Origin of the sequence: Prevotella sp. PTAC (assembly GCF_013166535.1) — a bacterium.
Lineage (GTDB): Bacteria > Bacteroidota > Bacteroidia > Bacteroidales > Bacteroidaceae > Prevotella.
Genome location: NZ_JABKKK010000004.1, coordinates 1 through 57,671, shown reverse-complemented (window position 1 = coordinate 57,671; position 57,671 = coordinate 1). Strand labels below are relative to the sequence as shown.

The window sequence follows — 57,671 nt, the reverse complement described above, 5'->3', positions numbered from 1 at the left end:
CCTTTACAACAATTAATGATAATATCAATCTAACCTATTTACTTAAAATCATGAGAATAGATAAAAGCATCATCATGGGTGTAATGTCACTCATGCTCACAACGGCGGCAATGCCGGCCGGAGCGGCCGACACAAAGGAGAAACTGCCGGCTTTCCCCGGAGCAGAGGGTTTCGGACGCTACACCACGGGCGGCCGTGGAGGCACTGTGTATCACGTGACCACGCTCGAGGACACAGGCCAGGAAGGCTCGTTCCGTTGGGCATGCGGCAGAAGCGGAAAGCGCACGATTGTATTCGACGTGTCGGGAACGATATATCTCAAATCACAGCTCAAGCTGAACCGCGGCGATGTGACCATAGCCGGACAGACGGCACCGGGCGACGGCATCTGCATCGCCGACTATCCGTTTCAGATCAGTGCCGACAACGTCATCATCCGCTATCTCCGCTTCCGTGTAGGTAACCGCCACGTAGACCAGCACGAGGGTGACGGACTCGGCGGAATGGACAAGAAAAACATTATCGTAGACCACTGCTCGGTGAGTTGGAGCGTGGATGAGTGCCTGTCGCTCTACGGATGCCACAACACCACGGTGCAGTGGTGCATAGCGTCGCACAGCATGGTGAACTCCGGACACTCGAAAGGCGCCCACGGATACGGCGGCAACTGGGGAGGAAGCGGGGCTTCATATCACCACAACCTCATGATTCACCACACGTCACGCACTCCGCGCCTCGGACCGCGCCCCGGCACCCAGACAGACGAGCGCATGGACATGCGCAACAACGTGATATACAACTGGGCCGGCGAGGGATGCTACGGTGGCGAGGGTATGAACGTGAACATCGTAAAAAACTACTACAAGCCAGGTCCCGGCACGGAGAGCCGCAACACCACCATACAACGACGGATAGCCAACATCGGCATACGCACATCATCGTATACCAAGCACGACACCGACAACCCCAACGAATGGGATATCATGTGGCGTGTGTGGGGAAAATTCTTTGTCGACGGCAACGTGAACCCAAAATACAGCGACGTGACGAAAGACAACTGGACATACGGCATATACAACCAGATCACGAACAGCAAGGTCGACAACACCTTCACACCGGTGACAAAGGACACGATGAGGATAAACACGCCCATAGACTTCGTCGCCGTTACGACACACACGGCCGAAGACGCTTACAGCCGGGTTCTCGACTATGCGGGATGCAGCAAGAGCCGCGACTCATACGACAATACACTGGCCGCCGATGCCCGCAACGGCAAGGCGACATACACAGGCTCGGGACTTGGAAAGGGATTTGTCAACAGCCAGGACGACTGCGGAGGATGGCCAGTGCTCAACGGTACCGAAGCGCCTAAGGATAGCGACGGCGACGGAATACCAGATGAGTGGGAAACGGCAAACGGCCTGAACCCCAACGACAAGACCGACGGCGCAAAGACTGCAGATAACGGATATACAAACCTTGAGAACTATCTAAACAGTCTCGTGGCCGACATCACCGAAGCACAGAACGCCGGCGGAACAATCATGGGATATGTAATAAACGAAGACGGGTCTTTATCAACCGGAATAGACAGCGTGATAAAGAACGTGGACACCGTATATGACAACAGAGTATACACCCTCGACGGACGCATGGCGGGAACGGACATCGAGACGTTGCCAAAAGGTATATATATCATCAATAAAAGAAAAGTTGTCATCAAATAACATACCGGAGTACGAATGAAAATACGGAATATTCTCACCGCACTGCTGACTACATGCGCCATGCACGCCGTAGCGCAGACACTACCCTACCGGGACACCAATCTGACTGCCGAACAACGGGCCGACGACCTTATAGGACGACTGACACTCACAGAGAAGGTTAAACTGATGAGAAACGGCTCGCCGGCAATACCGAGACTCGGCATCCCGCAGTTCGAATGGTGGAACGAGGCGCTGCACGGCGTGGGGCGCAACGGCTTCACAACCGTCTTCCCCATCACCATGGCCATGGCGTCGTCATGGGACGACGAGCTGCTCGAAAAGGTGTTCACCGCGGTGAGCGACGAGGCACGCGCCAAGAACAACGAGGCAAGAAAACGCGGCAGAATAGACAGATATCAGGGATTGTCTTTCTGGACGCCCAATATCAACATATTCCGCGACCCGAGGTGGGGACGCGGGCAAGAGACATACGGCGAAGACCCGTATCTGACGGAAAAGATGGGCCTGGCCGTGGTACGCGGACTGCAAGGCCCGGAAGACGCGCGACACCTCAAACTGCTTGCGTGCGCGAAGCACTTCGCCGTGCACAGCGGTCCGGAATGGAACCGCCACTCGTTCAACATCGAGAACCTGCCGGCACGCGACCTGTGGGAGACGTACATGCCGGCCTTCAAGGCTCTCGTGCAGAAAGGAAAAGTGGCCGAAGTGATGTGCGCCTACCAGCGGATAGACGGTGAGCCGTGTTGCGGAAGCGCCAGATACGAGCAGCAGATACTGCGCGACGAGTGGGGATTTGACGGGGTTATCACGAGCGACTGCGGAGCTATCGGCGACTTCTACAAGCCCGGACGCCACGGAGTGTCGAAAGACGCGGCATCGGCATCGGCAAAAGCCGTGCTTGCGGGCACCGACGTGGAGTGCGGAGCGGAATACAACAAACTGCCTGAGGCCGTGGAACGGGGAGACATCAGCGAGGCGGACATCGACCGCAGCCTGAAAAGGCTGCTCATGGCACGCATCGTGCTTGGAGACTTCGATCCGGAAGAAACCGTGGAATGGGCGAAAATCCCGTCGAGCGTGATAGCATGCAAGGAACACAAACAAATGGCACTCGACATGGCACGCAAAGGCACCGTGCTGCTGATGAACAAGAACGGAGCGCTGCCGTTGAACAAATACGGCTCCGGGATTGAGAACAGAGGCATGAAGAATAAAAAGGAGCGTGACGGTGCTTTCACATCGACAAACAGTTCTATCGTAGTCATGGGACCAAATGCCGCCGACTCGGTAATGATGTGGGGCAATTACAGCGGATTTCCCACACAGACGGTAACCGTGCTGCAAGGTATAAGAAACAAGGCCGGCAACGTAAAATATATAAGGGGATGCGGCCTGACACGAGGCGAGGTGCACGAAAGCCGTTTCGGCAACATCACATCACCCGACGGAAAACGGGGCATGAAAGCGACATACCGGAACAACACCGACCACAAGGGTGAGCCGGTGGCAACGGCATATCTCACAGAGCCAATAAACCTGAGCAACGGCGGAAACACGGTGTTTGCACCGGGAGTGAACCTGGAAAATTTCTCGGCCAGATATGAGGGCACATACACCGCCACGGAAAACGAGAAACTGCAAATCACCCTGCAATGCGACGACAGAGGCGTGCTGACGGTGAACGGAGACACTATCATAGACGTGGAGAAGCGAAGCGACAAACTCGGATACAAGACTACCGAGATTGACATCGTGGCAGGAAAACGCTATGACATCAAACTTGATTACACGCAGAGGTACGACATGGCTACACTGCAATTCGACATTGCGAGCAAGAGCAACCCCACACGTGAGAAACTACTTGCCGAGATAGGTGACGCAGGAACGGTGATTTTCGTAGGCGGAATATCTCCACGCCTCGAAGGGGAGGAAATGAGGGTTGACGAACCGGGCTTCAAAGGGGGCGACCGCACGAGCATCGAACTGCCACAGGTGCAGCGCGACATGCTCGCCATGCTTCACGAGGCAGGAAAGAAGGTTATATTCGTCAACTGCTCGGGCAGTGCCATGGCACTTGTACCTGAAAGCGAGCACTGCGACGCCATAATACAGGCCTGGTACGGAGGAGAGCGCGGCGGAGAGGCTGTGGCCGACATTATCTTCGGCGATTATAACCCGAGCGGCAAGCTGCCGGTGACCTTCTACAAGAACACCGACCAACTGCCTGATTTCGAAGACTACCGAATGGCCGGACGCACATACAGGTACTTCAAAGGCGAGCCCCTGTTCCCGTTCGGACACGGACTGAGCTACACCACGTTCGAGGCAGGCAAACCGTCGTACAACGCCAGAAAAGGCAAACTGACGGTGGAAATCAAAAACACCGGAGACCGTGACGGCGAGGAGGTGGTGCAGGTATACATGCGCAACACGGCCGACACAGAAGGTCCTATAAAGACCCTGCGGGCATACAAGCGCATAGGACTGAAAGCCGGCGAGAAGCAAACGGCCGTCATCGACCTGCCGAGAGAGAGTTTCGAAGGCTGGGACACCGCGACGAACACCATGCGGGTTGTACCGGGCAAGTACGAACTGATGGTAGGAAATTCAAGTGCCGATGACAAATTAAATACTATCATCGTGAAAATCAAATAAGGCGGCACCCATTATCAGGACATGTCAGCCGGAAATAAGCACGAATGTTTAAATCACCGATATGACTCTGTATGGAGCATATCGGTGATTTAAGTTTTATACACACCAGCCCGGTACCACCTACATTAACAAACATCACTCGGCCGAAAGTGTAAAATCACGACAGGCATGCCGCTTTTATCCCTCTCTGTATTTCACAATTAAAATGTACGGCTATGACTGGTGATATAAGAAGGAGTTTCAAATTAAAAAATTCAACTATGGCTATAAATAAAAAGGAGCGGCAATACCGCTCCTTTTTATTTATGTAATCAAATTAGAACATCCTACCGATGTTTTTCACTTCGTCGTATCTTCTGCCTTAATTGCTTCCTTTTTTACCGCCGGTTTCTTGGCTGCGGCTTTCCTGACAGTTGCTTTCTTTTCTGACTTTACCTTTATCTCGGCCGCTTCCATCTTGGCTAACTTTGTCTTCAAACGGCTGATTTCCTTATCTTTCATCTCAATCTCATCGCCCTGGTTCTTGATTGTCGTGAGCAGACTGTTAAGTTCTTCATTATCTATCTCCTCCGGATAGAGACTGTTCACGCGGTTGATGAAGTCGCCAAGGATGTTCATATAGTTGGTGAAAGCATCGAAGGGATCGCTGTATATGCCACGGTCGAGCCCCACGTTAGACGGCTTTGTAGTCATGAAACGGAAGTTATTGCTTGCCTGCAAGTAGTCCCAATCCTGATTTACACGAGGATCCCGGGCGATGCGTACACGATCGGCGATGCTGTACAACTTGTTGAACGCCTCACGCTGCATGGCATTTCCCAGCCAGCAACTGACATCGCGCTCCTCGTCTACCCATGACAATGTATCGGGAACATCCAAATTCCCTACACTCTTCGTCATCTTGCAAATTTCCGTAGGAGTGGAGAACGTGATGCCTTTCTCACGCGCACATCCAGGAATGGCACGCAGGAATTCAAGTATATTGGATGAAAGCGGCTGGGCGATACCGAGTGCCGAGAGTTCCATGAAGATGTTTATCACCTGCTCCTCCTGCGGCAAAGAGGCTATACGGTTAACGTATGTATCGGCAAACAACGGATAACCGGGCCAATCGGTATTGCTGAACCGCAAAGAAATATCATCGCTCAACTCTACATCGCGGAGCAGAAGTTTAAGGCTCGGGGCTATGTTGCAGTTATATACATAGTGCGATGACTTCCAACCGAGCACGTGCTTGGCACCCTCGGTGAGCATTCCCGTGAAACCCATGGCCGCCACCTGCCCGCCTATATCATCGCTATATATGAGCGATGAGTTGCGAAGTACGGTCGGTTTCTTCCCGAAATACTCTTCTATTTTCCCACATTGCTTTTTCACGTCGGCAACAAATGTCTCCTCATTCGCCAATGATGACAGTCCGTGGGAATACGGCTCAGCAAGAAACTCCACACATCCGGTATCGTTAAGCTCCTGCAACTTATCGAGAACCTGCGGCGCATGCATCTCCAACTGCTCTATACCGACACCCGAAAGAGAAAAGGCAACCTTGAAATACCGGTCGTTCTCCTTTATCATTTGAAGAAGAGTATTCAATGCCGGCATATAAGAACGCTCCGCAATATCACTTATGCTACGCTCGTTCTCATAATCGTCATAGTAGTAATGGTCCGTACCTATGTCAAAGAAACGGTACCTTTTGAGATGGATTATCTGATGTATCTCAAAGTATAGACATATTGTTTTCATAATTGTTTCTGTATTTCTGTTTATCGTTATTTCATTGTCTGGTTCCCAATGTGCGCTCATACAGCTCACGTATCCACAGGCCTACTTTCTCCCATGTTATCTGGTCAACCTCACGCTTACCCTCTTCTTTCAAGTATTTGAAGAGGCTGTCGTTGGCACAGATAGAGTAAATGGCATCGGCAAGGGCATGTATGTCCCAATAATCAACCTTTATGCAGTTGGTAAGAATCTCGGCACATCCGCTCTGTTTAGATATGATAGAGGGTGTACCGCACTGCATCGCTTCAAGGGGCGATATGCCGAAAGGCTCACTTACAGACGGCATCACATATACATCCGAGTCTTTCAGGCATTCGTATACCTGCTTGCCGCGCATAAATCCCGGGAAATGGAAACGGTCGGCGATACCGCGTTCGGCAGCAAGATGAATCATGGCGTTCATCATATCGCCCGAGCCGGCCATACAGAAACGAACGTTTCGTGTGCGGTGGAGCACCATATTGGCCGCCTCCACGAAGTACTCCGGACCTTTCTGCATGGTAATCCTACCAAGGAAAGTGACAACCTTGTCCTTATTGGTATGATCCGGACGCGGAATATCCGCATATTCCTGTTTCAACGGATAAACAGCATTATGAACCGTGAAGCATTTACGCGGATCCTGATGATACTGATTGATGACTGTCTGGCGTGTAAGCTCACTCACACACATTATGCAATCGGCCCAATCCATACCGTTCTTTTCTATCGAATAAACAGTGGGGTTAACCTGCCCGCGGCTTCTATCAAAGTCTGTGGCATGCACATGGATACAAAGGGGTTTCCCGCTAACCTGCTTCGCGTGTATACCGGCAGGATAAGTAAGCCAGTCATGGGCATGTATTATGTCAAAATCCTCGGCACGGGCAACCACACCTGCTATTATCGAGTAGTTGTTTATCTCTTCATGCAGATTTGACGGATATCCGCCGGCAAACTCCATGCAACCGAGATCGTTCACGTTCATATAGTTGAAATCGGCATAAATATTGTCACGCAACTTATAATAAAGTTCCGGAGACATTATATTCCCCACACGATTTCTTACATATTCATAGTCTACATCACGCCAGGCTATCGGCACTGCGTTCATCGCCAAAATATTGGCGGCACTTCTGTCTTCATCGCCCCAAGGCTTTGGCAGACACAAAGTAATATCCATATCACCCTGGGCATGCAGCCCTTCTGTTATTCCGTAATTGGCCGTGGCGAGTCCGCCGTATACATGAGGGGGATATTCCCAACCAAACATTAATACTTTCATAGTCTTATCCTCCCTTTATTTCTGGTATGTGTATTTCTCAAGAAGTTTCAATGTACGCAATATCTCGGCGACATTCATGGCAAAAGACATGCCTCCACGGCCATGGAACGGCGGATTACCGTCAAACAACTCAGATATGGTGCCAAGGGCATGATAGTTCATCTCATCTTCATATCCGACCATCTGACGCTCAATGAAACGCAAGCGCGTGCGCTTATAAAGTTTCAGACACGCTTCCATATAAAAGCCGCCAAGCCACGGCCATGCCGTACCCTGATGGTAAGCATAGTCACGTTGTGTCTGCGCACCTACATACATAGGGTTATACCCGCCACTCTTAGGAGACAAGGAGCGAAGACCTTTCGGAGTAAGCAACTCACGTGTGCAGACATCAAGCACGCTTTTCTTCTGGTCCTGGTTCAACGGCGAATAATCGAACGCCACGGCGAATATCATATTCGGACGCACGCTCCAATCCATCATATTGCCATCCACGTAGTCAAGAAGGTATCCGTATTCGTTAAGGAATGTATCGACAAATGATGTCTTACACAACTCCGCCCTTTCTTCGAGCGACTTTACGGCACCTTCCTTTCCTGCCTCAGCGGCTATTGCCGCACAGAACTTCAAAGCATTATACCATAAAGCGTTAAATTCGACGATATATCCGGTACGAGGAACAACCGGACGGCCGTTTGCCGTAGAGTTCATCCACGTCACAGCACGGTCACGGCCGTTGCTATACAGCAGGCCATTATCGTCAAGACGCAGATTAGGATGCTTTCCTTCTATTATATACCTGATAATGTCTTGAAGCAGTTTGCCATACATTGCGATGAATTTCTCAGCTCCGGCAGCTTTGCGATACTGCTGAATAGCCCATACAGCCCATAACAATACATCAGGTTGCTCCATCTCATAGATATTCACCGTCAACGGTTTATCTTCCATAAACTCACGCAGTGCCTTCTCCGCTGTATTCATCACGAGTTCGAATTTATCCTGTTCGTCAATCGCAAGCGTCAGTCCAGGCAAAGAGACAAACGTATCTCTGGCCCGACTCTTAAACCAAGGGTATCCGGACAGGAAATAACGCTCGTTCCCTTTTTCATTATAGAACTGGTGAGCCGCATTCACCAGACAGTGAAAGAAATTATCACGCGGTGACCGTTTCTCAACTTCGTAATCAAACAACTTCTTCAATCCGCTCGTACGGATAGACGAAGTGGACGCGGCAAAAACAATCGTCTCGCCTTTCTTTATCGGCATCTCGAAGTATCCGGGCACATACAGGTCCTCATTTGAGGCATAACCGCGTTCCTGCTCTTTGGGATACTCCACTCCACGATACCAGTCTGGCTGGAAAACAAACTCATTCTTCTTGCTGAACTGCATATACAAATCAGGATATCCGCAATACATGCACGTCTTGATACCGTTGTCTATCAGATGATACTCGCGGCTGGCAGTAGAATTCTCATGTGTAAACTGCCTTACGCTCCGGAACGCAAGGAACGGCCTGAAACGCAATGTCGTTGCCGAATGAGCGTCAACAAGGGTATAACGCAACAATATACGATCCTCATGATGTTGGAAGACAACCTCTTTCTTCAACAACACTCCACCGACACGATACAAGGTTGTAGGCACTTTGTCACAGTCAAACTCACGAATGTACTTGTGACCTTTCGGACTGTAATTATTTCCTTGATACTTATGAAGTCCGAGATTGAACTCCGCCCCATGCTGAATTACCGTGACATCAAGTGAAGACAGCAGCACATGGTTCTCATCGTCAAGCTCCGGTACGGGCACGACAAGCAGGCCATGATATTTGCGTGTATTACAATCCGCCAACGTCGAACACGAATAAGCGCCCGACCGATTGGTTCTCAGCAATTCACGACGTAGAGACTCTTCCAAGTTGGTCATTACAGCTTTCTCAAATCGTAAATAACTCATAGTTCCTATATTAAGGTTTTTAATTCATTAGTTAGCATCCGCTTTTATCTTATATTTATTGCTGAACAATCCGTACAAATTGTCTCACAAATCATTTCCAAAATTAAGAAATTTCATCGGCATTACAAAACAAAAACAGTAATATTTAATAAAAGCATACTTTTTTACATACCATGTAATACATTTCACATAAGATTATACTGTTTTATAGGTTTTTTTGCTATTTTTGCACTAAGGATATAAACCCCAATAGCCATGAACAGAAACATAAACACAGTAAAAACTGATATTGCAAAATCAATATCGGTTTTGTGGGATCCGCTTACCGACAAACAACGCAATTTTTTATTAGACAACATTGAAATAAGGATATTCCCGAAAAACGAACCTATATACAAGGAAAACGAACGCCCGGAATACATCATGTGCCTGCTGAAAGGCAAAGTCAAGGTTTTTATTGAGTGCAACAACCATAATCAGATCGTAAGAATAATCGGTGAAAAAGGCTTTTTCGGATACAGAGCGGCATTTGCCGATGAGAATTATATAACAGGAGCTTCCGCATTTGAAGACTCAACCGTGTGTATGATACCGATTAAAGTCATAAAAAAATTAATATCCGAGAATACCGTTCTGTCTCTTTATTTCATAAAAGAACTGTCAATGATGCTTGGCGCTGCCGACATGCGGACTATAAGCCTTACAAAAAAACATGTCCGTGCCAGACTTGCGGAGTCTCTGCTTTTTCTCAAAGAGAAATACGGCATAGAAGAAGACGGAAGCACACTGAGCATCAACCCGAGCAGAGAAGACCTCGCAAACATGTCAAACATGACCACAAGCAATGCTATCCGCACCCTGTCCGCTTTCGCTTCCGAGTGCCTTATTGCCACCGACGGCCGCAAAATAAAGATTATCAACGAGACCAAACTGCAAAACATATCGAAAAAGGGATGACTCCAGCCATACAATAGGCATAACCACCTGGCTGACAACAGACATTTTTCATCCTGAGACAAAAAACATACAAACTGCCGGTAAGAAACAGACAGGCCGGTGGAAACAGTACAGATGCCGATATAAAAGCATTTGTACCAATCATAATAATATCTTATCAGTCAGGAATAAGGAAGTTTATCAATTCCTGTTCCACACTTATCCTATACTCCCCGACCGGTGTTTTCATCAATCTTCCATCTATACCAACCATCGCATGCTTCGCCTCACGCACAATAACCTCACGAGTGCGATAAGGATGGACACAACGATGATTAAGGAAACGCCCTGTAACAAGAAGCCACAAACCACCAATCAATTGGACAACCTCCGGATGATAGACCACAGAAACATCAAGCAGACCGTTGTATGGCACGGCATTGGGTGTCTGTCCGTATCCCGGACCGCTTCCCACACATATCGTCATGACCCTTCTCTTTATTACATCCGAATTTATTTTCACATCCACCTTATAATCAAGACGATGGAAAACCATTAACACCAAAGAGACAAAAAACGACAGGGTACGCGATCCAAGCAGACTGCGGGTCTGACGCCGCAGATTCATTATATCGGCAATAAGACCTATGTTCACACAATTCAGGAAATAGCGGTGACATTTCTCTCCCCTCTTGTTCGTATAACGTATGCATCCAAGGTCTATTCTCCTCACCCTATGCTTGACGAGCCAGTCTATAGTCTGCACGATATTGCTTTCCTTGAAGTTCCAGAACCGTGCGAAATCATTCACCACACCGTTAGGGATAACACCGAGAACTATCCCGTCCCTTACATTCTTTTCCTCCATCATGAGACAGTTCACAGCATCATTAAGCGCAGAGTCTCCACCGACAATGATTATTGTCTTGTATCCGTTGTGTATCAGCATACGCATCAGCCGTTCCACGCTATCCGTATTCTCACTTTGAACAAAATCATAAAGCACACCGCGCTCATCAAGAGCACGACGCACTTTTTCCCATTGCCTGCGTCTGCGGTTTATTCCTTTCTTGGGACAATAAAGTATTCCCCATCTTGATGCTTCAACTGCCATTATCGTATTTTCTATTGAAATATTATCGTTTCATCCAAACGGATTTACCATCCGCCCATCAATTGTTTTATCTCTTCAAACTTCTTATCCAAAGACAATGTTGAGTTTATCCAATGAATATTTATCCCTCTGCGCTCCATCCCCCTGAACCATGTCATCTGCCGTTTGGCAAACTGATGGATGGCTATCTCCAACCGCCCGTACATCTCATCATAAGAAAGTTTTCCTATTATGTATTCCGTCACGAACTTATATTCGAGACCGTAATAAATAAGGTCATCCGCCGGTATTCCGCTATCGAGCAACGCCCTTATCTCATCCACCATCCCCTCTTCGAGCCGGCTTTTTAGCCGCGCGGAGATTTTCCTTCTCCGCTCCTCACGCTCTATGTCTATACCTATAACCAAAGAGTCTATCGACGGCATCATGGCCGCAGCTGTCGGGTTTTCTCCGTTGAATGTCTCTATCTCTATTGCCCTGATCGCCCTCTTTGCCGTATCCACATCCGTGGTATTGTGCATGTTCGAGCCGTTCCTTTGCTTCAACTCTATCAGTATTGCGGTCAGTTCTCCAAGCGTCTTGCCTTCAAGCGACATTCTGAGAGTCTTGTTTTCCGGTACCGAGGCCAGTCTGTATCCTTTGAGCACGGATTCTATATACAGCCCCGTGCCGCCGCAAAGTATCGGCAAAACACCCCGAGCCGTAATATCATCATAGGCTTTCAAGAAGTCGTGTTGATACTGAAACAGGTTATATTTTGTCCCAGGCTCGGCTATATCAATCAGATGATACGGCACTTTTCTTCCATCTACGACATAGTCGGCAATATCTTTTCCTGTCCCTATGTCCATCCGCCTGTAAACCTGACGACTGTCTCCACTTATGATCTCGGCTCCTGTATCCGCGGCAAGCGCGGCGGCAAGCGCAGTCTTTCCGCTGGCCGTGGGCCCGAGTATAGTTATGAGTTTATTCATTATTCCGTTTCCCAGAGATACTATAATGCGGATATATCACTTTCATTCAGTCCTGTCACTCCGGCAATCGTCACCGTGTCTATACCCAAAACTTTCATCTTTCTGGCTATTTCCAACTTTTCCTTAATACGCCCCCGGGCTTCCCCTTCCGCTCTTCCCTCGGCTCTACCTTCCGCACGCTCTGTTGTTATATTGTCACGCAATATAACGATATTGTCAAGGTGTCTGTAATAAGCGGCAAGTTCGTCTTTTGTCATGCGATCAAGCAATAGCCGTTGCCTTGCCTCATCAAGTCCTGGAGCGTTAGACTTTTCAGGAATATTTCCTGTATTCAGATAGTATATCCATTCTTCGAGCGGTGTCTTGGCCATCCTGTTAAAGTCGTTCACCTTTAATATATAGTATTCGGGGAAAAGTTTGCTCACCGTATCGACTTTAAACTTTTCCGCCTGAAACGGCGACAGTTGCAAGATATCATTGTCGTGCATTCCCCTGAACCCCGTAGTTCCGTGATAGGCATAGTCCGACCCGTGCCCGAGCGAGAAATAAACAATGTTCACACTATATATCTTTCTCACATTCTGATAGTCCTCTCCGCGCTTGATATATTCAGTCACAAGCTTAGACGTGCCGAAAAGCATGCGTTGAAAATACGCGAACTCATTATTGTTCTGCACTTCAACCAATATCAGTTCGCCCTTCGAATTTTCGGCCAACATATCCACACGATTATACTTATCGTATTCTTCCTCCTGATTGCTTTCGCTTTCAAGCATGTGCCGAATGGTTATCTTTTCTTCGAGCAGTGTTGTCAACAATCCTTCGAGAACTCCGAAATTGGCTTTGTTGCGGAGCATACGCTTCATAGCCCAGTCAAATCGTATATAGTCTGCCATAAATCTGTGGGTATTTTTACGTTGGCTAAGATATAAATTTTACATGAAACGACCAAATGCTTTTTGTGTTTTTTGCTACATAGCACAGATTAAAGCCATGCCGTCAGCAGACAGAAGAACACGACAGGACTTGCCCCTATCGGCATTTGCATGAAAAAGCCGCCCGACTATACGTCGGACGGCTCCATTATCGTATTAGAACGTGATAAATGAATTATCCGTTAACCTTCTTCATGTGTGCGATGAGTTCGAGAACCTTGTTAGAGTAACCGATCTCGTTGTCATACCAAGACACAACCTTAACAAACGTATCTGTCAAAGCTATACCTGCCTTGGCGTCGAAGATAGAGGTACGTGTGTCACCGAGGAAGTCTGAAGAAACCACGGCATCTTCCGTGTAACCCAGTACACCTTTCAGTTCACCCTCTGAAGCCTCTTTCATAGCCTCGCAGATCTCAGCGTATGTAGCGGGCTTAGCCAGGTTTACAGTCAGGTCGACAACAGAAACGTCCAAAGTAGGAACGCGCATTGACATACCTGTCAGCTTACCGTTCAGTTCGGGAATAACCTTACCCACGGCCTTGGCAGCACCTGTTGAAGAGGGGATGATGTTGCCTGAAGCGGCACGGCCACCACGCCAGTCTTTCAAAGACGGGCCGTCAACGGTCTTCTGTGTAGCAGTTGTAGAGTGAACGGTTGTCATCAGACCGTCTGTGATACCGAACTTGTCGTTCAGAACCTTGGCGATCGGAGCCAAGCAGTTCGTTGTGCAAGATGCGTTTGAAACGAACTGTGTACCCTTCTCATACTTGTCGAAGTTCACACCGCATACGAACATCGGGGTAGCGTCCTTTGAGGGAGCAGACATAACAACGTACTTAGCGCCGGCCTCAATGTGAGCCTGTGCCTTCTCCTGTGTCAGGAAGAGACCTGTTGACTCAACTACATATTCAGCCTCAACCTCGTTCCACTTCAAGTCAGCCGGGTTGCGCTCTGCAGTAACACGGATTTCCTTACCGTTAACAATCAGTTTGCTGTTCTCCACGTCAGCCTCGATGGTGCCGTCGAACTGGCCGTGCATGGTGTCATACTTCAACATGTAAGCCAGGTAGTCTACCGGGCAGAGGTCATTGATACCTACAACCTGAATGTCATCGCGAGTCTGAGCTGCGCGGAAAACGAAACGACCGATACGGCCAAATCCGTTAATACCAATCTTAATCATAATTACTTTTTATTATTTTAATAATGGGTTATAATATTTCGTATTCTATATGTAATGCCAGCAAAAGTACACATTACGGCCTGCCATCGCCGCAAGTGAAATATCTTTTATGCACATTTTCTCCTTAACGACCGCAAAGTTACAATTTTTTTTCTAATTTTGTGGCAGAAACCAGTATTAAATAATATAAAAATCAAAAAACAATGAGCAAATTTTTAAATGAATTCAAAGAGTTTGCCGTAAGGGGAAATGCTGTCGATATGGCTGTCGGTGTGATTATCGGCGGGGCGTTCGGCAAGATTGTCACATCCATCGTGAACGACATCATCATGCCACCGATAGGATGGCTGATCGGAGGTGTGAAGTTTACAGACCTCAAAATGGAACTGCCGGGAGTGGATCTCGGCATGGAAAAGCTCGAACCCGTGACCATCAACTACGGTAATTTCCTGCAAACAACGTTCGATTTCATCATCATAGCTTTCTGCGTTTTCATGCTCGTAAGGGGTATAAAGAAACTCACCGAGAAGAAAAACGAAGAGCCGGCAACGCCCGCCGCCACTCCGGCGCCGTCGGCGGAAGAGAAACTGCTGAGCGAAATTCGTGACCTGCTCAAAGAGAAACAAGGCTGATGAGAATTCCGGCTTTCATAAGACGGCTCACGGCCTGCATAGCGTTATGCGCCACATGCCTCACCACCGCTGCCCAGAGCGGGCAACTGGCTGCCATGCGCAACACCGTGGCAGACAGCTATAACTTCTGGTTATATGCCCCGAGAGAATATGTGGCCGAGCGCCGGCGCATCCCGCTGATAATATTCCTGCACGGAGCGAGCCTGTGCGGCAACAACATGCAGAAAGTCCGCCGCTACGGACTGCTGCATGCTATCGAGAAAGGCCGTTACTACCCGGCCATGGTTGTAGCTCCGCAAAATCCGGGAGGAGCATGGAACCCGAAGAAGATAGCCGGAATACTCGACTGGGTGACACAGCACCACGACGTAGACACCACACGGGTATACGTGATCGGAATGAGCCTCGGCGGCTACGGCACCCTCGACTTCGCTGGAACTTACCCCGACAGGGTGGCGGCGGCCATGGCTCTGTGCGGCGGCAGCACACTGAGGGATTTCGAAGGACTTGGACGCATTCCGCTGTGGATCCTGCACGGCACGGCCGACCGTGCCGTACCCGTAAGCCAGTCGAAGACAGTGGTTGAGTCGATAAAGAAATCCGGAAATGACCGACTTCTGCGCTACGACTGGCTGAAAGGAGCGTCGCACGGTGACCTGGCGCGTATCCTATACCTCAAACAGACATACGACTGGTTGTTCTCTCACTCGCTAAACGACAATCCGAGGGAGACAGACAAGGATATAACCATATCCCTGCCCGACCTGAAAACGGCATACGAAGATCTCTCACCCGAGGAAACCAGATTTGACATGGTGAAGGAAATAAAACCCAGATAAATATTTACAAAAGGTCGTTTATATTTCGATTTTTTTCGAGATACAAATCCCACGGCCGTAAATATCGCCGTATTCGGATTTTTACACAACAACCTGTGTTTCAACCCCATACATCAGACTATTCACTTTTAGCGATTAAATCCGCACACATACTTTCCCGTTTTTTTCGCAACGAGACGCTAATTGGCTTGCGTTTAGCCGCCCGTTGTATCGCAACGGGCGGCTAAACGCAAGCCAATTAACGTCCCAATGCGCTCCAACGAGCGTCCCGTTGCAATAAACCACCCTTTTTCCCGTTTAAAAATCAAGCCACTATCGCATTCTATACAGTGTTGCGTATCGTGCCGCACGCTCTGGTTTGAAGAAAAACAAAGCGTTAAATCCGTGACTTTATTATTACATTTAAAAGTTTTACACCATATAAGGCTTGTCGTCGTTTAATGTATTTTAACCAATCGCAAAGCAGTCTTTTCCGCATTTATAAATCTTCATATCGTAAAAACAATTCAGATATGGATACGGAGAAACTCGTGAAACGCGCGAAAAACGGCGACACAGAGGCTTTCGGGTTACTGTACGTGGCATACGCCGAAAAGATGAAAGGCGTGTGCATCAATATTCTCAGACACGACACAGACATAGCGGACGACCTTGTGCACGACGCCTTTGTCGTTGCGTTAATGTCTGTAAACAGGCTGCGAGACCCGAAAAGATTCGGCGAGTGGCTTACTACCATCACGAGAAATATCACACTGAAATACATTAACGACAGAAAGCGCGAAAATATCGTGGCGCTTTCCGACGCACACGAGGAATACATGACTGATCCGGAAAGCGGCCGCGAAACATATACCGACATTACGACCGAAGAGCTTATATCACTGACAGACAGACTGCCAGAGGGTTACAGGCACGTATTCCGGATGTCTGTGGTCGAAGGCTTGTCCCATAAGGAAATCGCAGAGACCCTCGGTATCAGGCCGCACACGTCGTCATCGCAACTGTACCGTGCAAAAAACATGCTAAGAAAAATATTGGCCGACAGCATGACCCCGGTACTTATAATCATATCCATTATATTGCTCCCTGTATATAAATATTTCGAAACAAAGAAGGACACCGAGGTGGCGGGTAACGAAAGCACAGGCGGAAGGACAATAAAAGATATGGACGGGCGGAAGAAGGATACACAGCAAGACACAGGGACATACGGGAAAACATCAGCACACATATATACAAACGCAACCGACACGCATAAATACCCTGAAAAAGATACAGGGACAAAGGCAAAAGCCCATACTGACACAGGCACAAAAAGCACAGAAGGCGAGACGGATGAGCCCAAAGACAGCGCACAGAACGCTCCCGCCATACCACCCTTACATCCCGAACGCCGACAATACACCCACACGGCAGCCAACAAAGGAAAGAAAAGGCTACGCAAATGGGAAATGGTAGTGGCCGGATCTGTCGGCCCCGCTCTCGCACATAACATATACAAGATGATTTCCACTGGAGGCAACAGTCCGGACATAGACACTTCCATCCCTGCAAACATAAGCACATGGGAAGAACTTCACGAGTATCTGTCGGCCAAGCAACATCCCGGCACACCGGCCGACACCACCCTGCTTACAGATATCGCCAAGAGCAACAGCGGAAAGATCGTGGAACGGGAAAAACACGAGAAGCCTGTCACAATAGGTATCACACTGACCAAGAAAATAAACAGCCGTACAGCTTTCGAGTCGGGACTGCAATACTCGCTGTTGCGTTCTTCATCGTTCATGGGAGGCGAAAACCACATACGCAACGACAGAAAGATACATTATATCGGCATACCGCTGCGCATGTCATACCGCATTGCCGACTACAAGAAACTGTCGGCATACTGCACGGCAGGCATGGTAGTGAATATCCCGATAGGCGGGAGGAGCAAAGAATGGCTGGTGACGGACACCATGTCCATGTGCACCGGCAGCCGCAAACTAAATGTTCCGTTCCAATGGTCGGTCAACGCAGGCGCAGGCATACAGTACGACATAACGCCAAATATCGGGGTCTACATCGAACCGACACTTAACTATCACATACCCACGGGCAGCGGAGTGCGCACCACATGGTCGGAACACCCGTTCTCATTCTCCGTTCCGTTCGGCATACGCCTCACGTGGTAGTAAAAAAAACGATGACAGCAGGCAGTCTTTTGACGGTTGAGGTCTCTATACTCACAGAAACCAAAACATTATCAAAAGAAACATGTACAACCTCAACGACTATCTGCGCAGCGGATTTACATACGTCAACAACAGCATCCGCCCCGGCCACAAGCGTCTCGACACCCTGATGATATACGCTACCACACGATGTCAGTCTGCATGCAAGCACTGCAATATATGGAAAAAGCCGCAAGAGCATCTCACTCTTGCCGACATAAAGAGGCTGATGACGGCAAAGTGCGTCACAAAGAACACTAACATAGGTCTCGAAGGCGGCGAGTTTGTGCTGCACCCGCAAGCCGACGAGATCATGGAGTGGTTTATGGAGCACCATCCGAAATATACGCTGCTGTCGAATTGCCTTGCCACACGAAAAACCATAGAGGCCGTGAGAAAGTATCGTCCCGCGCGACTGTATGTTTCACTCGACGGAGACAGGAAGGCATATAAACGGATGAGAGGCTGCGACGGATACGACAAAGTCATCCGGGTAGTTGAGGAAGTGAAAGACGACATACCCGTATCGCTCATGTTCTGCCTCTCGCCATGGAACAGTTTCAAGGACATGGAGCACGTCATAGAAGTAAGCAACCGCTATGGCGTGGACATAAGGATAGGCGTATACGGCACCATGGCTTTCTTCGACACCGCCGTTGACATGCTCGACACCGGCACGGAGGGATATAAGGACAGCATACCCGAATGCGTCCACAACACAGAAGAGAACTTCGACTTCATCGCACTGTACGACGAATGGAAAAACGGACGCCTCAAGCTGCCGTGCCACAGCATCCGCAGCATGCTCGCGGTGCACTCCGACGGAAATGTGCCTATATGCCAGAACCTCGACATCTCGCTGGGCAATATTCATGAGAAAACACTCGACGAGATCTTCAATTCCGAGAAAGCACGCGAAATACAATGCCGGTATTCACGAAAATGCAACGGCTGCTGGATAAACTTCCACCGAAAGTACGACATAATCCTGCTACGCAATCTTGAAAGACTGATGCCACGTAAAATCATAGAGGCTTTCTTCGGAGAATATCATTGGAGCGAAAACGGTAAAGAGACATACAGGCAATACATCAAAAGGACGGCAAGGCGAAATACTTGAAAACAAACCACATACACGCAAACATGACATTTACGGAAAATATAATACAGAGATATAAGAGCATACGAACCCGCCGACAGTTGGGCGACGTATGCCGCAAGCGATACGCTTTCGTGGGAATAGGCAGTCACAGCATTGCCAACCTATACCCGGTACTGGCACACCTGCGCGTGCCGGTGAAGTACATCTGCTGCCGGTCGACAACCAAAGCCGCAGTGGCAGCGGAGAAGTTCTCCGGCATCAAAGTAACCACATCGCTCGACGAAATTCTGGAAGACAACGAGATTGCCGGTGTCTTCGTGTCGGCATCACCTTCGGCCCATTTCGACATCGCCGCAAAAATACTCGGAAGCGGCAAGTCGCTGTTCATCGAAAAACCTCCGTGCTCATCGGCTGAAGAACTTGGCCGACTCAAGGACATGATTATACTACACGGCACTCCGACGGCAATGGCCGGCATGCAGAAACGCTATGCTCCCGCGACACAGATACTGAAATCGAGGCTCAGACACCAAAGGCCGATAAGCTATAACATGAAATACCTCACAGGCTCTTATCCTGAGGGCGACATGCTGTCAGATCTCTTCATACATCCGCTCGACTACGTGACATTCCTGTTCGGCAGAGCGGAGATAACAGGCATCGACAGTGTAAGCCACTCACACGGAGCAAAGACCATGATGCTCTTATTACGACACGGAGACACGGCCGGAACGCTCGAACTGTCGACAGCATATACATGGACGGAAGCATCGGAAACAATGACGATAAACACCCGCCAAGGTGTCTACCGGATACGGAACATGGAAGAACTGAGATACACACGCAAGCCGGCAACACCTTTCGGCATCCCAGCGGACAAGGTCTTCGGCCATCATCCTACATCGACATGCCTGCTGTCGAGAAACAATTTCATTCCGACAACAATAAACAACCAGATATACACACAGGGATTTTACAACGAGTTGAAAGCATTTTGTGACTTAGTCGAAGGAAAACCATCGAAATGCCTGTCTTCATTTGAAACTCTGCAAGATACATACCGGCTCATGGAAGATATCCGGACAAGGACACACGGGAATGCAGACAAAATGAAACGAACCTTTTAAAACAGGCCGGTGACATTGTAAAAGCCGTGATGAAACAATAAAATCCGGATTTGACAGAATTATACATCCATGCCAAATCCGGATTTTATATTATTATTTAAACTTGCAGAACCTATTTGGTTCCGGAGCCGAATATACTCAAAACACAATCACTCCCACTCTATCGTTGATGGCGGTTTCGACGAAATATCATAGCAGACACGGTTCACACCGCGCACTTTGTTGATGATTTCGTTTGACACCTTCGCCATGAAATCGTATGGAAGATGTGCCCAGTCGGCAGTCATGGCATCCGTCGAAGTCACGGCACGCAAGGCAACGGGATGCTCGTATGTGCGCTCATCGCCCATCACGCCTACACTGCGAACGGTAGCCAGAAGCACCGTACCGGCCTGCCATACCTTGTCGTAAAGCCTTTCACCGTCTTCACAGATATAGTTTTGCATGTGGGTGATATATATGTCATCGGCATCTTGCAGTATGCGAACCCTCTCACGGGTAATGTCACCGAGTATGCGCACGGCCAATCCCGGCCCCGGGAACGGGTGACGCTTGATGAGCCGTTCGGGCATTTCAAGCTGATAGCCGGCACGACGCACCTCATCCTTGAACAGCCATTTCAACGGTTCGCACAATTGCAAGTGCATCTCCTCGGGCAGTCCGCCCACATTATGATGGCTCTTGATCACCTTTCCTGTAATGTTGAGACTCTCAATGCGGTCGGGATATATCGTACCCTGAGCCAGCCACTTGGCATCCGTTATCTTCTTGGCCTCCGCATTGAACACCTCAACGAAATCACGGCCTATTATCTTGCGCTTCTGCTCCGGGTCGGTCACTCCTTCGAGGTCTTTGAAGAACTTCTCGCTCGCGTCTACCCCAATCACGTTAAGGCCAAGACACTCGTAATCTTTCATCACCTGAGCAAACTCGTTCTTGCGCAACATTCCGTGATCGACGAATATACAAGTGAGGTTCTTGCCTATCGCCTTGTTCAGCAACACGGCGCAAACGGAAGAATCCACACCACCGCTGAGACCGAGAATGACACGGTCGTCGCCGAGTTGGGCTTTGAGTTCCTGCACGGTTGTCTCCACAAAAGACGCCGGGCTCCACTCCTGCTTGCTGCCGCAGATGCCTACAACGAAATTCTCAAGCAACTGCTTGCCCTGCAACGAGTGGAAAACCTCAGGATGGAACTGGACGGCCCAAAGCGGGGTTTCATTGCCGGCGTAAGCCGCATACTTAACATTGGCGGTAGAAGCGATCACATGGCAGTCATCGGGAATGGCGGTAATGGTATCGCCATGGCTCATCCACACTTGCGAATTATCCTCAAATCCCTTGAACAACGGATCGCCGGCATCAAACATAGTGAGGTTGGCACGGCCATACTCACGGCTGTCGGCCTTCTCGACCTTTCCGCCGTTTCTGTGCGATATGAACTGCGCTCCGTAGCAAATACCAAGTACAGGCAGGCGACCGACAAACCGGCTGAGATCAACCTTGAACGCCTCAGGGTCGTGTACCGAGTATGGAGAGCCGCTGAGGATCACTCCAATCACCGAAGAGTCGTCTTCCGGATACTTGTTGTAAGGAAGAATCTCACAGAAAGTATCAAGCTCACGGACACGACGGCCAATGAGTTGCGTGGTCTGCGAACCGAAATCAAGAATGATTATCTTCTGTTGCATATTATTATTGGTTTTGGTTATTATTATTGTTTTATTTTCATCTGTCAATTATTTCCATCGGCATTACATTGCGATAAGAAAGCCTCCGCATCGGAAAGAATATCCGTTTTTCCGACATCCATCAGCCGAAGACCGTCTTTCACCATTCCCCTTATCCTAATCTTATCACATATTTTCAGATAGAAATCCATTATACCGAACTTATCAGGAAAAGTGTCCATAAGAGAAAAAAGACGCGGAGAAAAGACATGTATTCCGGAAAACGCATACATCCGGCACTTTGATACATCAAGGCCGGCATAAGGGCTGCGCACCTCTCCTGTCTCGACGTTCGTCCATCCTACAAGCGTCATATCATCATCGAAAAGCAGATAACGCGAGGTCGTGCGCCTACTGACAAGCAAGGTCGCGTCACTCGCCATGCCGGCACAGTACAGTTCTGTCAGATTTATGTCACTGAATATATCAACATTATGAATGAGTACCGGCATATCGCTGTCAAACAGCGAGGCCGCATGCTTTATACCACCGCCGGTATCGAGCAACGCCGGTGTCTCATCGGAAACCCGTATGTCTATACCGAAATCATTATTCCGCCGCAGATAATCGACTATCATGCCGGAAAAATGATGCACATTGACGACGATATGTTCAAAACCGGCCCCTTTCAACCGCTCGACAACATGTTCGAGCAACGTTTTTCCACCTACACATACAAGCGCTTTGGGCATCGTGTCGGTAAGCGGTTTCAGCCGTGTGCCAAGCCCTGCGGCAAAAATCATGGCCTGCTTGGACGTTTTGACATTCATTTCCATAATATATTTATCTCTTATAATCACATTGTTCAAGCCTCCGACTTATTTCAATGTAAAGCAGATGTCCTGTTCGCGATGACATATACGAACCTCGATACCGAACTTGCCATGTATATGCTCGGCAAGGTGCTGCGCACTGTACACGCTCCGATGCTGTCCGCCCGTACATCCGAAAGAGAACATCAAGTCGGTAAATCCTCTCTGCATGTATCTATCTACATGTGCGTCCGCCAACTCATATACACTGTCGAGGAATGCAAGAATCTCCCCGTCGTCTTCAAGAAAACGGATGACCGGCTCGTCAAGTCCCGTGAGCTTCTTGTAAGGCTCATACCGTCCCGGATTATGCGTGCCGCGGCAATCAAACACATATCCTCCGCCGTTGCCGCTCTCGTCTTCCGGTATGCCGTTACGGAACGAGAAACTGAATACCCGAACAACGAGCGGGCCTTTCCCGTCATACTTTGAAAACGTGGCCGGGCCATCCTGTGGATGCGCCTCATAGACATTGCTTCCCGCCGTCCGGTAACCGTCGGCACGACTCAAAGCCGGCTGTTCGATACGCGCGAACTGAGGAAGCTCCGTAAGCCTGCGCAACATGTCCACCATATAAGGATACGGAAAACAGTCAAGTTCAAGCAACTCTCTGAGATTTTGTATTGCGGGAGGTATCGAATCGATAAAATGTTTCTTGCGCTCGAAATATCCACGGAAACCGTAGGCGCCAAGCACCTGCAACGTACGGAAAAGCACAAAGAGACTCAGCCTGTTGACAAAATGACGTACAGACGGTACCTCTACATAGTTCTTAAGCGACTGGTAGTACTCCGCCACAAGCTCACGGCGCAGTTTATGCGAATATTTGGCTGATGCCTGCCACAGGAACGAGGCCAAATCATAGTAATAAGGTCCCTTGCGGCCGCCCTGATAGTCTATGAAATACGGATTGCCGGCATCGTCAAGCATCACGTTCCGTGCCTGAAAATCACGATAAAGGAAACTGTCGCACGGCTCGGAGGTAAGGTCCTTGGCAAACAACCGGAAGTTGGCTTCGAGCTTCAACTCATGGAAATCCAGATCAGCAGCTTTCAGAAAACAATACTTAAAGTAATTCAAATCAAAGAGCACACTGTCTTCATCAAACTCCGGTTGAGGATAACAATTACTGAAATCAAGGTCACGCGCGCCGCGAACCTGGAAGTTAGGAAGCTCACGTATAGTCCTTATGAGCAGTTCTTTCTCCTTAACGGTATATCTGCCTCCGGCCGCACGTCCTCCCGCAATGGCATCGAACAAAGACACCGAACCCAAATCCGTCTGCAAATAACGCAGTTCATCATCGCTCACGGCCAACACCGCCGGAACAGGAAGCCTGCGCTTGGCAAAATGATTGGTCAGATATATGAATGCGTGATTCTCGTCGCGGCTCGTTCCTACCACCCCGACCACCGTCGAGCCGTCGGTGGCCGCGAGCCTGTAATAGTCACGGTTACTTCCGGCGACCGGCAGCTTTTCCACTCTTGCCGGTTCCGCTCCCGCCCATTGCTTATATAATTCTAAAAGCTTCTGCATAAAGATGGTGCAAAGAATGCTGCAAAGTTAGACAAAAAAAACGAGGAAACGGGATTTTGCCATATCATAATTAACATATACGACAATAAAAAAATGTATCCTTGCATGGCCTCCCTGCTTTAATGGCAGACAGTCAATCAAACCTATATAATAAATCCGGCAATCAACCTGATATAATAAATAATGTGACCTCCCGTAAAGGAAGTCACATTATTTATTGTTGCTACCAGACCTTACATAAGGCCTTTGGCTCCGATTATCTTACCACTGTCTTCATGACCGTCTTGCCTACCTTGACAATATACACACCGCTCTCAACCCTGACACGGTCTGTCTCTGTCCCTGCGGCATTGTATACGGCCTTGCCGTCAACAGTATATACGCTTACGTTCTCGCCATTTGCGTTTTCCACCACGATAGCCTTGCCGGCAGTGAATATGCGCATTGACTTGCCTGCGATGCCAGCGATGCCGTTAGTTACGTCTACAGTCACTACGTTAGACACCTTTGACTCGCCCTTATCGTAAACGACAGTAACTACATAAGAATGCTCTCCATCAGCTGCGTCCGCGTCAACATAAACTGTTTCGGCAACCGGCTCCGAATTGAGCTTGACACCGTCACGATATACGTTGTAACCTACAATGGCCAAGTCACCAAAGCCTTCTATTGTTTCGTATCTCACATCGTCTATCATCAGCATGAAGCTGCCTTCAGCACATGAGCGAATTGCGAAATACTTAGCTCCCTCCGGCAGTTCTGCCGTATACTCTGTCCATTCTCCGGGCACAACAGATGCCGGCTTTACGGATATAAAGTCTTTAGTGTCTTTGCTACCGGTAGAGTACAGCACCTCTATCTTCTCGGGATATTCAGATGAATAGCTGCGTGCATAGAACGAGATTGTCTGTGCATTACCGCTGAGAACAGGTGAGATAGCCCAGTCGTCAACCTGTCCGTCGTCAGCACGGTACATTGAAGCAAGATACCGAATGCCCGAATGAGCGGCAAAAGTCTGGTTCCAAGTATCGCCATCCGATACATCGTGTACCCAGAACGAACGGAGAGACTGGCTCATAGGCGTACCGTCCACATTGAAGTCTTTACCTTGGAAACCTCCCACTTGTGCGCCATCTCCATCGACAAACGTCCACTCTCCCGCAGAACTTGTAAAGCCATCATAACTCTCAAAGTCGTCCGTTACAATCACAGGCGCGGATACACCCATGTCAGGTTCGCTCCATGTCAGTCTCAGCCCATTATCAGTCTGCATACCCGCAAGATCGGTAACGACAGGGTAATTATTTGTCTTGATGACAGTCTTCACCGTATTCGTGGTGTTGTTGCTCTTATCATTATCGTCAGCAAACTCTACGATGGCTTTCCATACGAGTTCAGACGGTGTCATCACTGTTGTTTTTTCAGTGAATTCAAACGATGTCTGTGCATTGCTTGCGAGTTCGGTTCCGGGAAGCGACCGCACCTTGGTGTCGTTGCAATAGAGGTCTACCGTATATGCGCCGGCTGCCGCCGCTTTGGTTCCTTGGTTCTCAACCGTGACGGTTACTTTCACATCCTCACCGGCAGTAATCGACCCTTTCGCTGCGATACCTTTTGCAACAAGGTTGTTATCAACCATGTTGAACACACGGATATTGTCAAGGTATGCGTTGCACGCGGCAGTAAACGTGCCCTCGATTATCACACGCACCCAGTCTTCATTCGTATACTCGGCCAAAGAAATCTCTGCCTTAGCATAGCTTGTGCCAGCCGTAAGGTCTGCTATCTTCTTTTTGCCTTTGGGAGTAATCACAGTGACAGTCAGAGGAGTTGCCGCATCTGCCGCACAGTCGAATGTGAGTGTAGGATTGACTGTTCCCGCAAGCGCGATCTTACCTGACTGCAAATTAATCCATCCTGCCGTCTTGGCTGCCATCAAGAAGCAACCCCCGTCACCGTCGGAAGCGTTTTCTCCGAGGGTCATACCACCTTGAAGAGAATTGTTGTTGGCATCGCATGCTATTCCCCACCAGTAAGAAAGCTCACCACCGGCTACCGATTCGAATACCGGCACCTGATAAGGAGCACCTGTAACAACTGAGGCATACGCATCATCCGACCGACCGGTTGTGTTCGATGTCGTAACCGCGAAGTATGTGAAACCATGCTCTCCACTGTTCGTATCGTAAGCTACATTGGCAGAAGTTTCCTTCAGACCTGTTACGTAAGGATTTGCATAGTCTGTCACCGGAATCTGCATACCAAAGAAATCCATAATATCAACCGGATAGACATCGTATGTGAAATCGGCCGGATTGATGACATAACCGTTGGCTCCCTTTGTCGGGGCATCCCATGAGAGGTCAACGGAGCCGCTCTTATCGGCAATTGTAATGTTGCTGACGATATCCGGCGTGTCATAACCTACGTAAACTTTCACAGAGGCGGACTCTCCGACCTTATCACCGCAATAAGCCGTCACGGTATAGGTATAGTCACCTGCGCTTGGAACATTGTCGTCCGATATGACAACCTCCGCTCCGGCAGCTTTTGTCTCAGAGTAAATCTTCTCGGCGTTGCGCTCAACGACAACCTTCACGTCTTCTGTTATGTCATCGCCATTGACTTTCTTGGCCGGAACCGAGAATGTGACCGTGGCCTTATTGGCACCCTGTGCATCGGCAACGACATTAAGGTCGTCGACTGTGGCAGGCGCCAATTGGTCTATTTCCGATATAGAGAAGTTGTCAACAAAAAGATAGAACTTATTCGGATCCGATATTGCGTGGACGGCGATATAGTATGTACCGTCTTCCGATACCGTAAACTCCGCGTTTCTGAGAGTAGTGAATTCCTTGGCAGTCACTTCGGTTGCGGCTATCACCGGGATAGTAAGTTGGGATACCTGTGCCTTTTTACCGGCCAATACTTCCACACGTTCAACATACGATATACCATTGGAAGCGGCATCGACAGATACCTTATACTTCTTACCAGCCTCCAAAGCTACGCCCGGGAACACGAGATAATCGTCAGCTTTATTAGTGGTACTATAACGATAACGCGCCACCATGCTTTTTGTCGTTGAATGCTCTTCTATCGTGAATGTGCTCTTATCATTGTTGGCATCATAGATAGCGGCCTGCGCCCGCTCTTCCTCCGTATCAAATGTGTTTTTGTAAGGTAAATCGGCGGTAAGCTCTGTGATGACAGGCTCAACTATTTCCTTTTCCTCCGCACTGAGTACCACGTCCGAATACCAGTTGAGATAATATACGCGATCCTCTGCCGCATTGAAGAGAACTTCATCCTTGAATGTAATGGTCTTGGCACCGGCATCGTATGTTGCCACCGCATCCTTTATCACGGCTGCCTCTCCTGTCGCGTCAACACCAATGAACCAGCAATCGTATGAGCCATACTGGCCCGCATACTGGAACTTGGCGAACGTGATGTTATTACCATCAATAGTACCCTTCACCCACGCTGAGGGGAAATCTTCCGATATACCCTGCACGTAAACGTCGTTGTCAACGAATGCGACGTTCACTTTTTGGTTATTAACAGGGGTCTCGTCACTATTTGAGACAGATACACAATTCATGTACCATTCGGTAGGTGCGGCACCGGCAGGCAGCGTGACGGGTTCCGTAGAAGGAGCCACATAAGTGGGATCGTATGTCAGAACGGTCTCCGCATCGCCATAACCTCCATTCGAGTTGTCATCATCCCATAACAAACCCATATAATAAGCATCGGCCTCTTCCGTGAAAGCAGCCGTGCCTTCAAGAGTAAGCACGTCACCGTCTACGGTGAACGTGAAAACCGGCGCATATTCATCAGCTGCCTGAATCTTGCCGGCAGTGGTGATAACAGCCCAACGAAGACTTGCTGTCGCGTTGTAATCAGCATCATAATCCAACGGTTGACGGGCAGCCACAGTAATGACATTTCCACTCTTCGCACCTTTCACCCATGCGCCTGTCGTATAGCGCGTGATAGGGTTCTTGATGTAAACATTGTCACCATCCTCAATGACAGTGACTGCACCCGACTGGCTTCCCATAGCCATCTGGTTGTTGGAAGGATAATATGCCGTTCCGGTAGCGGCACGCTGATAGTACTTCGGAGCAACACCCGCAACGTCGGTAATGATACCATGGGCATCGGTGGTTACGGTAACGTTGCCTTCCTGAGTTGTTGTCTTACGCGCCGTCGACTTGTAAGGCTTGCCTGAAGATGCCGAACGATAGCCGCCAAGCGTCCATGTGTTGATAACTTTCCCCTCTATGTTCCGGAAAAAACCGTGCTTTACACTGTTTTTACGTAACACAGAAGAAGACTCTTCCTTAGCGGCCGCGGCTTTTTCCGCCATTGCAGCCTTCATCTCTTTTACCTGTTTTGCTTCCTTTGCCAACGTCTTCATGTCGACAAGCTGCTCCAGCTTATTGGCAGAAGCTGTTTTCTTCTTTGCCAAAGGAAGCTGCGCGAATGTCAACGATGCAACCATCGCGACAACAGCAATAGTAAACATTTTTTTCATTATTGTCTACTTTGGGGATTATCTTGTTTTCTCACCTCACCGGAAGAAATCCCCTTTTATTCCGGCAAAGTGTGTCAGAAGCGTCCTGCCTCTTTATATTCTTATTTCATATTCTTTTCTCTTTCAAACGATATATAAGCCCGCTATCTCACCGATATTTTATGGTTTTCGTCGCCTAACCGCACTATATACAATCCGGCAGCGGGGAGATCCAGTACCGCCGGCCCGTTCACCTTCCCGGCATATATGACATGACCCGATATGCCGAATACCGTAATCGGCAGTTCCTTGTCATCGGTGTCAAGGATGAGTTTCCGGCCGTCTGCCCTGACACTCTTCCGCATGCATACCACATCCCCGACACCCGTTTCTTCCGACGGGAGAGTCGTCACTTTAACCTTGGCAGAGGGCAACGAGCGCATGCCACCAGCACAGCCGGTCACCCGGTAATAATATGTAGAAGACGGTTCCAGCCCTTTAACATCAACCCTATCCGTAGCGTATGTGAGCTCCAAGGTATATCCGCCGGCCACATTCTCGTCTCCTCCCCATTCCACGATTATGTCGTCAAGCGCCAACGAGCCTTTTGTCTGTAAGTCATAGGTGATGCTCACCGCTCTCGTACCACTTGGGATCGAGTCTATTCGTGTGACCGAGCCACCCGCCGCATTGACTACCGGAAGCGAGGCCACGTCTTTCCACGCACCCTTTTCGTTGCAGGCGCTTACTATAATCCGGTTGTCTGCCGTAGCTTGCACGCCCCTGTGCCAGAAAGTCAGCGAGCGTACATCGGCCGAATATACCGGCGACTCAATATATCCGTCACGGGCAAAGCGCAGCGACGGCACCGCCTCGCCCGAATATGCCGTGTTGGCATAAGACAGCGTGGAGTTTGTCTTCCACCCCGCCGGCAGGTTTCTCACACCGTCCGCAAAGTCAACCGTGTCGCGGAAAGGCTCACCAAGCGTGATTTCAAATATGTCTATGAGATACCCCGTGGCGTCCGCCATCATTTCCCAACGTGCCTCAAACGATTTGTCTGTCACTTTCTCGGCCGGCAATGACTTTGGCGACAGGTATTCGAACGTGGCTTCCGACGTGGTTACAATTATCTCGTTCGAGGCTTCGCTCCTGCCTCCTTCGCCCACGGCATAGACCACATAGTAGTAGGTCGTTTCAGGACTTAGTCCTGTCACCGCGGTCGCTCGCGCTCCGTCCGCATCGCGCATGTTGTATCCGTCCACATAAACAGTCATCTCCCTGCCACCGGGTGTGGTCTGCTTTGTGTATACCGATATCTTATATGACGATGCCACAGGCGACGGTTCCCAGTTGGCCGTAAACGAAACGGCCGTAATATCAGTGGCGCCGAGTGCCTTGACGGGATCGGGCAATTCAACACCGCCGGCCACGGCAAACCTTATCACTCCGCCGGTCTCGGTGATGCCGGTTATCGGCAGATTTAGCCGTGTTCCGTTCCAAGCGCGCATCGACGGATTGGTGTCGTCGGTGAAAGACGCCACATTGCCGGTGCCTGGAAAGGCATCGCCCGCCCGCGTATATTCGGTCGGCCTGCCATCGGCCTCTTCGAGGTCCACATACTGATGGGAGGCGTTGTTGTTCACTGTGTTTTGAGCCCACACATATTCATCAAAATCCACGTGCCACACGAGCATTCCATGGCCGGGTATATATTTGTCCCACCCTTCCTGCTGACGGTTTTCGAGCAGGAAAAACTCGTTTTCGTCGGCCGTTGGGATGATGCAGGCTTTGTTACGGCTTATGGCTTCCATTGTCATATTGGCCGGACGGTCGATAACCTGCGGCGAAATCCACCCGAGAGCGTAACGCTCGTACACCGAATAGAGCGGCGGCGTGCGGCCGTCGTTATTGTATGGCCCGTAGTCGAGCACCGACCATGCTCCCGGGGTGAAAGCGCCCGTATAGCTCGTGGCATAAAGGTCGGGCAGCCCCATGACATGGGAGAACTCGTGAATGAACGTACCAACGCCGTCGGGGCGCGAGCCTTCCCACTCATTGCTGCATGCATACCGGTCGAGTCTCACACCGTCGAATATGCAAGGAGTGTTCGTGGCCGATGTTACATTCCACGAATGCGGCCACACGGAACTGGGGCTTCCGCCACTGGCCTCACCCCTGCCGGCATAGAATACGAACACATTATCTATATACCCGTCTCCGTCACGGTCGTATTCAGAGAAGTCTACCGTAGGGTCGAGTTGCCGGCATGCCTCTATTGCCATCTGCTCCGGATTACTGTCGTTGCCGTTATAGTCGTTTCCGCCATAGTAGCTCATGTTCTGCGACAGCGTTACAGGACCGTAGACATCAAACTGCGGACGGAACTGATTGACGGAAGACTCCCGGAAGTACTCTGCCGCACAGCCTGTGCCGCCATAGTCAGAAAAGCCGTCTTCATTAAGCATGCGGTTGAAATAGTCGTAAGGATCAGACAGATTGAACTTCACATCCTTATACTCCACGAGCACCACAAGACCTTTCTGCTCTCCTTTCGACGGGAAGCCTGTCTCGAAAAGTCCCACATTACGACGAGGGGCGAGAGCCGCACGGCGACGCACGTCACGGTTTTCAAGAGCTGTCATGACTGCCGGAAGATCCACCTTGGCAAGATAATCACGAGCCTCGGCCGAACGCATGCCGACAGGACGTGCCTGTATGTCCGAACGCACGATATTGCCATGGTCATCAGCGGAGGCATAGTAAAAAATGTTTTCTTTATTTACAATCAGATAACCGTCTTCGGTGAGATAATGGTGCGAACGCTCGTCGCCGACGATGCGAACTTTCAACTCCGTTCCGTCGGCCTGACGCATGGTGACAAGCCCCGGCTTGGCCGGAATGGCAAACGCTCCGACACAAGCGGACAGAGCGACAGACGTTATCAATATGAATCGTTTCAAGCTTTTCATTTGTTCATTTTATCACAATCAGCAATACTTCAATTACTTTTTAACGGAATAACCGCTCAATTATCGACATTTTGGTATCACCATGTGCAAAGATATGTTTTTTATATAAATTTTTACTAATTACCTCCCCGATTTTAAGATTTTTTTACATAAAGATTAAATAAAGGCTTTATCACATGACATAAATCAATCCGAATACCATCTTTTCATGTCATTATGTCAAAACAGACAAAAACGACCAATGATGACCGTCATTATCGAAACAATGCTACATGAATGGCTGTCAGATGACATTTCGATGCGCAAAGATACCAACGGCAAGAGATCTCAGGCCGGTTTATCCGGCAAAACGGGTAGCTATCAATAATATTGACAAAAGCCCGTTTATATTTCGATTATTTAAAAATCAAAATCCCACGGCCGAAAATAAGCGAATTATGAGCCGTTTCACATAAGTACCTGTATCTCAACCCAATACGCTTACCGCACCCACTTCCACTATCAAACCTACGCCACATACCATGAATATTTTTTTCATTCAGCGTCCCGTTGCGTTGCGTTTAGCGTCTGAACGGAAGCCAACGGGACGCTAAACGCATCGCAACCGGCATCCAATCGCGCTCCAACGGGTGTCCCGTCGCAAAAAAAGCCGCTTTTCGCCAAACGGCGAAAAGCGGCATATCGCATTGCATATAGCAGTGTGTATCGTATTCGTTTTCTATTTCAACAGAAAACAAAGTGTTAATTCCATGACTTTTTCATTACAGTAATACATCGGTAACAAAGTCATTTACAACATATTTTCACTTTTTAAGTGTCACGCCCATCAGTCCTATCACGACATCGCACGATAGAGTACGCACGGTTATGGACTCCAGTTTCTTTTCGGGATTGAGAGGCATGTTGAGCATTTGGGCGGCTCCGCCGGGAATGGGACGGCCGTAGACGCCGGTTATTCCAAGCTCGCGGCCGAGGTCACGGCTCACCTTACCGTTGCCGAGGCACACACGGTAAGGACGGGAAGAGGCCAGACAGAATGCCTTTCCGTCTTCAAAATAGTCTTGCTCTATGGGGCACCAGTTGTCGGGATTGACAAGTCTGAGAGTGTCTGACGTACCGTCTTTGTATCTCACCACGACGATGCCATTGTCTATACGGCTCTGCATGTGGTTTGTAGAGCCGGCCATGAGAAGGCAGGCGGCAGACGCCTTTCCTGAAAGGGGCACGGTGACACTGTCTGGATAGTTATCCCACAAAGAGGTATAGACGATATTGCGGCCTTCTTTCATCGTGCGGAAAGGTACTCCCGCCACGGTAAACATGTCGTTCTTGACAAGCGTGCGGAACACAGAGTCGTTTATCTCGGCGGTCAAAGTGGGGTGACACCACTCGCCGATACCCTGCACCGGTATCTGCAACGTGGTGTAAGGAGAGCGAGGAGAAAGGTATTCATTCTTGTAAATATCGGCCACATTGGCGTTCATGACCTTGTCCATCTTCACAGGAACATAGCGTCCGGCGGTCGGTTCGTCGAGTCCGAGCTCGCGCGCAGACGGCCTCACGACCGCAGCACGCACGGCCCTGCGTCCGGAGATGACCTCGGGACGCTCCACGGTTATCACCTGATGAGCCTCGGCCGAGCCTTCGATGTCACGAAAACGGCCGTTTGCCAGATTTTGACGCACCACGATCTTGAGCGGTTGGGCAAAGTTCTGTGTAATATCATACACGTCTTTATTACCCACACGCTTATACTTATATGTCATATAAGGAGTGGACACAGAGGCGCTGTCCCACGATGACGGGAAACCGGGACGGACAACGCAACGGCCGTTCAGGGCATCGGGAACGATACCGAAAAGTCCTTGCAACAGCGTGCGCGACGATATTCCGATACAGTCTCCGAAGTCGCGGTAACACTCGCCGCGGGCGGCATCATAGAAACTGAGCTGTCCGAAATTACCGGGGCTGTCGCTCAGATACATCTGATCCATAATGTTCGCTTTCATGAGGGCAAAACCGTCATCGGCACGTCCGGCCTCGAAATATGCAAGGGCGGTGTGCATCACCTCAGCGGCAGCAACATTGTTGATACTCCACGAATAGGGGTGCCAGTTGGATGTGGATATGGTTGAGCCATACTCGGCGTCTTTCGTGGCGACGGTGATGTGTGGTATCTCGTTATCCACATACTCTGTCGCCTGATAGAACTGCTCGGGCGAACCTGCGCCACAGTCTATCGGTGTATAAACAGACCACAGGGCTGCGCTCTCATGCTTGCGCTTCAAACCGAGAGATTCCTCAAACTCGGCCCAGTGGCCGCGGTCGTTAAGCCACAGACGGGCATTCATGGCTTTCAATATGCGGGCGGCCTCGGCACGATATGGGGCGGCATCCTCACCTATAATCTCGGCTATGCGGGCGGCGAGAAGATTGCTGCGGTAGTTATAAGCCGACGAGTGGGTCACTGCTCCGCCGCTGTAATATAGGGCGTCGCTCGCCCAGATACAGCAGTAGGCATCGTAAAGGCCGTCGCCGTCGGGGTCGTAATTGCGCTTCTCCCATGCCAGATGCGACTTGATTACGGGCCACATCTTGCGCATATATACAGTGTCGGCGTTGTAGCAGAAATGCCACATCAGCTCGTCCATGTAGTTGAGGTTCATGTCGTAGTGGTGCATCTGGTTGTCTCGCTCGGGATTACGGCAGATGTATCCGTTGCTGTACATCTGTGTACCCCACTTCTTCTCGGCACGGGCCATGTTCATCTTCGGATCCATAGACGGGTGAGGAATGGTTGGCTCAACCTTTGTCACCTGGCTCTTGGCGTATGCGTCGAAGTGAGAGCGGGCACGGTCGTTCCATCCGAGCACGTCGCCCAGATAACCGGCACGCCAGCCGGCCAGCGGCATGCGCCAGCCAATACAACCGTGCAGCCATGTCTGTCCGTCCCAATCGCCGTCGGCAGCCACCACGAGAGCACCTCCGAGGGTATTTATATAGGGATCGGGCGTGCTGAAAACAACACGGGCAGCAAGCGTCTTGAAATAGTCGCGGGTAGCATCGAAACGCTTTGCCGCCTGCCGGCTGTCGGTATTCTTTATGGCTGAACCGGACACGGCGAAGTAGCTCGTGGCACTCACCGCCTTGCCATCGGCGGCAGTCCATTCGGATGTAGTCAGCCCCGCGTCGCCGGCGGCCGACTCGAAGCATCCGGGTTTGTCCGCTCCGATGTCTCCGTTACGGTGTAACTTCGGATTGGCGATATTGCACACAAGAGCCTTTACCGAAAGAGGCGACTTGAAGTTGTCGGCTCTGAATTTCCAGATAGCGCCCTCCTCGTCTGTCAAAGCCACCACTTCCACATACAGCCGGCCGTCACCCCATGACTTATCGGCAAGCACATAGCGGCGTGTGCCGTCCGAATAGCGTGCCTCACAATAGTTGGTGGAATCGAGTTGGAGCTCTCGGCCTTCATATACCGCACGGAAACGGATATTACGATAATCACGTTTCTTGTATATGGCAAATATAGGACGGTCGCTCGTCTCTATGCGATAGTCAGTATATCCTCCATAGAGCGCACGGCTGTAACGGTTTATTCCGTTCACGCAAACGAAGTCGTTGCCGTCCGGTTGATACCTGAGCACCCGCTCCGCTCCGCGCCTTGCCTCATTATACGAACGCGACTCGATAAAATCTCCCACCGTTTTCTGTGCCATAGAAGGGGCACAAAGCAATAGCGTCAAACCGACATTGATTTGTTTTAATACCGATAGTTTCATTGTTTTGTATTATAGTTTGTCGTTCAATAATTATAGTTTGTTTCGTTCAATAATTATAGTTTGTTTCATTTACGTACTGGACTTTCTTGATTTGATAATTAAACTTATCCTGCCCTACCGTTAAATATGTTTTATCCGACAGCCCAACCTTGCTTGTACATGAACCACTGTCTGCATATTATGCTCTCACAGTGCGTTTGTGTATATGGTATAAACGCCTGTTCATCATTTAAAGACAGCTTATTCTGTATTTACGGATAGCCTGTCAACACCTACTGATTATCCGTTCGGACCGTCACGGAATGCCTGCTTATGATTTGCGGATGACCCGTTGGTTTATCCGTTAACTCCAATCCGGCTTCCATTAACGAAAGCACATATTTACAATTGCCCGTATACCCCCGGCAACCGCAATAAGACAGGCTGCAAGTCGTAGATGCAAATTTAGCCATTATTTACGAGAAACACGAATTATTATAATAAAAAAACCTATTGTCATCCCGACAATAGGTTTCTAAAAACAAACTACTTAAAAACTAATCTACTAAAACAAATCAAAAATATCTTGTATATGTATCATCTTATCACATTGATATTTATAATCTTCTTACATTGCAAAGGTATGTACTTTATTATTCCTTACAAAACAAAATCGGTAAAATTTTATACTTATAAGTGTATAAAATACAAATAAAGGCCGATGAAATCATCGGCCTTTATCATTTTGCTATCTATGGTTTGCAATATCACATCATTCCGCCCATTCCGGGAGCGCCACCCATAGGCATTGCCGCCTTATCCTCTGGTTTGTCTACTATAAGGCATTCCGTGGTAAGGAAAAGGCCCGCGATAGAAGCTGCGTTCTCCAAAGCCACACGTGCTACCTTTGCAGGGTCTATGACACCGGCCTTGCGCATATCCTCATAGACATCCGTACGGGCGTTATATCCGTAATCACCCTCGCCTTCGCGGACTTTCTGCACAACCACGGCACCTTCACCGCCGGCGTTGGTTACTATCTGACGGAGAGGCTCCTCGATGGCACGCTCAACAATGTCGATACCGGTCTGCTCATCGGCATTGACACCTTTGACATCCTTCAATGTTGAAAGAGCACGGATATAAGTTGTGCCTCCACCGGCAACAACACCCTCTTCAATGGCCGCACGTGTTGCGCATAAAGCGTCATCGACACGGTCTTTCTTCTCTTTCATTTCCACTTCGCTGTTGGCTCCGACATAAAGAACAGCCACACCACCTGCCATCTTGGCCAAACGCTCCTGCAACTTCTCCTTGTCATAAGAGCTTGTCGTGTTGCTTATCTCATTCTTTATCTGTGCCACACGGTCTGCGATAGCTTGTTTTTCGCCTGCACCATTCACGATAGTGGTGTTGTCTTTCGTCACAACCACCTTGTCGCAAGTACCAAGCATCTCGAGAGTTGCCTGCTCAAGTTTCAGTCCTTTCTCCTCGCTTATCACAGTTCCGCCTGTCAACACGGCTATATCCTCAAGCATTGCCTTACGGCGATCGCCAAATCCTGGAGCCTTGACAGCGCATATTTTGAGACCGCCGCGCAAACGATTGACAACAAGAGTGGTAAGCGCCTCAGAGTCCACATCCTCTGCCACCACGAGAAGAGGACGTCCGCTCTCTGCCGCAGGCTGAAGAACAGGAAGAAAATCTTTGATATTGCTTATCTTCTTGTCATAGATGAGGATGTAAGGATTGTCCATCACGCACTCCATCTTATCGGCATCGGTCATGAAATAGCTGCTCAGATAACCTCGATCGAACTGCATTCCCTCCACCACATTAATATATGTGTCGCGGCTCTTGCTCTCTTCGATCGTGATAACACCGTCCTTGCTGACCTTACGCATAGCGTCGGCGATGAGTTTTCCTATCTCGGGATCGTTGTTTGCTGATATAGTAGCCACCTGCTCTATCTTATCGTAGTTGTCGTCCACTTTCTCAGCATTGCCTTTGATGTATTCCACTACGGCGGCAACAGCCTTGTCTATACCGCGCTTGAGATCCATGGGGTTAGCTCCGGCCGTCACATTCTTCAAACCGACATTGATAATACTCTGTGCCAATATTGTGGCTGTGGTCGTTCCGTCACCGGCATCATCGCCGGTCTTGCTTGCCACGCTCTTGACAAGCTGTGCACCGGTATTCTCGAAATGGTCTTCAAGCTCCACTTCCTTTGCTACCGTCACACCGTCTTTTGTTATCTGTGGAGCACCGAACTTCTTTTCGATAATCACATTGCGGCCTTTCGGGCCGAGCGTAACTTTCACTGCATTAGCCAACTGATCTACACCCTGCTTCAATAAATCGCGGGCATCCATATTGAATTTTATATCTTTTGCCATGGTTATTGTTTATTATTTAAATAGTATTCTCTATTTATTTTCTGAAAATATGATGAATTATCGGATATCATGACAAGAACTATTTGTCATAAAGACAACATCTTTTCACCATCCGGACAATTCAATCTAAACATTATATATTATATTCCTTTTAATCCTGATTTATAGTCTACATGTCAGGAATATCTCACCCTATCACCGCGAGCACATCACTCTGGCGCATCATAAGGTACTTTTCGCCCTCAAATTCAAGTTCTGTACCTGAATATTTTCCATAAAGCACCTCGTCGCCCTCTTTGAGAACCATCTCTTCATCCTTTGTCCCCTTGCCTGTCGCAACGATTTTACCGTGCAACGGTTTCTCTTTTGCCGTGTCGGGAATAATAATACCGCCAACTTTCTCTTCTGCCGGCGCAGGAAGCACCAATACTCTGTCTGCTAATGGTTTAATGTTCATAATTCTAATGTATTTATTGTTTTATTTTAAACTATTAATTTCTATTCATTTATCCTATTTCATCGTGTATTATGCCAAAACCATGCCAAACGCATTATCTGCCAAAGTGGCAGACGTTTCTTATCCGATACAACAAATAATGGTATCGTTCTTTCAATTTCATCTTAAAATCGAAACAGGCATATACATCTTCGAAATTGTCTATTATCATTTTCCGTTTATTACGATGCCTGCTCATATTCTCATATAACAATCTTGCGGCACGCCAAGCGAACAATTCGTGGTACTTTCCACCGCTGTACTCATCAAGACCGGACAACATGTCAAACTCCGACCGCCAGCCTTTCATCAGATTTTCTACACTTGCCCGCTTAACCCTTGCCGTCCATGAGTTACCTGTAGTGAAATATCTGTACACAGCCGTACGGTCAATCAGATAATAAATACCTCCGTTTATCAGCGCAAATGTCTGCAACGGGAAATCACCCACATGGCAAGTAAGGCAACACTCCGGGTAATTATCTATAAGACTCTTGCGAAACATGAACGTGGCAGTACGGGCAAAACCACCGCCTATACGCATCACATCCTCCGTGGAAGCTATCCCGCTCTCACTATATCGGCCTTGTTCGTCACATAATCCGTTTTCTGATAGTTGATAGGCATTTGTAACACACATGGCTATTTCCGGATTACCTTCCAATACATCCACTTGCTTTTGAAGCTTCAAAGGGTCTGTCCAGTAGTCATCTCCCTCACAAAGAGCTATGTATTTGCCCCTTGCCGACATTCTGTTCCATATTCCGTTATAACGTGTGTCTTTCCCGTCTATAATAATATGTGAAACATTTCTGTCGCGTACATATAGCCTTATCTTGTCCTGATGCGCAAAAGCATATTCCTTACATATTTCCGCTGTCCCGTCCGTTGAGCCGTCATCACCTATCACTATCTCATAATCGAAATTCACATCCTGCATAAGTATTGCATCTATACATTGACGTATGAACTCCTTGTGCTGATAAGTAGTCACTACTACCGATACCAACGGATGCATACTGTTCACCGGTTTCTTGTCGCCAAGATACTCAACCTGCATTCGAAAACGATTATATAATTCCTTTATAAACATAAATTCCGTATGTCTTAATCTTTCATTTGATTTACAATGTACCTATAACGGCTTTCCGTTGATATTATACGGCCATCATCGTCAACGACACGAACACTACCGTTCTTTACCGCCGTCTTCCACATCGTGGCCTTAGGATATTTCCGCTGATGGTCAAGCAGATAAGGAACAGGCAGGAAACCTTCTGTAAAAACCTTCTCAAAACCTTCCGGAGTATATAAGTTCGGTATATTGTCTTCCAGTATACAAATAGCGGTTTTGCACTCCTCATACAGTTCTTCTGCCCGTTCAAGTGTCTCCATATGGTGTTTCATGTCCGGTACGAGTCCCTTAATCCGGGCTTGCCTATACTCCCTCAGGGCAGACAACGTTATCTGTATACTTTCCTTTATAACAGGAGGTGTTGCCAGCCTGACTGCCTCGCAGTAATTCACCACATGCACAATTTGCGGACTGTCACTATTATCCGGTTCCAAATCATCCATCAGACAAGTGACGGCGGCAAGCTGTATTTTAGCCTCTTCCAAATCAGGAGAGAAATAATCAAGCCCCGCACGCGACTGAAGACTGAAACGAAAGTTCCCGTCTTCCAACTCACGCACAAGCCGTATCAGTGTCCGCCCCTTTGCCAAATCCTGTATACCGATTGTATATTTCGGCGTATTCAACATATTCTGCAAAATAAGATGACGCACCCCAAGCCTCTTACATGCTTTTGCCGCAAGATAACCTGATATAATGTAACTAACATCGTCGCATCCACGGAACGCGAAATGATGAGGGACATTAGGTTCGACAGGCTTACCTGTGGTTACGATATAACCAATAGCATCAAAATGCTCTTTCAAATTTTCAAGCAGAGTATTACTTCCGCGCCCATCCAATTCATTAAACCACCAAAAAGACAGAGCATGCCATGAAATATTAAGAGAACGCTCATGTATGCGTGCCAGTTCAGGAACATTCTTTGTCCCTGAATATGTTCGTGTAAGCATCGGACGTGCGTTTTCTCTTATCACCCGATATTCGATTTCCGAATTTACCGGTATTCCGCCGCCGTTTGACAGTCCTTCCCAATTTTCTCCAAAATGAGATTGTGTCAACTGCGAGCTGCCTATCGACAAAACATCAAGCAATCCGGATGCCGCAAGTTCCTCACACCATGAATTGTATTCTTTCAATGCCTCCTCACGATTTACATTATAAGGCCCGGAATGTGTTCTTATTATAGGTAATGTATGCTTGGCTGTCGCATAATCAAGGCGGGCGAGATATGAGTCATCATCTTTGCCACATTGCGCATAGCCGAAATGATCAGGAGAGACAATATGCCTATATCTCTCCGACTCAATCAATTCCTTGGCAAAATTCCATCGCATCCTATCATACTCGTCATCCTGAGAGACTGATACTGGTATACGTTCCTGTGGCACACCAAGCATAGTCAACGACCGTACAGGCGGCTCGTCTCCACGAAATACAAGAACAGAACCTCCTGTTTTCCCCGACACCATATCGCAAGTATCCGGTAATCCGGCGAAATGAATGCCTTTCAGCCTGCCTCCGTCTTTTGAGAACATCTTGTCACCCAACAGCCGTTCGTATAAAGAAAGAAACAATTCACAACCTTTCTGCGGGTCAAGTCTGTAACTAAAGCCGAGACGTGTTATCCCGTTCTCCCCTATCCAACGCTTTACCAGACCATAATTGTTAAGACGGGTCAGGTTTTCCAACGCTCCATTCACGTCATCGCCGGCAATACATACCTTGTAACCACAATCTCTCAAAAGATTGGCGATTGTGAATATCCCCATTGTGTGTACATCAACCAATGGCTTTATTAATCCATAAACCTCCGATGTGTCCATTCTGTTAACCTTGAAAAAGTTTTATTATTTCGTCTTTCGACATTCCGGAAAGGTTCAAATTGTCAAGCGTACGCCCTTTTTCACGAAAATCAATGTCAAGCAAAGAAGATGTCAATACTATCAGCGAGTCCATCAAAGGGGTGTCCACGCCTACCAAACGGGCAAGCTCGCTCATCGGCAAAAGACCGGTAGGAATGTCTTCCGTCAATTGACGCGTAAATATAGTTCCCGGCCCGAGAATATCGTTATAAGCAGGATTGTTCCTGAACCGCTCTTTCAATGTACACCCTTCGGTTTCCGGATACGCATACCTTATCCATTCAAAAACAGGCATAAGCCTTATACCATACGCTCTGCCGATACGTAACCGCTCTTTATCAAGTTTCTCGATAAAAGCCGCAACTTCATCGGTTATATCACGATAGAAATAAAACTTATCGTTACGCTCGATGGTAGCCACATTAAAAATAACTATCGACGGATGAAATATAGCTCCTATATTCTCCAAACCTGTATGGATAAAGTTCACAGCAGGAATAAACCCAGGGAACAAATCACCGAACCAACTTATTATAGTTTCGGTTTCCAACGGAGTACGGCCAGTCAACGGCACATTGTCTTTTACTCCTATCACTTTCACCACCCCGTCCCTGACCTTACGACACGCATATAATAAAGTCTGCGCCTCGGCTATCATGACATTGAGTTCTTTCCGTTGTGCCAACACTCCGTTCAGTTCAACTATTCCCAGCGTTCTTCCCGGATTGAGGATAATTGCCTGCCCGTTACGGAGAAATGGCAACATCAGATTTGCTATTTCCCTATGTGCGGTAGAAGTTGTGACAATCATTATCAAATCGGCAAAACACACAGCCTTTTCAATACTGTCCGTTATAATTTCCACCACCCCTACGGCATTCAATACCCCTTCGAGTCTTATTATGTTATCCGGTATATCAGGTTTCCTTCGTCCGTAAAGGCATACCGGCAATCCCATGGCAGCACAATATCCCGCTACCGCCTGTCCTCCGTTGCCTGTTCCGATAACAGTAATCTTCCGCATAGCACCGCTCTTCACTTAAAACAAACCATGTATCATCATATCTTCACCGATTGATGATATAACCTTAATGTGCGAATCCACAAAAAACTGTTTGTCATCAAGCTCTTTCGCCGTGTTAGCCGTTATGAGGTAACCCGCAGGGCGGTCACCGCTTGTCTTGACATGTTCTATCTTCATCCCTGCTGTCTTATATTGGAAATAATCATCTATCACACCAGTATCTTTCAACATGTCGAAACCTTCCAGATGATCAAACACTCCTGGGGTACAATATATATAAACCATCTTGGCATATTCGACTTGCTTTGAAGGATTCACGGAGGGTGTCTCTCCCAGTATCAGACTCACATATTCCGCCATTATGTCAACCCCTGTCAACCTGTGGATCAAACTGTACTTCGAGCCGCCTCCCATTCTTGCGCTGAACTCGATTACACTCATACCCTCTTCACCGTCTATCAACTGTACCAACAGCGGGGCGTTAACTATGCCGAAAGCAGCCGATATACAGTCTGCTATTCTTTCCAACTCACGTTGCTTTGCCAAATCAACCACCGGATATATGCTTGCGAGAATAGTGAAAGACGATCTCTTCGGTATTTTCACGGACTTGGTGGCAGACAGGAATATCGCTTTCCCGTCTTTAATATAAAAATCAGCGGAAATCTCATCTCCTTTTTTGTATTCTTCCACAACGGCTGTGCAAGTGCGGCTCGCCTTTATGGCATTCTCGATACATAAAGCCAGTTGCTCTTCTTCATCCACAAGACTGACACCTTTCGAAGAATTACAGTCAACCGGCTTTACAACCAGCGGAAAAGTGAAATTTTCCAATATACCAACATCCTGTTTGTCGATAATAGCATATCGGGCCGTCGGAATTCCATTGTCCGCCAGTATCTTCTTCATATACGACTTGTTGGTCACATTAAGTCCCAGACGATGAGACAGGTAACACGGCAGCCCCAACTGCTCTGAAACATTTGCCACGGTGAGCAGAGCCTGATCGGTGCAAGCCGTACAAACAAGCCCCACCCTTTCCGCGACAGCTATGGCTTTCACCCGCTCCACATCAAGAGTGCTCGCCACTATATGTTTATCCGCATAATCACGGGCTGGCGGATTTTCAAAATAGTCTATCAGTACGACCGTATGCCCGCGACGTTTCAATTCGCATATCAGAGCAATCTGATCGGCCCCTCCGGCCAACACAAGTATTTTCATATTTCTATCAGTGATAATATTCTTTCCACATCCTCACCGCCCAGCTCATGGTGCATCGGCAGGCATATCACGCTGTCGGCCATGCGGTGGGCCTCGGGAAGATTCGACAGTGCAGCAGAAGGAAGGCCGCGATAGGTAGAGAACGTGCTTATGAGCGGATAGAAATACCGTCGGCCGAACACTCCGGCATCGCGCATTTTGAAATACAGCTCATCACGTGACATGCCGTATTCGCTCTCGTCCACAAATACAGGGAAGTACGAATAATTATGCCTTACGCCTGGCTTGTCGTTGAAAAACCTTAGGCCGGCAACGTCTTTCAACCTCTCACGGTATTGCAAAGCCACATTCCGGCGTGCCGCTATCGCCCTGTCCACCTGTTTCAAGTTCAGCAATCCGTAGGCCGAGCGTATCTCGTCCATCTTGCTGTTTATCCCGGGAGCCACCACTTCCGTCTCACTGGCAAATCCGAAATTTTTAAGATAATCGATACGTTTTTTTGTCTCGGCGTCTCTCACCACCAGCGCTCCCCCCTCAATGGTATTGAAAACCTTGGTGGCATGAAAGCTGAGCGTCGACATGTCGCCGGCGTTCAGCACGCTCACCCCGTCTTTCTCCACACCGAAAGCATGAGCCGCATCGTATATGACACGAAGTCCATACTTATCGGCTATGCTCTGTATGGCATCGGTATCGCATGGCGTACCATACACATGTACCGGCATTATGGCCGTTGTCTTCGGTGAAATGGCGGCCTCTATCCGCTCCGGATCAATATTTCCCGTCGTCGGGTCTATGTCCACGAACACAGGCTTGATACCGTTCCACCAAAGAGAATGGCTCGTGGCCACGAAACTGTAAGGAGAGGTTATCACCTCGCCCGTGACCCGCATGGCCTGCAATGCCGTAATGAGCGGAAGCGTACCATTGGTGAAGAGACTTACATAGGGTACTTTGAGATACTCGCACAACGCGCTTTCAAGACGCTTGTGGAAAGCGCCGTTGTTGGTTATCCACTTACTTTCCCAAATCTCTTTCAATGACTCGCTGAAACTTTCCAACTCCGGCAGAAGCGGCGATGTCACGGTTATCTTCTTGTTGTCCATGGCCTGTTTTTTATTTCCGTTATTTGACGGCTGTGCCGTTTATCTTCAAGTTCTTCACCACGCAGTTTTCTATCACAGTCTTGTCAAAGGCATTCTTCTTGTCCTGCACGTCGCAGTTCTCGAACGTGAAATCCGTAAGGCGGTATTTGTCCGACTTGCCCACGTCGAAGAAGTTCTTGCAGTCCATCTTTATATTGCGCAATGTTATGTTGTTGCATGTGGAGAGAGGCATGTCGTCACGCTGTTCGGGCTTGAAGAACTGTGTCCACGGACGCACCACGAGGAAGCTGTTGCAGTCTCCCGTGAGGTCTTCCACCGTCACGTACTCATAATGCTGAGGCGTGTCAGGACGCATTTTGAGCCACAGCACACGGTTTGCCTGAGTCACGGTACACCGGCGCAGGATTACATTACGGTCGTGCAGGCTCTCGCTGCCGAGAGTGAGGCATCCGTGCACCTTGCCGTATGTACAGTCCTGGATGATGATGTTCGAGCACGGACCGTTGTTCGGATCTTTGTCCGCCCAAGTTCCCTTGCCGCCTTTGAGCACCACCGCGTCATCGCACACGCTCATGTAGCATCCGTGTATGAGTACGTTCTTGCACACGTCGAGGTCTATCGCGTCGGAGCTGGGGGCACCGCGCTTCGGGTCTACCGGTGTCACTCCGCTGTTGGGCGCATAAATATAGCAGCCGAGATAGCGCACATACTCGCTCTTATACAAGTGGTTTGTCCAGAAAGGGCTGTTGATGAGGCGCACATCCTGCACGGTGACGTTCTTGCTGTTTGATATGTATACCAGCCTGGGGCGCATGGCTTCGAGGTTGGTACACTGACGGTTATACTGGCGGCGTATCCAGAACTCCTCCCAATAATTGCGGCCGTTACCGTTGACAGTTCCTTTTCCCGCTATCGTGAAACCGTCCACACCGTCGGCGTTCACCAACGCGGCGAAATACTTGAGTGTCTGGCCCTCCATGCGGGTGGTAAGCAGTTTGAAGTCGCGTATGCGGTCGCTGCCTTTCAGTGTGCCGCCCTCTTCGACATAGAGGTGCGTGCCCTGCTTGAAGAACACCGAACCGGAAAGGAATGTTCCTTTCGGTATCACCACCACGCCGCCACCGGCCGCTGCCGCCTTGTCTATCACGGCCTGTATCTGCTCCGTCTGCACTATCGTAGAGTCATTCTTCACTCCATAGTCGGTGATGACATACTTACGGCCGAGCGTCTCCACGTCAACTTTCGACGTGTCACTGAACCACTCGGGAACAGGTGTACCGTCAGGGAAAAGTTCGACTTTCTTTTTCTTCGCGAACGATGCCGTGCAAATCACTGCGAGCGACAACGTGACAATCATTCTGATATTCATTTTCCTTAATACTGTTTTGTTGATTAGTTTACTGACCGCAAAGATAATATTTTTTTCCTAATAAAGGACAACCGGCACACCGATAATTTCTTTTCAAAACGACAAAGCGCATGAAGCGTCAAAATAAAATGAAAATCACGGACATACGGAAAAGAACAAGTCTCCGGCAGAAACACATGGGAATACAACACACCGGACAAAGCTCTCCATCATAAAAAAGCCGTTCTTCCATGAATCCGCAAAACACCTTACGCACTATCATGAAAGATATCAAAAAAATCCGACAAAAAGCCTTGCAAAACTCACCCGTTTTGAAAAAACTACCGCCCGACCCGATTTTCCCGAAACATCACACTCCCCTCACAACAGCCTGAATATCAATACAATACACCAAACCTCGCCCAAACCTGCACTCCTGGCATCGGTTGCCGGGCACTATTTTCTTGCAACGGGATACCCGTTGGAGTCCATTCAGCGGCATATCGCGAGGTAACGGGTATCCCGTTGCAAGACAACGAGCGGCCGAATGCAACCCAACGGGTGTCTAAACGTGACATCACCCCATGCCACCGCCCCTTGAGCCACATCGCATATAGCGCATTGTATATCGCGTTCACGTTCTATTTCGTCCAAAAACAAAACGTTAAATTTATGACATTATTTTTACATTTGCCATACCTTTCAACACGGTCACAATTCCCATTGTCATAATAATTCAAAATAATTTCGTTTATTACGGTGATTATTCGTATCTTTGCAAGATAAAGCATGTGCCCGACACCGGCCGGCGACAGCGAACGAGACGGATTGACCGGAGACACGCTCCTTTCGCCATATCCGCGTTATATTTGCTAAAATCGTAATTTATCTATAAATATATCATTATGAAAGATTTCATCAAGTACACACTGGCCACCGTTACCGGTTTAGCCCTATCCGTCTCGCTGATGACCGCCATCTGCATTTTCTCACTGATAGGCATGGCTCTATCCGGAAGCGCTACAATGGCAGTGAAAGACAACTCCGTGTTTGTACTCTCCCTGTCGGGAATCCTACAAGAAAGAGCGAAAGACGACCCGATGAGCATTATCATGGGCAGCGCAGGAGAAAGCCTCGGGCTTGACAACATACTTGAAGCAATAGAAAAGGCCAAAGAAAACAATGACATTAAAGGAATATACATCGAGGCCGGCATGTTCGCCCCCGACGCTCCCGCTTCGGCACAGGCAATACGCAACAAGTTGAGCGACTTCCGAAAGAGCGGCAAGTGGATCGTGGCATATGGAGACAGCTATACCCAAAACGCATACTATATATGCTCTGTGGCAGACAAGGTATTTCTGAACCCGCAGGGAATGATAGACTGGCACGGCCTGGCGTCACAGCCTTACTTTCTGAAAGACATGCTCGCGAAGTTCGGAGTAAAGGTGCAGCTGTCTAAAGTAGGCAAATACAAAAGCGCCCCCGAAATGCTCACGGCCGACGGCATGAGCGAGCCTAACAGAGAACAGGTGACCGCATACCTGCAAGGCACATGGAACTCAATGGTGAAAGACGTGAGCGCCAGCCGCAGGGTCTCAACGGAAAAACTCAACGAATATGCCGACAACCTCATCATGACGGCCGAGCCGGAGAGTTACATATCCATGAGACTCGTAGACAAACTTATGTACACGGACGAGGTCAAAGTCGAGATAAAAAAACTGCTCGGCATCGACAATGATGAGACTATAAACCAGCTGTCACTCGGCGACATGGCAAACGTGGAACGCAAAAACAGCGACAAGGGAGACAATATTGCCGTTTACTACGCTTACGGAGACATCGTCGACATGGCACCCGGAGGGTTGTCGAGCGAGAATTGCATCAACGCCCAAGTCGTATGCAGGGATCTTGACAAGCTCGCCGACGATGACGACGTGAAAGCAGTAGTCATCCGAGTCAACTCAGGCGGCGGAAGCGCATACGCATCCGAGCAGATATGGCACTCGGTGGTTAACTTGAAAAAGAAAAAGCCCGTGGTGGTTTCCATGGGCGGATATGCCGCCTCCGGCGGTTACTACATGAGCTGCGCCGCAAACCATATCTATGCAGAGCCGACGACACTCACGGGAAGCATCGGCATATTCGGTATGTTCCCTGATTACAGCGGCCTGCTGACCGACAAGCTCGGAGTGAAATTCGATGAGGTAAAGACAAACCGGCACAGCGCTTTCGGCACACCGGCACGCCCGTTCAACGAGGAAGAGATAGCCTATCTCAACAAATATATAGACCGCGGATACAATCTGTTCCGCAAACGTGTGGCCGACGGCCGCAAGATGTCGGTAGACGCCGTGGAGAAAATAGCCCAGGGACGTGTATGGACAGGCAGCGACGCACTGAAAGTGAAACTCGTCGACGAGCTTGGCGGTCTTGACAAGGCTGTGAAGAAAGCCGCCCGACTGGCAAAACTCGACGAATACCATACGACCGGCTATCCGGCACCTCCGAGTTTCATGGATCAGTTCGTGTCAAGAATGTCGGGCAGAAACTATCTCAACGAGCAAATGAAGAGCGTGCTCGGAGAGTTCTACGCACCGTTTATGTTCATCAAAGACATAAACAACCAGAACGCCATACAGGCCAGAATGCCTTACAGGATAGTAATGAAATAACCCGGAAACGGCACAGGACAAAATGGAAGGAGACCTCATAAAGATAAACTACCGGCTGTTGCCGCTCAGTTGGATATACGGCGCTGCCGTAAGACTGCGCAATACACTGTTCGAAGTGGGAATATTGAAAAGCAGGGCTTTCGACATCCCGATGATATCGGTGGGCAACATCACAATCGGAGGCACTGGCAAAACACCGCACGTGGAGTATCTCGTAAGACTGCTGAAAGACAGATTTAACGTGGCGGTGCTCAGCCGGGGATACAAACGTAAAAGCCGCGGCTTCGTGCTCGCCGGCGCAGACTCTACAGTGAGGGACATCGGAGACGAGCCTTACCAGATGAAAACCAAGTTTCCCGACATAACCGTAGCTGTCGACAAAGACAGGTGCCACGGTGTGGATCGGCTTACAGACGACAACACAGCGGAAGACATCGACGTGATATTGCTCGACGATGCGTTTCAGCACCGGTATGTCAAACCCGGTATAAACATACTGCTTGTAGACTATCACAGACTGATAATATACGACAAACTGTTGCCGGCGGGACGCCTGCGGGAACCCCTGTCAGGCAAGAACAGGGCAGACATCGTTATCGTCACGAAGTGCCCGAAAGGACTGAAGCCGATGGAGTTCAGAGTTATCACAAAGGCTATGAACCTTTACCCATACCAGCATCTGTACTTCACTACACTCGACTATGACTCGCCACGCCATATATTCGGCAACGGCGAGAGGCAGCTCGGCACGCTGAAAGACGAGAACATACTGCTGCTCACGGGTATAGCGTCGCCAGGACAGATGATGATAGACCTCAAAGAACATACCGGGAGCATCACACCGCTCACGTTCAGGGATCACCATGCGTTCACGAAGAAAGACGCGGAGAAGATCAACAGGGCATTCGAGCGGCTGCCGTCACCGAAGATTATCATCACCACCGAGAAAGACGCGACGCGACTTCAAGGTCTCGAAGGACTGGACGAAGAGGTTCGCAACAGCCTCTACGCACTGCCGGTGAAAGTGCGCTTCATGCTCGAACAGGAAGAACGGTTTAACGAAAATATAACAGGTTATGTACGAAAGAATTCAAGAAACAGCATCCTGGTTAAAGCAAAGGATGACAACAAGTCCAAAGACGGCCATCATTCTGGGAACAGGCCTCGGACAATTAGCTTCAGAAATAACTGACGCATACTACTTCCCGTATCAGGAAATACCCAACTTTCCGGTGTCGACGGTAGAGGGACACGCCGGAAGGCTTATCTTCGGAAAGCTCGGCGACAAGGACATCATGGCCATGGAAGGCCGCTTCCACTACTACGAGGGCTACTCGATGAAGGAAGTGACGTTCCCCATCCGCGTGATGTACGAGCTGGGCATCGAGACACTGTTTGTCTCCAACGCCTCGGGCGGCATGAATCCGGAGTTCAAGATAGGCGACCTGATGATTATAACAGACCACATCAACTTCTTCCCCGAGCACCCGTTGCGCGGCAAGAACTTCCCCACCGGCCCCCGTTTCCCCGACATGCACGAGACATACGACAACAAACTCATTGCCGAGGCCGACGCAATCGCGGCCGAAAAGGGCATCCGTGTGGTTCACGGCGTATACGTGGGAGTGCAAGGCCCGACATTTGAGACACCCGCGGAATACAAGATGTATCACCGGCTGGGCGGTGACGCCGTTGGCATGAGCACCGTGCCTGAAGTCATCGTGGCGCACCATTGCGGCATAAAGACCTTCGGAATAAGCATCATCACCGACCTCGGACTGGAGGACACACCCGTGGAAGTGAGCCACGAGGAAGTGCAGATAGCCGCCAACAAGGCTCAACCGCTCATGACGGAGATCATGCGCGAGATGATAAACAGGGCGTAATAATTACGCCGGCCGATTATGAATTTTGAATTATGGACGACATACACAACGGTCATCCATAGTTCAAAATTCATGGCTTTATGCAGAATATTTCATTTCACCCGCCATACATTCGCGGCAAACAGTGCCCATGATGCCATAGCAACCGGAATATCAAGACATCAGGCCGCATAAACGAACCCGCATATACAGGAATGCTATTAACAAGCAAACAGTCCAACATTAACAGTATAATTACAACCCAATTAAAGAATGAATATCTCAGAATTAGGTGAGTTCGGCCTCATCAGCAGACTGACAAAAGACATCAAACCGAAAAACGAATCTACAAAATACGGTGTGGGAGACGACTGCGCCGTTGTTCATTATCCCGACAAAGAAGTTCTCATCACCACCGACATGCTCATGGAAGGAGTACACTTCGATCTCACATACACCGACATGAGACATCTCGGATACAAGTCGGCGATGGTGAACATAAGCGACATATTCGCCATGAACGGTACCCCGAGGCAACTCACGGTGAGCCTCGCGCTGAGCAAACGATTCACAGTGGAGGACGTGGAGATGTTCTACGAAGGACTCCGCATGGCGTGCGACAAGTGGAACGTGGACATTGTCGGAGGCGACACCACATCATCATACACAGGGCTTGCCATCAGTATAACATGCATCGGAGAAGCCGACAAAGATGAGATAATATACAGAAATGGAGCCAAGGAAACCGATCTCGTGTGCGTGTCGGGCGACCTGGGAGCGGCATACATGGGCCTGCAACTGCTCGAACGAGAGAAAAGCGTATACTACCAGCAGGTAAACGAGGCAAGAAAAAAAGGAGATCAAAAGGCATTAAAGGAGCTGGCACAGTTCCAACCGGAGTTTGCCGGCAAAGAATATCTGCTGCAACGGCAACTGCAAGCCGAGGCACGGGGCGACATCATCAGGCGACTGCACGAGGCCGGTATCCGCCCTACGGCCATGATGGATATCAGCGACGGCCTTTCGAGCGAGCTCATACACATCTGCAAGCAAAGCCACACCGGATGCCGCATCTTCGAGAAAAACCTGCCGATAGACTATCAGACAGCGGTAATGGCCGAGGAACTGAACATGAACGTGACCACATGCGCACTCAACGGCGGCGAAGACTACGAGCTGCTCTTCACCGTGCCGATAGGAGACTACGGAAAGATAGAAGCCCTGGAAGACGTAAGACTGATAGGACATATCACCAAAGAAAGCCTTGGAACTGTCCTCGTGACCAGAGACGACAACGAGTTTGAGCTCAAAGCGCAGGGCTGGAACCCGCTAAGCAAGGAATAATACGGCAAATGCCAAGACAGCACAGGCCGTATTGTTAAAACACCTTAAACAACAACTTTTTAGCATTCGTTTATGCTGTTTTGTTAATTTTAATGCGTATCTTTGCACCCGCAAAACAAAACAAGGAGGTGCCATAGCTCAGTTGGTAGAGCAAAGGACTGAAAATCCTTGTGTCCCCGGTTCGATTCCTGGTGGCACCACTCCTCCTTTCATTAGCCCTGTTCGCGCAAGCGGCAGGGTTTTCTTTTTGCCCTCACCCACCCTCGTCACGCCTAAGCGGCAACGCCTTTTTACGGGGCAGTAGAAAATCCATGTAAATCCAATTTCCATATCAGGCGTCATCCTATAACTCGATTGCCAGTTCACCTCCCTAAAAAAAATAACACTGCGGGCACATACGGTCAAGACGTGACAATTGCATACAGTACAATATAAAAAATGTTATATAAAAAAGCCAACAGCAAGCCGTTTCGCCACAATATATTATATTTGCAGCACGGACAAAATATTTTTGCCTATAAAAACAAATAACTAAAAAAATGAGAACCCTCATCGCCATTTCCATACTATTCGCGCTTGCCGCCGGACTGGCAGATACCATCATGCCAAGAATAAAGTACAAGGATTTCGCCGACGTGCTGGAAGAAGAAATAAACAGAAGCCCGCTCATATCATACACCGACCCCTATATAGGCTTCACTGTACAATACCCGGAATGCTTCAAAATAGACAAGACGGAAGACGACACGACAGGCTTGGTGACATTCAGGCACGACACCACCACACATATAATAATGGAATGCTTCACATGCAGAATATCGGACACCGCCAATCCGGACAGGGCCATTGCGAAGCTCGCCGGCGACATAAACGCACAAATAGCGAAGACCGACGACGGATATATACTGCACGGGCGGATATATGAGAACGGAGTGCCGATAGAAGGCTACCGGCACTACACCAAATACACGCCCAAGGACAAACTATGGATCGCATACTCGCTGGTATACCCGGAGGAATACGGTGAAAGGCTCGGACGGCTCTTCAACATCATAAAGCAATGGCAACCGTGGCAGGACAGACACACATCCACAGCCTGACAGCCACAAAGTCAAACATTAATCAATACGACATAAACGGATATGAAAAAGAAAATAAAGACACTGCTGTTAGGCTGTATCGGTTCCATTCTCGGAGCATGTGCCCAAAGCGAAGACGTAAACAGCGTAGGAGCGGAAGAATTTGAACAAGGGATTAAATCCGACAGTGCGACAGTGCTCGACGTGCGCACGGCCGGCGAATATGCCGAAGGGCATATAGCCGGCGCAAAGAACATAGACGTGCAGAAAGCCGGCTTCAGAAACATGGCAGCCGCACAGCTGCCGAAAGATCGCACGGTATGGGTATACTGCCGGTCGGGCAGGCGCTCGCTCACAGCCGCACGTATACTGAAGAAAGAAGGCTATGAGGTCGTAAACCTGAAAGGCGGAATCATGGAGTGGGAGCAGAAAGGGAAACCGACAGAGAAATAACCGCTCCGAAATGTCATCGCCATATCACTGAAAGGGCATAACGATGACATCCGGGTCCATCTATCGGCAAACAAAGCCTCAGCAAACATAAAACAAGAACGAAAAAAAAGCCCGTTTAAGAATAAATATATTACCTTTGTATCGGTTTATATTTTCAAAATGAGCGGCAAATTGAAATCCGATAAAGAACTGGCAGTCTCAAAATACATGACCGATACCGAAGCGAAAGAACGGCTTTGGAACAAAGAGTATTGCAAGGCCATGTGCGGAAATTTCATGATGTTTTTCTCTTTTTACCTGCTGACGCCCCTGCTTCCGATATATCTCAATGAGCACTTTCATGCCGACAAGGACTTGACAGGACTGGTCTTGTCGGGCTATGTGACGGCGGCGCTGGTGGTAAGGCCGTTCAGCGGTTTTATTGTAGACTGTTTCGACCGCAAAAAAGTCCTAATGCTCTGTTTCTTCTCATTCTTTATATGTTTTGCCGGATATATCGGAGCAAGCACGCTCCTTATGTTCGCCATAGTCCGCACACTGCACGGACTGCCGTTCGGAGCCACCACCGTGGCCAACAGTACGGTGGCGATAGACGTGCTTCCGTCTTCAAGACGCAGCGAGGGAATAGGCTTCTACGGACTGAGCAACAACATAGCCATGGCCATCGCGCCGTCGGCCGGAATATGGATATACAGCGCAACTGACAATTTTGCCATCCTCTTCTGGATCTCTTTGGCCGTGGCCTTCACCGGTTTCCTATGCGCATATTCGATTAAACTACGTAAACGGAAGCCGATAGAGGACAAACCACGCATCAGCATGGATCACTTTTTCCTCACTCGCGCATGGCTTATGGCAATAAATATTCTACTCTTCGGACTATGCTGGGGAGTGATGAGCAACTACGTGGCCATATACGGAAAAGAGAGACTCGGAATTACGGATGGCACGGGAGTTTTCTTTGCCATACTGTCAATAGGTCTCGCGGCATCGCGCCTATACGGCGCAAAGTCTCTAAGGGAAGGCCGACTGACGGGAAACGCTCTCCAAGGAGCAATACTAAGCTCTTTCGGATTCTCGCTTTTCGCTCTATCACCCGGAATGTGGGCATACTACCTGTCGGCGCTGCTCATAGGACTTGGCAACGGCAGGATGTTTCCGGCATTCATGAACATGTTCATCTCCGTGGCAAGAAAAGACCAGCGGGGCACAGCCAACTCATCCATTCTCACATCGTGGGATATCGGTATGGGAATAGGTATACTTTCGGGAGGACTCATTGTGGAACATATCGGCTACACAGCGGCTTTCCTGTTTACCGCCGGCTCACAGATTACAGGCACTCTACTGTTGCTTTTGTCCACAAGAAAATTCTTCATTGCAAGACGGCTTACCGATTAAACATATTATACTTAAAACAACATCTACAAATCAGAAACAATCAATTATGAAAAAAGCATTATCAATCATTGTCATGATAATCACTTCACTTTCAGTCATGGCACAGCAAAAAGAAAACTACGACTTCATCGTTGCGCAAGACGGCACAGGAGATTTCAAGACCGTACAGGAAGCTTTCAACGCAGTTCCCGACTACCGAAAAGCCGGAGAGACACGCATATTCATACGCAACGGCATATACAAGGAGAAACTAATACTTGCAGAAAGCAAACAAAACGTCACCATAATAGGCGAAAGCGTAGAGGGAACGATACTCACGTATGACGATTACGCATCGAAGCCGAATAAGTTTGGCGAGAATACCGGCACGTCAGGTTCTTCGTCCTGCTATATATACGGCCCCGACTTTCACGCTTTCAATATAACATTCAGCAACACAGCGGGACCTGTAGGTCAGGCTGTCGCACTATTTGTAAGCGGCGACAGGGCCGTGTTCGTCAATTGCCGATTCAAAGGTTTCCAAGACACTCTGTATACTTACGGCAAACGTTCCAAGCAATTATACAAAGACTGCTACATCGAAGGCACGGTGGATTTCATCTTCGGTGCGTCCACATGTTTCTTTGACAACTGCCAGATACACAGCCTCAGACGCGGATACCTCACTGCCGCATCGACCCTGCAAGACGTGAAATACGGCTATGTGCTGCACAAATGCCGGCTGACGGCCGAGCCGGGAGTGGAGAAAGTAATGCTGGGCAGACCATGGCGTCCTTACGCCAAGACAGTATACATAGACTGTGTGATGGGAAGCCACATATCGCCTGAGGGCTGGCACAACTGGGGAGTGGAAAAAGAGAAGACGGCTTTCTACGGTGAGAGCGGCTCGGTAAATACGGACGGGAAGCAGACAGACACAGGAAAACGCGTCAAATGGGTGCACACCATCGACAAAGACGACTACACGATAGACAAAGTACTTGCCGACAAGGACAAGCCTGAGTGGTATATAATAAAACAGCAATACTGAAACACGCCCGGACATGAAAAGACCGGTTACCATCGCGATGCTGTTCACCGCCACCCTCATGATGCCTGCTCACGTTATCGTCCGTATCCGGCTGTCGAGTGTGGTGTAGCCACCCCACGAGCCGCTGCCGGCCGGTGCGAACACCTTAGGCTACGAGTGGTCTTCGTTCTGCCATACGGTAATGCCGTCGCTGAACGTCATCTTCTTTTATCCCACCGGCAATGGCGCTGTTTTTGCTGTTGTCTGTGTGTGGGGTTATAGACGAACACAATGGCACGGAGACGCAGACGCAAACATAGCTCTGTGTCTCCGTGAATCTGTATTAAGCAAATAAAACCGTTGAAAAACATTACCGGGTATCCGGATTTCGCAGAAAATTATTATATTTGCGGTGTTTCCATGCTCATGAAAGCGCGGAAGCGGGGAGCGGTTACGGCACATGCTGAGGGGCATGGCCGTTGCGGTATGCCTCGTTGCAGGTGTCATGCCGACAGAAGCGGATGATCATCATTATGTGATTTCCAAAAAGTTCTCTTACAGCGGAAAGCCCCAGATCTCGGCAATGTACATAGAGACAAACACGGCAAGTATTTATGATGAGAATATGAATTTGGTTAAAACCGTGTCGTATAAGATGCCCAAAACATGTACTAAGACAGTGACAGAGGAGCGCTTTATCATTCCCGGAGAGTATGTCAATTCGATACAAGGTGAGTTTTATACATCTGTAAGCGGCCTCGAAGAGGTTATTATTATTGCGAACGCAGCTGGTTGTGAATCGTATACCAAGAAAGGAAACGTGCACACATTCCTGCCCATAGATTTGCCCGAAGACCAAGGTGAATATCATAAAATCGTATATACGGATGGTGAAGACCATTGCATTATGTATCATATTATTCGTTATCCGAAGTATTCCGACTGGCAGGTTACGGACGAGCAGACAGTTGAGAATTCGTATCATATCCCCACCCCATTTATCTATAATTGTGATGCGGATATTGTTACAGGTTACACCACGTTCTTCTTTACGCAGACAATGTTCAACAACGACGATAAATACGAGTATATAGTGGGTCAGTAGAAAATTAGTGGGGATAAGCGTAAAGGTTTGCTATACGGAACAGGAAGAACTTCTTGTCAGCAACACCCCTAAGGTTTGCCCTGAATAGTTTTATCTTGGCATTGAATGATTCAGCCATCGCATTGGAAGCACGGTTGTTGTAGAATTTCAATATTTCATCATAATGCTCATAGAAGGTCACGGCGATGACGTTAAAGGAATGAAATCCTGCTTCTTCGACCTTGCTATACCACTTTGCCATAGACAAACGTGCGGCATCCTTGATTGTGTTTTTTGAAAAGATCATCCGCAAGGAATGGCACAGGCCGTATGCCGTTCTGATATCCGGATACTCTTCGAAC

40 protein-coding genes, 1 tRNA gene and 1 pseudogene are annotated in these 57,671 nt (G+C 48.8%); 19 read left to right on the top strand and 23 right to left on the bottom strand.

The annotated features are described in order from the left end of the window. The first annotated feature begins 50 nt into the window (after positions 1–50). A complete protein-coding gene (locus HPS53_RS03900) occupies positions 51–1,730 on the top strand; it encodes a pectate lyase (RefSeq protein WP_371741760.1) in 1,680 nt (559 codons plus the stop codon). Between the two features lie 15 nt (positions 1,731–1,745). Next, a complete protein-coding gene (xyl3A, locus tag HPS53_RS03895; RefSeq protein WP_172204521.1) occupies positions 1,746–4,388 on the top strand; it encodes a xylan 1,4-beta-xylosidase in 2,643 nt (880 codons plus the stop codon). A 339-nt stretch (positions 4,389–4,727) separates the two neighbouring features. Here xyl3A and HPS53_RS03890 read toward each other — a convergent pair whose 3' ends face one another. The 3 genes from HPS53_RS03890 to HPS53_RS03880 are packed head-to-tail and all read right to left on the bottom strand — an operon-like array spanning position 4,728 to position 9,399. Further along, positions 4,728–6,134 (bottom strand): glycoside hydrolase family 57 protein, encoded by a 1,407-nt coding sequence (locus tag HPS53_RS03890; protein ID WP_172204518.1) that lies wholly within the window; start codon positions 6,132–6,134, stop codon positions 4,728–4,730. Between the two features lie 31 nt (positions 6,135–6,165). Further along, positions 6,166–7,437, bottom strand: a complete 1,272-nt coding sequence (locus HPS53_RS03885) for a glycosyltransferase family 4 protein (protein ID WP_104370323.1) — start codon at positions 7,435–7,437, stop codon at positions 6,166–6,168. 15 nt (positions 7,438–7,452) lie between these two features. Then, the gene (locus tag HPS53_RS03880; RefSeq protein WP_172204516.1) at positions 7,453–9,399 is read right to left on the bottom strand and encodes a glycogen debranching enzyme N-terminal domain-containing protein; all 1,947 of its coding nucleotides are present in this window, start codon (positions 9,397–9,399) and stop codon (positions 7,453–7,455) included. A gap of 255 nt (positions 9,400–9,654) precedes the next feature. Here HPS53_RS03880 and HPS53_RS03875 point away from each other — a divergent pair, with 255 nt between their 5' ends. Continuing rightward, positions 9,655–10,356, top strand: a complete 702-nt coding sequence (locus HPS53_RS03875) for a Crp/Fnr family transcriptional regulator (RefSeq protein WP_172204514.1) — start codon at positions 9,655–9,657, stop codon at positions 10,354–10,356. 157 nt (positions 10,357–10,513) lie between these two features. Here the strand turns inward: HPS53_RS03875 and HPS53_RS03870 are convergent, their stop codons facing one another. The 4 genes from HPS53_RS03870 to gap form a co-directional block, all read right to left on the bottom strand. Further along, positions 10,514–11,449, bottom strand: coding sequence for a diacylglycerol kinase family protein (locus HPS53_RS03870; RefSeq protein ID WP_104370320.1), 936 nt, complete (start codon positions 11,447–11,449; stop codon positions 10,514–10,516). A 44-nt stretch (positions 11,450–11,493) separates the two neighbouring features. Further along, positions 11,494–12,423: a tRNA (adenosine(37)-N6)-dimethylallyltransferase MiaA gene (gene miaA / locus HPS53_RS03865; RefSeq protein ID WP_104370319.1), complete on the bottom strand. Its 930-nt coding sequence runs from the start codon at positions 12,421–12,423 to the stop codon at positions 11,494–11,496. A 20-nt stretch (positions 12,424–12,443) separates the two neighbouring features. Further along, the gene (locus tag HPS53_RS03860; RefSeq protein WP_172204512.1) at positions 12,444–13,319 is read right to left on the bottom strand and encodes a PD-(D/E)XK nuclease family transposase; all 876 of its coding nucleotides are present in this window, start codon (positions 13,317–13,319) and stop codon (positions 12,444–12,446) included. Between the two features lie 214 nt (positions 13,320–13,533). Further along, the gene (gene gap / locus HPS53_RS03855) at positions 13,534–14,544 is read right to left on the bottom strand and encodes a type I glyceraldehyde-3-phosphate dehydrogenase (RefSeq protein ID WP_104370317.1); all 1,011 of its coding nucleotides are present in this window, start codon (positions 14,542–14,544) and stop codon (positions 13,534–13,536) included. Between the two features lie 203 nt (positions 14,545–14,747). Between gap and mscL the strand changes: the two genes are divergently transcribed. The 5 genes from mscL (at position 14,748) to HPS53_RS03830 (ending at position 20,460) form a co-directional block, all read left to right on the top strand. After that, the gene (gene mscL / locus HPS53_RS03850; RefSeq protein WP_104370316.1) at positions 14,748–15,176 is read left to right on the top strand and encodes a large-conductance mechanosensitive channel protein MscL; all 429 of its coding nucleotides are present in this window, start codon (positions 14,748–14,750) and stop codon (positions 15,174–15,176) included. Then, positions 15,176–16,015, top strand: a complete 840-nt coding sequence (locus HPS53_RS03845; RefSeq protein WP_172204510.1) for an alpha/beta hydrolase-fold protein — start codon at positions 15,176–15,178, stop codon at positions 16,013–16,015. The genes mscL and HPS53_RS03845 overlap by 1 nt, the downstream gene beginning before the upstream one ends. Positions 16,016–16,527: 512 nt before the next feature. After that, entirely contained in the window at positions 16,528–18,192 is a 1,665-nt protein-coding gene (locus HPS53_RS03840; RefSeq protein ID WP_172204508.1) for a sigma-70 family RNA polymerase sigma factor, read from the top strand. A gap of 82 nt (positions 18,193–18,274) precedes the next feature. Continuing rightward, positions 18,275–19,351 (top strand): radical SAM/SPASM domain-containing protein, encoded by a 1,077-nt coding sequence (locus HPS53_RS03835; RefSeq protein ID WP_104370313.1) that lies wholly within the window; start codon positions 18,275–18,277, stop codon positions 19,349–19,351. A 23-nt stretch (positions 19,352–19,374) separates the two neighbouring features. After that, positions 19,375–20,460 (top strand): Gfo/Idh/MocA family protein, encoded by a 1,086-nt coding sequence (locus HPS53_RS03830; RefSeq protein WP_172204506.1) that lies wholly within the window; start codon positions 19,375–19,377, stop codon positions 20,458–20,460. A gap of 149 nt (positions 20,461–20,609) precedes the next feature. Here the strand turns inward: HPS53_RS03830 and guaA are convergent, their stop codons facing one another. The 15 genes from guaA to HPS53_RS03755 form a co-directional block, all read right to left on the bottom strand. Then, entirely contained in the window at positions 20,610–22,154 is a 1,545-nt protein-coding gene (gene guaA, locus HPS53_RS03825; RefSeq protein WP_172204504.1) for a glutamine-hydrolyzing GMP synthase, read from the bottom strand. Positions 22,155–22,198: 44 nt separating this feature from the next. Beyond that, positions 22,199–22,963, bottom strand: coding sequence for a nucleotidyltransferase family protein (locus HPS53_RS03820; protein WP_253942811.1), 765 nt, complete (start codon positions 22,961–22,963; stop codon positions 22,199–22,201). Between the two features lie 48 nt (positions 22,964–23,011). Beyond that, positions 23,012–24,541: a phosphotransferase gene (locus HPS53_RS03815; RefSeq protein ID WP_172204502.1), complete on the bottom strand. Its 1,530-nt coding sequence runs from the start codon at positions 24,539–24,541 to the stop codon at positions 23,012–23,014. Positions 24,542–24,797: 256 nt separating this feature from the next. Next, entirely contained in the window at positions 24,798–29,084 is a 4,287-nt protein-coding gene (locus HPS53_RS03810) for a CARDB domain-containing protein (RefSeq protein WP_172204500.1), read from the bottom strand. Between the two features lie 143 nt (positions 29,085–29,227). Beyond that, on the bottom strand, positions 29,228–32,035 hold the full coding sequence (locus HPS53_RS03805; protein WP_172204498.1) for a M6 family metalloprotease domain-containing protein: 2,808 nt from the start codon (positions 32,033–32,035) through the stop codon (positions 29,228–29,230). Between the two features lie 803 nt (positions 32,036–32,838). Then, positions 32,839–35,820: a DUF4450 domain-containing protein gene (locus HPS53_RS03800; RefSeq protein ID WP_172204496.1), complete on the bottom strand. Its 2,982-nt coding sequence runs from the start codon at positions 35,818–35,820 to the stop codon at positions 32,839–32,841. Between the two features lie 746 nt (positions 35,821–36,566). Further along, positions 36,567–38,198, bottom strand: coding sequence for a chaperonin GroEL (gene groL / locus HPS53_RS03795; protein WP_172204494.1), 1,632 nt, complete (start codon positions 38,196–38,198; stop codon positions 36,567–36,569). A gap of 187 nt (positions 38,199–38,385) precedes the next feature. Continuing rightward, positions 38,386–38,655, bottom strand: a complete 270-nt coding sequence (locus HPS53_RS03790) for a co-chaperone GroES (RefSeq protein ID WP_104370306.1) — start codon at positions 38,653–38,655, stop codon at positions 38,386–38,388. Positions 38,656–38,749: 94 nt separating this feature from the next. Continuing rightward, positions 38,750–39,787, bottom strand: a complete 1,038-nt coding sequence (locus HPS53_RS03785; protein WP_172204492.1) for a glycosyltransferase — start codon at positions 39,785–39,787, stop codon at positions 38,750–38,752. A gap of 14 nt (positions 39,788–39,801) precedes the next feature. Further along, positions 39,802–41,655 carry a hypothetical protein gene (locus HPS53_RS03780; protein ID WP_216651879.1) on the bottom strand — a complete coding sequence of 618 codons (1,854 nt, stop codon included), beginning with the start codon at positions 41,653–41,655 and terminating at the stop codon, positions 39,802–39,804. Positions 41,656–41,659: 4 nt separating this feature from the next. Further along, positions 41,660–42,718: an NAD/NADP-dependent octopine/nopaline dehydrogenase family protein gene (locus HPS53_RS03775; RefSeq protein ID WP_172204489.1), complete on the bottom strand. Its 1,059-nt coding sequence runs from the start codon at positions 42,716–42,718 to the stop codon at positions 41,660–41,662. A gap of 15 nt (positions 42,719–42,733) precedes the next feature. Continuing rightward, a complete protein-coding gene (locus HPS53_RS03770) occupies positions 42,734–43,942 on the bottom strand; it encodes an ATP-grasp domain-containing protein (protein WP_172204487.1) in 1,209 nt (402 codons plus the stop codon). Further along, on the bottom strand, positions 43,939–45,048 hold the full coding sequence (locus tag HPS53_RS03765; RefSeq protein WP_172204485.1) for a DegT/DnrJ/EryC1/StrS aminotransferase family protein: 1,110 nt from the start codon (positions 45,046–45,048) through the stop codon (positions 43,939–43,941). The genes HPS53_RS03770 and HPS53_RS03765 overlap by 4 nt, the downstream gene beginning before the upstream one ends. Before the next feature lie 19 nt (positions 45,049–45,067). Beyond that, positions 45,068–46,417, bottom strand: coding sequence for a glycoside hydrolase family 28 protein (locus HPS53_RS03760; protein WP_104370300.1), 1,350 nt, complete (start codon positions 46,415–46,417; stop codon positions 45,068–45,070). A 377-nt stretch (positions 46,418–46,794) separates the two neighbouring features. After that, complete coding sequence (locus HPS53_RS03755) at positions 46,795–47,034, bottom strand: hypothetical protein (RefSeq protein ID WP_172204483.1); 240 nt, start codon at positions 47,032–47,034, stop codon at positions 46,795–46,797. 267 nt (positions 47,035–47,301) lie between these two features. On the opposite strand from HPS53_RS03755, the gene sppA reads away from it, so the two are divergent. The 11 genes and pseudogenes from sppA (at position 47,302) to HPS53_RS03700 (ending at position 57,330) form a co-directional block, all read left to right on the top strand. After that, a complete protein-coding gene (sppA, locus tag HPS53_RS03750) occupies positions 47,302–49,074 on the top strand; it encodes a signal peptide peptidase SppA (protein ID WP_172204481.1) in 1,773 nt (590 codons plus the stop codon). A gap of 22 nt (positions 49,075–49,096) precedes the next feature. After that, the gene (lpxK, locus tag HPS53_RS03745; RefSeq protein WP_104370298.1) at positions 49,097–50,266 is read left to right on the top strand and encodes a tetraacyldisaccharide 4'-kinase; all 1,170 of its coding nucleotides are present in this window, start codon (positions 49,097–49,099) and stop codon (positions 50,264–50,266) included. Beyond that, entirely contained in the window at positions 50,151–50,960 is an 810-nt protein-coding gene (locus HPS53_RS03740; protein ID WP_104370297.1) for a purine-nucleoside phosphorylase, read from the top strand. Before lpxK ends, HPS53_RS03740 begins: the two co-directional genes overlap by 116 nt. 18 nt (positions 50,961–50,978) lie before the next feature. Then, a complete protein-coding gene (locus tag HPS53_RS03735) occupies positions 50,979–51,134 on the top strand; it encodes a hypothetical protein (protein ID WP_172204479.1) in 156 nt (51 codons plus the stop codon). 78 nt (positions 51,135–51,212) lie between these two features. Further along, positions 51,213–52,283 carry a thiamine-phosphate kinase gene (gene thiL / locus HPS53_RS03730; RefSeq protein ID WP_104370296.1) on the top strand — a complete coding sequence of 357 codons (1,071 nt, stop codon included), beginning with the start codon at positions 51,213–51,215 and terminating at the stop codon, positions 52,281–52,283. Positions 52,284–52,410: 127 nt separating this feature from the next. Continuing rightward, positions 52,411–52,483: transfer RNA gene (locus HPS53_RS03725), tRNA-Phe, on the top strand. Between the two features lie 339 nt (positions 52,484–52,822). After that, on the top strand, positions 52,823–53,383 hold the full coding sequence (locus tag HPS53_RS03720; RefSeq protein WP_172204477.1) for a hypothetical protein: 561 nt from the start codon (positions 52,823–52,825) through the stop codon (positions 53,381–53,383). A gap of 42 nt (positions 53,384–53,425) precedes the next feature. After that, positions 53,426–53,815 (top strand): rhodanese-like domain-containing protein, encoded by a 390-nt coding sequence (locus HPS53_RS03715; protein WP_172204475.1) that lies wholly within the window; start codon positions 53,426–53,428, stop codon positions 53,813–53,815. A gap of 159 nt (positions 53,816–53,974) precedes the next feature. After that, entirely contained in the window at positions 53,975–55,216 is a 1,242-nt protein-coding gene (locus HPS53_RS03710; RefSeq protein ID WP_104368253.1) for an MFS transporter, read from the top strand. Positions 55,217–55,334: 118 nt separating this feature from the next. Further along, positions 55,335–56,246 (top strand): annotated as a pseudogene (locus tag HPS53_RS03705) (pectinesterase family protein); the annotation flags it as partial. 451 nt (positions 56,247–56,697) lie between these two features. Next, the gene (locus HPS53_RS03700; RefSeq protein WP_172204472.1) at positions 56,698–57,330 is read left to right on the top strand and encodes a hypothetical protein; all 633 of its coding nucleotides are present in this window, start codon (positions 56,698–56,700) and stop codon (positions 57,328–57,330) included. A gap of 4 nt (positions 57,331–57,334) precedes the next feature. Here HPS53_RS03700 and HPS53_RS03695 read toward each other — a convergent pair. After that, positions 57,335–57,671 (bottom strand): transposase (locus HPS53_RS03695; protein ID WP_172204470.1); only part of this gene is annotated, 337 nt, incomplete at its 5' end.

Excerpts from the sequence above, each read along its gene's own strand:
- HPS53_RS03775 (WP_172204489.1), bottom strand. The coding sequence starts at position 42,718 with ATGCGGAAGATTACTGTTATCGGAACAGGCAACGGAGGACAGGCGGTA.
- HPS53_RS03735 (WP_172204479.1), top strand. The coding sequence starts at position 50,979 with ATGAATTTTGAATTATGGACGACATACACAACGGTCATCCATAGTTCA.
- HPS53_RS03875 (WP_172204514.1), top strand. The coding sequence starts at position 9,655 with ATGAACAGAAACATAAACACAGTAAAAACTGATATTGCAAAATCAATA.
- HPS53_RS03810 (WP_172204500.1), bottom strand. The coding sequence starts at position 29,084 with ATGAAAAAAATGTTTACTATTGCTGTTGTCGCGATGGTTGCATCGTTG.
- HPS53_RS03785 (WP_172204492.1), bottom strand. The coding sequence starts at position 39,787 with ATGTTTATAAAGGAATTATATAATCGTTTTCGAATGCAGGTTGAGTAT.
- HPS53_RS03720 (WP_172204477.1), top strand. The coding sequence starts at position 52,823 with ATGAGAACCCTCATCGCCATTTCCATACTATTCGCGCTTGCCGCCGGA.
- HPS53_RS03700 (WP_172204472.1), top strand. The coding sequence starts at position 56,698 with ATGGCCGTTGCGGTATGCCTCGTTGCAGGTGTCATGCCGACAGAAGCG.
- lpxK (WP_104370298.1), top strand. The coding sequence starts at position 49,097 with ATGGAAGGAGACCTCATAAAGATAAACTACCGGCTGTTGCCGCTCAGT.
- HPS53_RS03760 (WP_104370300.1), bottom strand. The coding sequence starts at position 46,417 with ATGAATATCAGAATGATTGTCACGTTGTCGCTCGCAGTGATTTGCACG.
- HPS53_RS03780 (WP_216651879.1), bottom strand. The coding sequence starts at position 41,655 with ATGGACACATCGGAGGTTTATGGATTAATAAAGCCATTGGTTGATGTA.
- guaA (WP_172204504.1), bottom strand. The coding sequence starts at position 22,154 with ATGCAACAGAAGATAATCATTCTTGATTTCGGTTCGCAGACCACGCAA.
- HPS53_RS03845 (WP_172204510.1), top strand. The coding sequence starts at position 15,176 with ATGAGAATTCCGGCTTTCATAAGACGGCTCACGGCCTGCATAGCGTTA.
- miaA (WP_104370319.1), bottom strand. The coding sequence starts at position 12,423 with ATGAATAAACTCATAACTATACTCGGGCCCACGGCCAGCGGAAAGACT.
- sppA (WP_172204481.1), top strand. The coding sequence starts at position 47,302 with ATGAAAGATTTCATCAAGTACACACTGGCCACCGTTACCGGTTTAGCC.
- HPS53_RS03900 (WP_371741760.1), top strand. The coding sequence starts at position 51 with ATGAGAATAGATAAAAGCATCATCATGGGTGTAATGTCACTCATGCTC.
- HPS53_RS03715 (WP_172204475.1), top strand. The coding sequence starts at position 53,426 with ATGAAAAAGAAAATAAAGACACTGCTGTTAGGCTGTATCGGTTCCATT.
- HPS53_RS03770 (WP_172204487.1), bottom strand. The coding sequence starts at position 43,942 with ATGAAAATACTTGTGTTGGCCGGAGGGGCCGATCAGATTGCTCTGATA.
- HPS53_RS03765 (WP_172204485.1), bottom strand. The coding sequence starts at position 45,048 with ATGGACAACAAGAAGATAACCGTGACATCGCCGCTTCTGCCGGAGTTG.
- HPS53_RS03815 (WP_172204502.1), bottom strand. The coding sequence starts at position 24,541 with ATGCAGAAGCTTTTAGAATTATATAAGCAATGGGCGGGAGCGGAACCG.
- HPS53_RS03740 (WP_104370297.1), top strand. The coding sequence starts at position 50,151 with ATGTACGAAAGAATTCAAGAAACAGCATCCTGGTTAAAGCAAAGGATG.
- HPS53_RS03820 (WP_253942811.1), bottom strand. The coding sequence starts at position 22,963 with ATGAATGTCAAAACGTCCAAGCAGGCCATGATTTTTGCCGCAGGGCTT.
- xyl3A (WP_172204521.1), top strand. The coding sequence starts at position 1,746 with ATGAAAATACGGAATATTCTCACCGCACTGCTGACTACATGCGCCATG.
- groL (WP_172204494.1), bottom strand. The coding sequence starts at position 38,198 with ATGGCAAAAGATATAAAATTCAATATGGATGCCCGCGATTTATTGAAG.
- HPS53_RS03880 (WP_172204516.1), bottom strand. The coding sequence starts at position 9,399 with ATGAGTTATTTACGATTTGAGAAAGCTGTAATGACCAACTTGGAAGAG.
- HPS53_RS03710 (WP_104368253.1), top strand. The coding sequence starts at position 53,975 with ATGAGCGGCAAATTGAAATCCGATAAAGAACTGGCAGTCTCAAAATAC.
- HPS53_RS03790 (WP_104370306.1), bottom strand. The coding sequence starts at position 38,655 with ATGAACATTAAACCATTAGCAGACAGAGTATTGGTGCTTCCTGCGCCG.
- gap (WP_104370317.1), bottom strand. The coding sequence starts at position 14,544 with ATGATTAAGATTGGTATTAACGGATTTGGCCGTATCGGTCGTTTCGTT.
- HPS53_RS03805 (WP_172204498.1), bottom strand. The coding sequence starts at position 32,035 with ATGAAAAGCTTGAAACGATTCATATTGATAACGTCTGTCGCTCTGTCC.
- HPS53_RS03835 (WP_104370313.1), top strand. The coding sequence starts at position 18,275 with ATGTACAACCTCAACGACTATCTGCGCAGCGGATTTACATACGTCAAC.
- HPS53_RS03800 (WP_172204496.1), bottom strand. The coding sequence starts at position 35,820 with ATGAAACTATCGGTATTAAAACAAATCAATGTCGGTTTGACGCTATTG.
- HPS53_RS03860 (WP_172204512.1), bottom strand. The coding sequence starts at position 13,319 with ATGGCAGACTATATACGATTTGACTGGGCTATGAAGCGTATGCTCCGC.
- HPS53_RS03870 (WP_104370320.1), bottom strand. The coding sequence starts at position 11,449 with ATGGCAGTTGAAGCATCAAGATGGGGAATACTTTATTGTCCCAAGAAA.
- mscL (WP_104370316.1), top strand. The coding sequence starts at position 14,748 with ATGAGCAAATTTTTAAATGAATTCAAAGAGTTTGCCGTAAGGGGAAAT.
- HPS53_RS03840 (WP_172204508.1), top strand. The coding sequence starts at position 16,528 with ATGGATACGGAGAAACTCGTGAAACGCGCGAAAAACGGCGACACAGAG.
- thiL (WP_104370296.1), top strand. The coding sequence starts at position 51,213 with ATGAATATCTCAGAATTAGGTGAGTTCGGCCTCATCAGCAGACTGACA.
- HPS53_RS03885 (WP_104370323.1), bottom strand. The coding sequence starts at position 7,437 with ATGAAAGTATTAATGTTTGGTTGGGAATATCCCCCTCATGTATACGGC.
- HPS53_RS03830 (WP_172204506.1), top strand. The coding sequence starts at position 19,375 with ATGACATTTACGGAAAATATAATACAGAGATATAAGAGCATACGAACC.
- HPS53_RS03890 (WP_172204518.1), bottom strand. The coding sequence starts at position 6,134 with ATGAAAACAATATGTCTATACTTTGAGATACATCAGATAATCCATCTC.